Below are 55,906 nucleotides of genomic sequence, written 5' to 3'. Positions count from 1 at the left end.
TCGGCGTCATCCTCTGGGGTGAGGTCGGGTCGGGGGTTCTCGCTCCTCGGGGTGATGCGGCTCCGGTGGGGTCCGGCGAGGCTGGTGCCATGAACGCGACCCTGTCCGCCGGAACCCGCTCCGCTGTGCCGACGTCCGTCGAGCCGCCCGCGGCGGTCCCCGCCGTGGTGCGGGTCACCATCGCGCTGAGCGGGGCGTTCCTGGCGGGCGTCCTGACCTCGTTCGGGCAGGCCGTGCCCGCACTCGCCTCCGTGTCGAACTCGGCCGGGCCGTGGTTCCTCGTCGCCGCGCTGCTGTGCCTGGTCGCCGGAGCACGAGGGGGCCGGGTCGCCCTGCCGCTGGCGATGGTGCTCGGCGTCGTGCTCCTCGAGCTCATGCACGTCGGGTACTGGGCCACGACGGTCCTGCGCGGGTTCCCCGACGTGCTGTCGATCACGAACCCCTGGGTGCTGCTCGGGGTGCCGGCCGGGCTGCTGGCCGGAGCGGCCGCCGTGGCGGTGCGGTCCCACGAGGCCCGGTGGCGCGCGGGGGCGCTCGGTGTGACGGCCGCGGTGCTCGTCGGCGAGGGGATCCGCGGGCTGCTGCAGGTCGCCGCGACGACGGGGCACGTCACCTGGGCCGTCGAGATCGTCGTCGGGGTGGTGCTCCTCGGCACCGGGGTCCTCGGCACCCGCTCACCCGTCGGGCGCGTGGTGGCGCTCGGCACCGGGGTGGTCGGGACGGTGGCGGTGCTCGGGGCGTACCTGGTGCTCGGCGGGTTCTGATCCTGCAGTCCTGATCCGACGGCGGGTTCTGGCTGCCAGCCGAACGTTCGTCGGTCGGTCCTGCGAGGATCGATGACGTGCACCTCCTCTCGGTCTTCAGCCTGCGCAACCGGGCCCTCATCGCGCTCGTCACGATCGTGGTCGCGGTCTTCGGCGGCATCGCGCTCTCGAGCCTCAAGCAGGAGCTGATCCCCAGCGTCGAGTTCCCGCAGGTCGCGATCGTCAGCGCCTACCCCGGAGCCACGCCAGAGGTGGTGTCGAACGACGTCTCGACCAAGATCGAACAGGCGATCCAGGTCGTCCCGGACCTCGAGTCGACCAGTGCGACCTCGTCGACCGGGCAGAGCGTGGTGTCGGCGTCGTTCCAGTACGGATCGAACCTGGCCAGCGCCGAGGACAAGATCCAGACCGCGGTGAACGCGCTGTCGCTGCCCGACTCGGTGCAGACGCAGATCGTCACCGGGTCCTTCGATGACCTGCCGGTGCTGCAGGTCGCCGTCTCGGCGTCCGGCAACCAGGAACAGCTCGTCGACCGGCTGCAGGCCTCGGCGATCCCCGACCTCGAGAAGCTCGACGGCGTGCGGCAGGCGGACGTCTTCGGCAACCCGGGTCGTCGCGTCGTCATCACGCCGGACCAGGACGAGCTCGCCGCCCGCGGCCTCAGCCAGACGGCGATCTCGGACGCGCTCGACGACAACGGCACCCTGATCCCCGGCGGCACCATCACCGAGGACGGCTCGACCCTGTCGGTGCAGACAGGCGAGCGGATCGCGTCACTCAAGGACATCCGCGCCCTGCCACTGACGAGCTCGTCGGGGTCGTCGGGTTCGGACGGTTCCGGGGCGGGCGCCGCCGGTGCCGACGGGACGGCCTCGTCCGGTGACGGCACGGCTGCGGGTGCGACCGGCACGGGGGCGACCGGCGCCGGTGCGACCGGGACCGGCACGGCCGCGACCGGTGCCGCGCCCACGGGTGACGCCGCGACGGGCGGGTCGACGCCCGCGGCCACGCCGACGGACACCACCCTGGGCGACGTCGCGAAGGTCGCCATCACCGAGTCGCCGCGCACCTCCATCAGCCGCGTGGACGGGCAGCAGGCGCTGACGATCTCGATCACGAAGACGCAGGAAGCCAACACCGTCGACGTCTCGAACACCGTCCGCGACGCCCTGCCCGGCATCGAGGACAAGATCGAGGGCGACCCCCGCTTCACCGTCGTCTTCGACCAGGCGCCCTACATCCAGCAGTCCATCGACTCCTTGGCCGAAGAGGGCCTGCTCGGGCTCGCCTTCGCGGTGCTCGTCATCCTGGTGTTCCTGCTGTCGTGGCGCTCCACGCTCGTCACCGCGATCTCGATCCCGACGTCGGTGCTCCTCGCGGCGATCGGCATGCGCGCCGCCGGGTACACGCTCAACATCATCACGCTGGCGGCCCTCACGATCGCGATCGGCCGCGTGGTCGACGACTCCATCGTCGTCATCGAGAACGTCAAGCGGCACATGCTCCCCGGCGTCGACCGCGGCCAGGCCGTGCGGGACGCCGTTCGCGAGGTCGCCGGAGCGGTCACCGCCTCGACCCTGACGACCGTCGCGGTGTTCCTGCCGGTCGCCTTCGTCGCAGAACTCGTGGGGGAGCTGTTCCGACCGTTCGCCGTGACGGTCACCCTGGCGCTCGTCGCGTCGCTGTTCGTCTCGCTCACCATCGTGCCGGTGCTGGCGTACTGGTGGCTGCGCCCGCCGAAGGCGAAGCCGGGCGACGCGACGGCGGCAGCGGAAGCGCCCACGGACGCGGAAGCGGCACCGTCGGCGATCGATGCCGAGCGCGGGCACGAAGGCGACCGCTCGGAGGGTGCGCTCGCCTCCGCCGCGGACCTGCACGACGCCGGCCGGGTCGACCGCCTGCGACGCGTCTACCTGCCGGTGCTCCGGTGGGTCGTCCGCAAGCCGGTCGTCGTCATCCTGCTCGCCGTGATCGTGCTCGGCGGAACGGTCGCCACGCTGCCGTTCGTCACCACGAACTACCTCGGCGACTCGGGGCAGAACACGTTCACGGTCACGCAGGACCTGAAGGCCGGTTCGAGCCTCGCCGTCCAGTCCGAGTCCGCACGCAAGGTCGAGCGAGCGCTGCAGGACGTCGACGGCGTCGAGACCGTGCAGACCACCATCGGCACGAGCGGCCAGTCGATCCAGGCGGCGTTCGGCGGGGGCGGCAGCGCCTCGGTGCAGTACGCCGTCACGACCGACGCCGAGGCCGACCAGCCCACGATCCAGGCCGACGCCCGGAAGTCGATCGGCGCGATCAAGGACGTCGGCGAGGTCACCATCGCGTCCTCCGGCGGCGGGTTCGGTGGCAGCAGCGACATCGAGGTCGACGTGACCGCGCCGACCCAGTCGCAGCTCGAGACGGCGTCGCGCCAGGTGCTGCAGACCATGCAGTCGGTCCCGGACACCACGGGCGCCACGAGCAACCTGTCCGCGGCAGAACCGTTCCTCGCCGTCCGGGTCGACCGCCAGAAGGCCGCGTCACTCGGCCTCACCGAGACCCAGGTGGGTGGCCTCGTCGCCGCCGCGGTCTCGCCGCGGGACACCGGCAGCATCGAGATCGACGACGCGACGCTCGACGTCTACATCGCCGACCCGGAGCCGCCGACCACCATCGCCGCGCTCCGTGCCCTCGACGTGCCGACGAGCACCGGAACGGTCCCGCTGTCCGACGTCGCCACGGTCGAGGAGTCCGAGGGCCCCACCACCGTCACCACGACGAACGCGGCCCGCACCGCCACGATCACCGTGACGCCGGACGCCACGAACCTCGGTGCGGCCGTGCAGTCCGTCACGACCGCCGTCGACGAGCTCGACCTGCCGAAGGGTGCGACCGCCTCGATCGGTGGCGTCGCCGCCAGCCAGTCGTCGGCGTTCTCGCAGCTCGGGCTCGCGGTGCTGGTCGCCGTGCTGATCGTCTACGTGATCATGGTCGCGACGTTCCGGAGCCTGCTCCAGCCGCTGCTGCTGCTCGTGTCGGTGCCGTTCGCGGCGACGGGCGCGATCCTGCTGCAGATCGCGTCGGGCGTCCCGATCGGTGTCGCGTCGCTGATCGGTCTGCTCATGCTCGTCGGCATCGTCGTGACGAACGCGATCGTGCTCATCGACCTCGTCAACCAGTACCGACGGCGCGGGTTGCGGGTGCGCGAGGCGTTGATCGAGGGCGCCACACGACGCCTCCGTCCGATCCTGATGACGGCGATGGCGACGATCTTCGCGCTGCTGCCGATGGCGATCGGGCTGACCGGCAAGTCCGGCTTCATCTCGCAGCCGCTGGCGCTGGTCGTGATCGGCGGCCTGGTGTCCTCGACGCTGCTGACGCTCGTGGTGCTGCCGGCGCTGTACTTCGTCGTCGAGCGGGCTCGCGAGCGCAACGACGACCGGATCGCCGCGGGCAAGACCCGGAAGCAGGCGCGCGCCGAGCGACGCCAGGAACGCGTGGAACTCCGGCAGGAACGACAGCGGCGACGAGCGGCGCGTTCCGGCAGCGCTGCCTAGCGGCGGTACTCGGCGTCGATCGCCGCGAGGGGCGACACGACGACGCGCTCGGTCCGCTCCTCGCGCTCGACGGCCCGGAACCAGGACACCAGCACGAGGGTCAGCGTCACGAGGAACACCACGGCGGCGACCTGCGACACGACGGCCAGCTGTCCGGTGACCGAGGCGTACCCGCCGAACGACACCGCGGCGACGAACGACAGCCCGAGCAGCAGCTCCCCGAACGTCTGCAGCGCAGGGCGGTCCCAGCGGGTCGCAGCGGCGCGGGCAGGGCGGGTCGAGGTGTCGGTCACCCCCGAAGTCTGCGGCCAGGGGGTCGGCAGCGGCAGTCCCGACTCCGGGTGGCACCCACCCGGGGCACGCGGTCGGACGCCCTGCGCGGTCGGCCGGTCGGCCGCCGCGGTCAGCCCAACTGCGTCCGCAGGAACGTGACCACGCGGCGGCTCATCGCCTCGTCGAGCTGGGCGATCGAGTGGGCCGTGCCCTCGACCGCCACGAACGTCACCGGGACGTCGTGGGACCGGAGCGTCGCGGCGAACTCCTGCGACTCCCACATCGGGATGAACTCGTCGGTGGAGTGCCCGATGAAGAACGGCGCGGTGTCCGAAGTGACGTGGAACTCGGGCGACGCCCGCGTGGCCGCCGGACACCTGGCGTACGACCGGCACCCGAGGTAGAGCAGCTGCTTGCGCTGGAAGGCCGCGGACACCCCGTCGGGCTCGGTGGACCGGGTGGTCAGGTTCGTCGGCCCGCTCAGGTCCACCACGGCACGGATCCGGTCACCGTCGGCGTACGCGGCGGAGTCGTGGTCGGTGACGGCGAGCATCGCGGCGAGGTTGCCGCCCGCGCTCCCGCCGAACACGCCCACACGCTGGGAGTCGACGTCGTAGGTCTCGAGCGTCGCGGGACGGAACACGTAGTCGAGCGCACGGCGGACGTCGTCGAGCCCGGCCGGAAACGGATCCGTCGGGGCCAGGCGGTAGTCGACGTTGAACGTCACGAAGCCCTCGGACGCCAGGTACTTGCACACGGACCGGTACGCGGCCGTCGCCTTGTCGCCGTGCGACCAGCTGCCGCCGTGGATCATCAGGACCGCCGGGCGTCCGGTGGTGGCCTCGACCGCTTCGGCATCAGGGTCGGCGGTGGCCGAGGCGGACGGCGTCGCGGTGGGCGTCGCCGTCGTCGCGGGGTCGCTGTCGGCGGGCAGGCACACGTCGAGGCGCTGCAGCGGGTCGGTGCCGTAGGGCACGTCGGCCACCACGTCGATGCCGTGGTAGCGCAGCGACAGCGGGTAGATGACGCTGTCCGCGGTCACGGTGGCGTTCTCGTCGCCGACCGGGTCCGTGCTGCAGGACGCCATCGCGCCGAGCGCCACGACCGCGGCGACGAGCGCGAGCACTGAGCGGCGGCCGGACTTCATCACGTCCACGCTAGCCGCCCCGGCGACCGCCCACGTCACCCGAGCGGAGGACGGCAGTGCGAGGATGAGCACGGCAGCCGCCGACCGGAGCACCGCAGGAGGACCCGTGAGCAATCGCAAGGCCTGGAACGCCGATCCCGAACCACTGCTCCGCGTCGAACCCGGGTTCCGCCTCGACCAGGTGGACCCGGACGGCACCCCGGGCTTCCCCGGCCGAAAGATCGACGGCCTCGAGGCCCTCGCCGCCGGCGCCTCCCGTCTCGCCGCCCTGCAGGAGCGCCTGTACGCGGCATCGACGGCCGGCGACGAGCGCCGGGTGCTGCTCGTGCTGCAGGCGATGGACACCGCGGGCAAGGGCGGCATCGTCTCGCACGTCGTCGGTGCGGTCGACCCGAACGGCGTGCACTACGCCGGCTTCAAGGCCCCGACGGCCGAGGAGCGCGAGCACGACTTCCTCTGGCGCATCGAGAAGCAGCTGCCGGCAGCCGGGCAGCTCGGCGTGTTCGACCGCTCGCACTACGAGGACGTGCTCGCTCAGCGCGTCCGCGGGCTCGCCGCGCCGGACGAGATCGAACGCCGCTACGGCGCGATCACCGCGTTCGAGGACGGCCTCGCCGCCTCCGGCACGACCATCGTCAAGGTGATGCTGCACATCTCGAAGGACGAGCAGCGCGAGCGTCTCGGCGACCGGCTCGACCGCCCCGACAAGCACTGGAAGTTCAACCCGAGCGACATCGACGACCGCCTGCTCTGGGACCGTTACCAGCAGGCGTACCAGATCGCCCTCGACCGCACGTCGACCCCGCAGGCGCCCTGGTACGTCGTCCCTGCGAACCGCAAGTGGTACGCCCGCCTCGCCGTGCAGCAGCTCCTGCTCCGGGCGCTGGAGGACATGCACCTGTCCTGGCCCAAGGCGGACTTCGACGTCGCCGAGCAGCGTCGGCGGCTCGCGGAGTCCTGAGCCACCGGCTCAGGGATTGTGGGTGAGGAACAGCACCCACACCGCCGCGGGCTGCGCGAGCACGCAGCCACCGAGCACGACCCCCCGTCGCAGCGCGGTGCGGTGCAGGATCGGCGCACCGAGCAACGGGGCCGCCGGCAGCAGCAGCCGCGGCAGGCTCTGTTGGGGCAGGAACGTCGCGAAGAGGTAGAGCAGGTACGACGTCGAGCCGAGCAGCGGCACCGAGCCGATCCGGCGGGTCGAGCGTGACGACAGCCACCACCCGGTGGCGCCGACCGCGACGAGCACAGCGACCACGCCGAGCGCGCCCGCGACCCGGTCGGCCTGCAGGAACCACGGTGTCAGCGGCACGAAGTGCTGCACGTCGAGGTGGAGCCGCCACCACGCGAGTTCGGTCTGCAAGTAGGCGTCGGGAACCCCGGTGACGAGCGCCGCGACGACCGGCCACGCCAGGCCGGCCGCTGCCGTGACGACGCCGGTGACGACGATCGCGACACGCTCCCGCACGGGCACCGGGTCGTGCTGCACGAGCCGGAGCACGGCGTGCAGCGCGAGCGCCAACGGGATCGCGAGCGCCCCGGGCCGGGTGAACGCGAGAACCGTGACGATCGGCAGGACCGTCCAGTAGCGCCGCCGCTGCATCGCGATGAGTGCGGCGAACGCGAGCAGCAGGCCGAGCGACTCGGCGTAGGCGAGCTGCAGGACGAACGACATCGGCCCGAAGGCGAAGAACACGCCCGACCACAGCGCGGTGGTCCGTCCGACATGTGGACGGACCAGGACCATGAGTGCGACGGACGCCGCGCCGCCGAACGCCGTCGCGAGCAGCACCGCGACCACCGCGGGGTCGGCGCCGGTCATGCTGGCCGCCCGCACGACCGCCGGGAACACGGGCAAGAACGCCCAGGCGTTCTGCTGGACGGCGCCGGTGTCGTCGACGGGCAGCGCGCTCGGGTAGCCCTGCCGCGCGATCTCGAGGAAGTACTGGCCGTCCCAGGCGGTCGAGCGTTCGAAGAACCCCTTCCAGCCGAGCGGGTTGCCGAACCCGACCGGGTCGCTGAACGCGAACCCCACCGTGAGCGTGACGGTCGTCACGACCCGCGCGAGGGCGTAGAGCGCGAGGGTGATGAGGCAATCGGGCAGTGTGCGGGTCGCCGTGCTGTCTCGCATGCTGGCCTCCGTGGTGTCGTTGCGTATATGTTGTTCTGATATCCAATTCGAACCACACGGCAACGGGGTAATCCTCGAAACTTCGCAGTGGCGGTGGAGGGGTGCTCGTCGTCATCCCCACGTACGACGAGCGCGAGAACATCGAGTCGGTCGTCGCCCGCGTCCTCGCGGCACGCCCCGAGGTCACCGTCCTGGTCGTCGACGACGGCAGCCCGGACGGCACCGGCGCGATCGCGGACGACCTCGCCCGGGACGACGAGCGTCTGCACGTCCTGCACCGCACCGAGAAGGCCGGTCTCGGTGCCGCCTACCTGGCGGGGTTCGCCTGGGGGCTCGAGCGCCACCACGACGTCCTGGTCGAGATGGACGCCGACGGTTCGCACCGGCCCGAAGAACTCGGCAGGTTGCTCGAGCGCTCGGCGGCGGGTGCCGACCTGGTCATCGGCTCGCGCTGGGTGCGCGGTGGCTCGGTCGTGAACTGGCCGTGGCACCGGATCGCCCTGTCGCGCGGCGGCTCGCTCTACAGCCGGCTCGTGCTCGGTGTCCGGGTCCGCGACCTCACCGGGGGTTATCGCGCGATCCGCGCGGACCTCCTCCGTTCGCTCGTCGCCGAGGGCATCGCCTCGGCCGGCTACTGCTTCCAGGTCGACCTCGCCCGACGCGCGCTCCGGGCGGGTGCCGTCGTCGCCGAGGTCCCCATCACCTTCGTGGAGCGCGAGCGGGGCGAGTCGAAGATGAGCGGGGGGATCGTGGTCGAAGCACTCGTGCGCGTCACCGGGTGGGGGCTGCAGCGGCTGTTCCGGCTGGGCTCGCCGTGACGCGTCGCGTCCGGTGCGGCCAGGAGGCGCGGATCACCCCGATCGACCGGCCTGCGTTCGCCTCGGGGCTGGCGTCACGGCACCGGCTCGCGTAGACTCGCTCGGTCGGCCTTCGACGTCGTGACATTGTGATCACGGAAATTCTGCTGGGTGTGTGTTGCTCGAGGGCTGGAATCACGTCGACTCGCGACGGGATGAACCCCCTCTCCGCAAGCAGCCCCCGCCGATGTCGCTGTCGGGCGCTGCGGTACGTTGCGCACCCGAGAAAGCAGCCATGGCCCCGTACAACAAGGGCGGCGCGGACAACCGCGCCTCCGACCGCGTCCGCCACCCGAACGGCACCCCCGCCGCCCGCAGCAGCAAGCACCGCGGGTTCCGCGCCGCCGACTCGTCGCAGCCGCGCCAGAAGCAGCGCTGGGACGCCGAGGAGCGTCGCGGTCGCGCGTCGCAGGGCGAGCGTCCGGCCCGTCCGAACTGGGAGCCGCGTGACAGTGGCGGCCAGCGTCGCCCCGACCACGACGACCGTGGTGGTCGCGGCTTCAACCGTGACGACCGCGCCCCGCGTCGCTTCGATCGTGACGACCGTGCGCCCCGTCGTGACAACGACGACCGTCCGCGTCGTTCGTTCGACCGCGATGACCGCGCTCCGCGTTCGTTCAACCGTGACGACCGTGCGCCGCGCAGCTTCAACCGCGATGACCGTGCGCCCCGTCGTCACAATGACGACCGTCCGCGTCGCTTCGACCGTGACGACCGCGCCCCGCGCAGCTTCGACCGTGACGACCGTGCCCCGCGTCGTGACAACGACGACCGTCCGCGTCGTTCGTTCGACCGTGACGACCGTGCGCCCCGTCGGGACAACGATGACCGACCGCGTCGTTCGTTCGACCGTGACGACCGCGCGCCGCGCAGCTTCAACCGCGATGACCGTGCGCCCCGTCGTGACAACGACGATCGTCCCCGTCGCAGCTTCGACCGTGATGACCGCGCTCCGCGCAAGTTCGACCGCGACGACCGCGCTCCTCGTTCGTTCAACCGCGACGACCGCGCGCCCCGCCGTGACAACGACGACCGCCCGCGTCGCTCGTTCGACCGCGACGACCGCGCTCCGCGCAAGTTCGACCGTGACGACCGCAGCGACCGCACCCCGCGCCGCTCGTTCGACGAGCCCGAGCGCGGCAAGTTCGTGCCCGCAGACGACGTCAAGCTCGAGAAGCTCCAGGCCGAGGCCACCATCGCGGCCGACGTCGAGGGCGTGACCTTCGGCGACCTGGGCATCGGCGGCAACATCTCCCGCGCCCTGCAGGAGCTCGGCGCCTCGAGCCCGTTCCCGATCCAGGCGGCGACGATCCCCGACGTGCTCGCCGGCAAGGACGTCCTCGGCCGTGGCCGCACCGGCTCCGGCAAGACCATCGCCTTCGGTGCGCCGCTGGTCGAGAAGCTCATGGAGCACGGCGGCGGCACCAAGCGCAAGATGGGCCGCGCCCCGCGTGCGCTCATCCTCGCGCCGACCCGTGAGCTCGCCCTGCAGATCGACCGCACGGTGCAGCCCATCGCCCGCTCGGTCGGCCTGTTCACGACGCAGATCTACGGCGGCGTCCCCTACGGCCGCCAGGAGGGCGCACTCGAGCGCGGCGTCGACATCATCGTCGGCACCCCCGGCCGTGTGCAGGACCTCATGAACAAGGGGAAGCTCGACCTCAGCGAGGTCATCATCTCCGTGCTCGACGAGGCCGACCACATGTGCGACCTCGGGTTCCTCGAGCCGGTGCAGGAGATCCTCTCCGCCACGGCCGAGGTCACCCCGCAGGGCAACCGCGCGCAGAAGCTGCTGTTCAGTGCGACGCTCGACACCCAGGTCGCGGCGCTCGTCGAGCAGTTCCTGCACGAGCCGAGCGTGCACGAGGTCGCGGGTGAGGACCAGGCGTCCTCGACCATCGACCACCGTGTCCTCGTGGTCGAGCAGCGCGAGAAGGACCGTCTCCTCGAGGAGCTGGTCGCCGGCGACGGCAAGACCATCGTCTTCGCCCGGACCCGCGCCTACGCCGAGCGTCTGGCCGACCAGTTCGAGGACGCAGGCATCCGCGCGACCTCGCTCCACGGCGACCTGAACCAGTCGCGCCGCACGCGTAACCTGCAGCTGCTCACGAGCGGCCGCGTGAACGTGCTCGTCGCCACCGACGTCGCCGCACGCGGTATCCACGTCGACGACGTCTCGCTCGTCGTGCAGGCGGACGCCCCGGACGACTACAAGGCGTACATGCACCGCTCCGGCCGCACGGGTCGTGCCGGCAAGGAGGGCACGGTCGTGACGATCGTCCCGCGTGGCCGCATCCGCAAGATCGAGGGCATCCTCGAGCGCGCCGAGATCGAGGCGGACCTGGTGCAGGCCGCACCCGGTGACGGCATCGTGTCGGAGCTCGCCGCGCGCTAAACGCGACCAGACGACGGACGGGAGGGACGGTACCAGCTGGTACCGGGCCTCCCGTCCGTCACATGGTGAGCACCAAGGGTCGGGTCGCGACGTCGGACCCGACCATTCCTGCTCACGAAGCGACCGCGCGACCGCGCGACCGCGCGGCCGCGCGCGCTCAGCGGTTGAAGAACAGCAGCCCGCGCACGAAGCCGGCCTGTCCTGCGTGCTGCGTGCAGTCGTCCAGGATGCTCACGAGCCGCGCGCCGGCCGTGACGGGCGGGTCCCACGCGTCGTCGACGACGGGGTCGAGGTCGTCCGGGCCGAGCGTGCCGAGGTACGCGACGGTGCGCTCGTGCACCGCACGCAGGTACCCGGTGAGCAGCTCGGCAGAGGCCCGAACCCGCCCGACGTCGTCGCGGGACATGCCGTAGCCGAGCGCCTCGGCCGGGAACGGCAGCCCGAACCGGTCGTACCAGCCGTCCGCCGTCCAGACCTGCTCGGAGCCGGCGAGGTCGGCGATCTGCACGTCCTGGCCGCGGGCGATGTGCCACGCGAGCCACGCGAGGGTGTTCGCCCCGGCGGCCGGTCGTGCCGCGAGCTGGTCTTCGGAGAGCCCGTCGACGGCCCGCTCGACCGTCTCGGGGACGCGGGAGAACGCTTCGGTGAGGAGTTCAGAGGGGGTCATGGCGCTCACGCTACGCGCGGGCCGTGACACCGGCTGTCACACGGCGGCGCTGCGGTGGTGGCGCTCCAGGGCGGCGCCGAGGCCCTCGAACGCGGCGGCGACCACGGCGCGGTCGGACGGTGCGACGACCTGCCGGAACGCGTCGGAGTACACGGCGCCGACCTCGCGGGCGACTGCCGTGCCCGACGGCGTGAGGTGCAGCAGCACGCTCCGGCGGTCCTCGGGGTTCGGGCGACGCTCCAGGTGTCCGTGCTTCTCGAGCCGGTCGATCAGCGACGTCATCGCGCCGGTCGTGAGTTCGAGGTACTCGCCGGCCTGCTTCGGGGTGACGCCGTGGCCGTCGGCGGCGCTGAGGAAGAACACGAACCGGGTGTCCGTGGCGTTCAGTGCGCGGACCGTGCTCTCGTGGTGCAGGACGCGCGCGTGCTGCATCTGGAGCACGCGGAAGGCGGTGAGCAGTCGCGGCAGGTCGGCGTCGGGGTCCGTGTCGGCGGTGACGGGGTCGAGCGCAGTGACGTCGGGCGACATCGGTGCCGGCGGTGTGGTGGGGGCGACGCGTGCCGCGGGGACGGCGGGAGCGTGCGGGGGGAGGACGACCGGGTCGGTGTCCGTCATGGGAGCTCTTCTCGGGTACAGGGTGGGAACTTCAGTCAACAAGTAACTCACTCGTCAAGATACCCCCATCAGTGGGGACATCTCAGGTCTTGTGAGCTGCTCGAGGGCCAAGTAGCTTGATCGTCGTACCACCTCGGCACGTAGCGCGACCAACCACCGCGGGCCCGTCCGAACCACCGATCAGATCTCTTCCTCACGGAGTCCAACCATGTCTCGTGTCACGCCTCGTGCTGCCCGCCTCGCCGCCTGGATCGCCATCCCCGCCGCCCTCGTCGCCTCGGGGGTCGTCGTCTCGACGGCCTCGTACGCGGCCTTCTCCTCGACCACCGTCAACCCGACGAACAACTGGACGGCCGGCAGTGTCGCCCTGTCCGACGACGACAACAACACCGCGCTGTTCACGGCGAACAACCTGAAGCCCGGCTCGACCGGTGCGAACTGCATCGCGGTGACCTCGACCGGTTCGCTGCCCTCGGCCGTGAAGCTCTACGGCACGAACGTCTCGACCACGAAGGACCTTGCGGCGAACGTCAACCTGACCATCGAGCAGGGCACCGGCGGCGGCTTCGGCTCCTGCTCCGGCTTCACCCCGGCCGCCACCGGCGGCTCGCTCTACAGCGGCACCGTCGCGGGCTTCGGCGCCGCCTCGACCAACTACGCGACCGGCGTCGGCACCTGGGCCCCGACCGGCACCGCGTCCGAGACGCGCGTCTACCGCGTCACCTACACGGTCTCGAGCACCGCCCCGAACACCGTGCAGGGCGGCACCGCAGCCCTCGGCTTCACCTGGGAGGCCCAGAACAGCTGAGCCGGGGCCGGGGCCGAACCAGCCCCGTCCGTTCCCTCCCCGCAACGCGCCCCCGGTCGAAGGCAGTCATGAGCAGCATCGCAGTGCACGGTGGTCCCGCACCGCACGCAGCGGTCCGTGACGCCGTCGACTGGGGGCGCGTCGTCGTCGCCACCCTCGCCCGCGGCGTGGTCGCGACGCTGCTCGGACTCGCGCTCTGGGCGGCCGCGCCGGCGCTCATCGGGTGGCAGCCGACCACCGTGATGACCGGTTCGATGGAGCCGCGGATCGTCCCCGGTGACGTGGTCGTCTCGCGTCCGGTCGGCTCGGGCGAGATCGCGACGGGCAAGGTCCTGCTGGCCGACGACCCGGACCAGGCGGACCACCTGCGCATGCACCGCTACGTCGAGGACGGCCCCGGCGGCACCATGGTCACGAAGGGCGACGCCAACCCGCAGCAGGACTCCACGCCGATCGAGCGCTCCGCCGTGCACGGCATCGCCTTCCTGCGCATCCCGTTCATCGGGACACCGATCCGCTGGATCAGCGCGGGGGAGTGGGGCCTGGTCGCGATGCTCGCGCTCGGCCTGACCGCGGTGCTCGCGCTCTGCACGATCGACGGGTCGCTCCGGCGACTCGTCGAGGACGACGACGAGACCGACGGCGCAGCCGGTGGTCCGGACGACGTGGCCGGCCCGGACGACGCCACCGGTCCGGTGGACGGTGCCGACGACGGCCTGGAGGCACGGGACGGCGCCGCCACGGGCCTCCCGACCGCCGCGCCCACCGTCCTCACCCGTCGCGCGCTGCGTCGACGAGTCCGTCGCAGGCGGCGCCTGCGCCGCGTCGGCGGGGGCGCCGCGGTGCTCGCGCTCGCGGCGGCCGCCGGCGTCCTGCTGCCCGGAGCGGCGGACGCGGCCCCGTGGTCGCGGACCACCGTCGCACCGACCGCGGCCTTCACGGCGGGCACGGCGACCGGTGTCCCCACCCTGACCTGCGCCCCCGCCGGGTCGAACACGGTGACGATCGCCTGGACCTACGACAACGGCGCGACCGTGCCGGTGTCGTTCGACCTGATGAACGGGACGACGCAGGTGGCCAGCACGACGACCGTCGGTGCCCGCTCGATGGTCTACGGGGGCGCCGGACTCCTGAACCTCGGCACCACCTACACGCTGCACCTCCGCACGAACCTCGGCAACAACTGGACGGCGACGAGCACACCGACCGTCAAGGTCCGGGTCGTCTCGGTGCTGGGCCTGGCGTCCGCCAGCTGCGTGACCGCCTGAGTCCTCCACAGGGCACCGCGAGGTGTCCGGAGATGTCCCCGGCCGGCGTTACCGTGGCCGCATGCGCATCCTGCACACCGGCGACTGGCACCTCGGCCGCACACTGCTGGGTGCCGACCTGCTCGAGCACCAGGCCGCGTTCACCGACTGGCTCGTCGACCTCGCCCGGGAGCGCGCGGTCGACCTCGTCGTCATCGCCGGCGACGTCTACGACCGTGCGATCCCGCCGGTGGACGCCGTCCGCATGCTCTCCCGCGTGCTGGAACGACTCGCCGAGACCACGACGGTGGTCCTCACGCCGGGCAACCACGACTCCGCCGCGCGGCTCGGCTTCGGTGCCGGCGTGATGGGGCAGCGCGTGCGCATCCTCGCCGAGCCCGCCCACGTGGCCGATCCGGTGCTCGTGCCCGACGACGACGGCCCGGTGGCCGTGTACGGCATCCCGTACCTGCACCCCGACCTCACGCGGTACGCCCTGGCCGCGGTCCCCGACGAACCCCTCGCCCGCTCGCACCACGCCGTCGTGCACGCTGCCACCGAACGGATCCGCGCCGACCTGGCGACGCGGGCCGACACCCGGAGCGTCGTCGTCGCGCACGCCTTCGTCGGGGGCGCCGACCCGAGCGACAGCGAGCAGGACATCCGCGTCGGCGGGGTCGACCGCGTGGCCGAGTCGGTGTTCGACGGGTTCGACTACGTCGCCCTCGGGCACCTGCACGGCCCGCAGCGCGTCGGCGACGACGGCCGGATCCGGTACGCCGGGTCGCCGCTGGCGTTCTCGTTCGGCGAGCGGCACCAGCGGAAGTCCGTGACGATCGCCGACCTCGACGCGGCGGGTGCCGTCACCGTCGAGCTCGTACCGACCCCGGTGCCGCGGCGGCTCGTCGACGTGCGGGGCAGCATCGACGCCATCGAGTCCGGGGAGTTCCGGGCCGATGCCGACGCCTGGGTCCGCGTCGCGGTGACCGACACCGTGCACCCGGAACGCATGTACGCCCGCGTGAAGGACCACTTCCCGCACGCCCTGGCGATCACGCACGAACCGGCGGACCGGCCGGCCGCCACCGCCGCGCGGGCCGTCACCGCGACGTCCGACCCGGTCGAGGTCGCCGGCGACTTCGTGGCCTTCGCCACCGGCGGGCTGCCCGACGACGACGAACGCGCGGTGCTGACCGAGGCGTACGAGGCCGCGGTGCTCGCCCTGCAGCGTGAGGGGGACCGCTGATGTACCTGCACCGACTCGAACTGCGCGCCATCGGGCCCTACCCCGACCTCGTGACGATCGACTTCGCGGTGCTGGCCGCCTCCGGGGTCTTCCTGCTCGAAGGGCCGACCGGTTCCGGCAAGTCGACGATCATCGACGCCGTCGTGTTCGCCCTGTACGGCGGACTCGCCGGATCCGACGCCAGCTCCGACCGGCTGCACAGCCAGCACGCCGACCCCGCGGTCGAACCGTTCGTCGAGCTCGTGTTCGAGACCGGTGCGGGTACGTACCGGGTCCGGCGCACCCCGCAGTACGACCGCCCGAAGCAGCGGGGGACCGGCACGGTGAAGCAGCAGGCGTCCGTGCAGCTGTTCCGGCTCGCCGCGCCGTCCGACGTCGCCGGCGAGCCCATGTCGTCCCGCATCCCCGAGGTCGGGGTCGAGATCGCCCGGATCGTCGGGCTCGACCGCGCGCAGTTCCTGCAGACCGTGGTGCTGCCGCAGGGCGAGTTCGCACGGTTCCTCCGCTCCCCGGGGGAAGACCGCCGGAAGCTCTTGCAGTCGCTGTTCGGCACCCAGGTCTACGACCGCACCGCCGACGAGCTCGCCGCTCGCCGCCGGGCCGTGCAGGCCGAGGTCGAGGGGGCCGACGACCGCGTCCGCGAGGCCCTGGCCCGGTTCGCGCAGGCGGCCGACCTCGCTGACGCCGACGAGTCCGTCGTCCCCGGCACGGTGGCGTCCCTCCGCGCGACGGCCGACGCCGCCGGGGCGGCCCGGACGGCTGCGGCTGCCGCTGCGACGGCGGCGACCGAGCACGAGCGATCGGTGACGGCCCGTGCGGCCGCCCTCGAGCGACGAGCGGGGCTGCTGCGGCGGCAGGCGGTCCTCGAGGACGACGCCCCGGCGATCGAGCAGGCACGGGACGCGGTCGCGACGGCCGAGCGCGCCGCCCGGGTCGCCGCGGTGGCCGACGGCCTCGACGCCGCGACCGTCCGGGCGGACGACACCGCCGCGGCAGCCGCCCGGTTGCGCGAGCAGCACGCACTCGGCGCCGTCGACGCACAGCAGGTCGCCCGGCGCCGCGACTCGCTGACCGACGCCCTGTCCGACGTCCGGCACCTCCTCGAGGTCGAGGCCGATGCAGACGCCAGGCGCACCGCCATCGCCGAGGCCACTGCGACCGCATCGCGCCTCACCGACGACCTCGCCGCCCTCGACACCGCGCTCGAGGCCCGGCCGACGGAACGAGCCCGGATCGTCGAGGCCGCCCGCACCGCCTCGACGACCGCTGCCGACGCCGACGCCGCCGCGCACGAGGTCGCCCGGGTGCGGTCGCTCCGCGCCGACCTGGCCGCCCGCGACCGCGCCGAGCAGCGCGTCGCTGGTGCCGAACGCATCGTGGCCGATGCCCGCCGTCGGGCCACCGAGGCGCTCGATGCCGAACGCTCCCTGCGCGAGCGCCGTATCGCCGGGCTCGCTGGAGAGCTCGGTGCCGCGCTGACCCCCGGCGACCCCTGCCCGGTCTGCGGATCGACGGCGCACCCGTCGGTGGCCGCGCCGCAGGACGACCACCCGACGATCCAGGCGGTGGAGTCAGCGGGCGACGCCACGCGTCTGGCCGACCAGCAGCTCGCCGACGCCGCGGCCGACCTGGCCGTCGAGCGCGCCGAGCACCTCCGACTGACCGACGTCGTCGGCGCCGTCGACACGGTCGCCCTCGACGCCATGGCGGTGGCCGCCGACGAGCGGGTCCGAGCGGCGCACGACGCCGCGGCGCTGGTGCTGGAGCACGAGCGCGAGCGGACGGCGCACGACACCGCGACGCGGGCGCTCGAGCGCGAGCGGAACGACCTCGACGCCCGGCGCACGGTGCTCGCGTCGACCGCGGCCTCCGACGCCGAGCGGCTCGAGGCCGACCTGCGATCCGTGCACGAGGCGATCGACCGGCTCGCAGCACTGCTCGACAGCGACAACGGCAGCTCGCCTGCGTCGCTCCGGGCCGTGGTCGACGAACTCGACGGACGGCTGACGGTGCTCCGCGCCGTCGCCGAGGCCGACGACCGCGCGGCTGCCGCTGCCCGCGCCCGCGACGAGCGCAGCGCCGAGGTCGCCCGGGTCCTCGACGAGCAGGGGTTCCGCGACGTCGACGCCGCACGAGCCGGCCTGCTCGAGCCCGACACCGTCGCACGCTTCCGCAGCAGCATCAGCGCAGCCGAGGCCGAACGCGCCGTCGTGCGGGCAGGGCTCGACGACCCCGCGGTGGTGCAGGCCGCCGACGACGATCCGGAGCAGCTCGACGTACCGGCGGCCCAGGCCGAACGGGTCCGCGCAGCGGCCGAACTCGACGAGGCCACCCGGCTCGCGGTCACCGCTGCCCACCGTGCCGAAGCCGTCGAGCAGTGTGCGACCGAGGTCGACCGCACCGTCCGTGCGCGACAGGAGACCTCGGCCCGCAGCCGTGCGGTCGTCCGGCTCGCCGACGTCGCGAACGGGGTGGCATCGGTCAACCCGACCGGCATCACGCTCGGCACCTACGTGCTCATGCGGCGCTTCGAGGACGTCGTGGCGGCGGCGAACGACCGGTTGCGCGGCATGCTCGCCGGGCGCTTCACCCTCGAGACCTCCGACGAACGGGAATCCGGGTCACGGGCGCGACGGACGGGGCTCGCCCTCGCCGTGCACGACCACACGACCGACACCGTCCGCGATCCCCGCAGCCTGTCCGGCGGCGAGACGTTCACCGTGTCGCTGTGCCTGGCGCTCGGGTTGGCCGACGTCGTGCAGGCCGAGGCTGGCGGGGTCTCGCTCGGCACCCTGTTCGTCGACGAGGGATTCGGCACGCTCGACCCCGAGACCCTCGACGACGTCATCGGGCAGCTGTCGCGACTGACCGCGGGCGGGCGACAGGTCGGGATCGTCAGCCACGTCGAGGAACTCAAGCAGCGGATCCCGGAGCGGATCGCGGTGCGACGCACCCCGGCCGGCGGGTCGCAGGTGACGACCACGGTCTGACCCGACCCGACCAGACCCGACCAGACGCTACGGGGTCGGCGTCGACTCCACCGTGCCGTCCGGCGGCGGCAGGATGTCCGCCGCGATCCACGGGAACACCCACTGGAACAGCACGAACACGATGGCGACGAGGAGCACGAGCAGCTCGAGCACCTTCAGGGCGGTGGGGCCGGGCAGCAGCCGCCAGACCAGGGGGAAGATCACTTGACGGTCTCCGAGAGTTCCTTCGGGGTGCCCTCGGACGCGGGCATCCAGTAGTCGAGCTTCGCGTGCGTCACGAACCGCTCCGCCGCGGACCACATCGGGTGGCAGGCGGTCAGCGTGAGCCAGCGGTCCTGGGGGGTCGGTTCCACACCGGGCTTGTTCGGCACCGGCGCGATCGTCTCGATCTTGTCGGGCGTGACGATCTGGCTGTCGGTGACCTTGTAGACGTACCAGACGTCGAACTTCGTCTTCGCGTCGGTGACCCGGACCACGACCGAGTCGCCCTTCTTGAGCTCCGCGATCTGGTTGAGGGGCTTGCCGTAGGTGACCCGGTGTCCGGCGACGGCGAAGTTGCCGGGTGCGCCGGGCATCGCGGTGTCCTGGTAGTGGCCGAGCCCGATGGTGTTGAGGACCTTCTCACGATCCGTGCCCTCGCCGATCGGCCGGTTGTAGTCCTTGCCGAACCGGGGGATCTGCATCGTGCCGAAGACGTCCGACAACCCCGGCGGTTCGTCCAGCACGGGTGCGGTGCCGCGGTGCTCGGTGCCCTCGACCTTCGGGGTCTTGACCTGGTCGAGGCCCTGCACGAGCTTCGTCTGCTCGTTCACGGCGACCACGTCGGTCCACCACGCCGTCCACACGACGTACAGGCCGGTGCCGGCGCCCGCGATGATGAGCAACTCGGCGATGAGCGACACGATCGCGCCGCCGACCGTCTGCCGTCTGCGCGGGGAACGCCGGGACCGCGAACCGGCTTCGTCGTCCCGCGCGCTGCGGCGCGACGGGAGGGTGTCGTGTGCGGTCACGGGGCTCCTGATCGGCTGGGTGGTCGGACAGGTCTATCAGATCACGGCGACAGGCCGGTGACGACGTTCTCCCCGCCCCCGTTAACGTGGGGGCATGGAGTACCGGATCCGCCCCTTCCGCACCGAGGACACCGACGCGGTCGTCGCCCTGTGGGAAACGTGCGGCCTCGTCCGACCCTGGAACGACCCCCGACGCGACATCGCCCGCAAGCTGACCGTCCAGCCCGAGCTCTTCCTGGTCGCCGATCCCCAGGCCGACGACACCGGTACCGACGACACCGACACCGACGCCGGCGTGGTCGCCGCGGGCATGGCCGGCTTCGACGGGCACCGCGGCTGGGTGAACTACCTCGCCGTGCGCCCGGACCTGCAGGGCTCCGGCCTCGGTCGCACCCTGATGGCCGAGTTCGAGCGGCTCCTGACCGACCTCGGCTGCCCGAAGCTCAACCTGCAGGTGCGTGCGGGCAACGAGCAGGTGCTCGGGTTCTACGCGTCCCTCGGCTACACGGACGACCGGACGGTCTCGCTCGGCAAGCGGCTCATCCCCGACGCCTGACCGCGCCCGCCCGTCGCACCGTGCGGGTTCGCTCATCCGGTGCGGCGTTGGCGGCTCGGTGCGGTGCTGCAAGTCCGCACCGGGCGGTCAACCTCGCACGGTTCGAACGACTCGGCACCGTGCCCGGCCCCGCCCGACCCCGCCCGACCCCGCCCGACCCCGCCGCGACCCGCGCGCTACGCCAACGCCAGCGCCACCGACGCGACGAACGCCAGCACGATGCCGATCCACTGCTGCGCGGTCAACCGTTCCCGCAGCACGACCCCGGCCAGCACCACCGTGCCGATCGGGTAGAGCGCGTTGAGCACACTCACGACGGGCAGGGTCGCCGGGTCGTCGCTGCTGTGCAGCCCCGCCTGGATGAACACGTTCGCCATCGCGTCGAAGACGCCGCACACGGCGACGGTGACCAGCAGCCGCGGACCCCATGCGCGACCCGACCGAGGCTCGCGGACGGCGGCAGCCCCGTCGGGGCGGGCCGACGTCGGGGCGGACACCGGGCCTCCCGTCCGGAGCACGACGACGAGCGCCGCCGCACCCAGCAGCACCGCCTGCAGCACCCGCGCGACCACGAGGGGTGCGATGCCCGAGTCGGACGGCGTCATGTCGTAGGCCAGCACGATCCCGCCGAAGCCGCACCCGGCGACGGCGGCGGCGACCACGCCCCGGGCGGTGAGCCGCGCGCCCGAGGCGTCCCGGACCACCGCGACCAGGACCACCGCGACGACCGCGACCACGAGCGCGACGGTCGCCACGGGTGACAGCACCGTGCCGCGGAACACCGCGACGAGCACCGGCACGACGGCCGCGAAGACGGCGGTGACGGGGGAGAGCACGCTCATCGGTCCGATCGCGAGTGCGGCGTAGAGCAGCAGCACCCCGACACCGCCGGAGAGCCCGGCCACTGCACCCCAGACCGCGGCCGGCCACGAGAACACGCCACCCAGGACCACCAGTCCGACGAGCAGCGGCAGGATCCCGATCGCGGCGGCCACCGCCGTGACGACGACCGGGCGGACCCGGCGCGAGGCGAGTCCGCCCAGGAAGTCGGCGAACCCGTAGACGATCGCGCCGGACAGGCCGAACAGGACGGTGAGCACGGCTCCCATCCTGCCCGGCCCGGTACCCTGCGGTGCGTGAGTGTTCCCTACCAGCGCCTGCCCCGGATCGACGGACGGTGGAGGTGGTGGCGGCCGCTCGTCGCCCTCGCGTTCCTGGCGGGGTGGTACCTCGTGTCGCAGATCGTCATCGCGGTCGCGTACTTCGTGCCGATCGGCGCAACGCAGGGGCCGCAAGCCCTGATCGACCTGCAGAACGACCTGGCCGGTGGCGCGCTCGACCCCACCGACCCGCTGATCCTGTCGCTGTCGCTGGTGTCGCTCGTGGTCCTGCTGCCGGGCATCCTGCTCGCTGTCAAGATCGCGCGGATCGGACCGGCCGGCATCCTGTCGTCGACGCGGTTCCGGGTCCGGTGGGCCTGGACGGCGTGGTGCCTGCTGCCGACGCTCGTCATCGCCGCGGTCATGTTCGTCTGGCAGACCGGCCTGTTCAGTGGCGGCGGGATGATCACGACGGACGGCGGCTTCGCCTGGAACCACGACGCGATCGGCCAGTCGACGGTCTCCCTCGGCACCCTCACCCTGACGATCGTCCTCGTCGTCCTGCTCGTCCCGTTCCAGGGCGCTGCCGAGGAGTACATCTTCCGCGGCTTCCTGATGCAGACCGTCGCGTCGTGGATCCCGCGTCGCGTCGGCACGATCATCGCCGTGGCGGTCTCGACGGTCGTCTTCGCGGTGCTGCACATCCCGAACGGCTACAACGTCTGGGGCATCCTCGACGTCGGCTCGTTCGGTCTGATCGCGGCGATCATCGTCCTCCGGACCGGCGGGCTCGAGGCCACGGTCCTGCAGCACGCCTTCAACAACATCATGATCTTCGTGCTGCAGGCGCCCGGCTGGTCCGGGATCGACCTGACCTCGTCGGACGCGAACGGCACCTGGCAGGGGACGCTCGTCACCCTCGTCACGTCGCTCGCGTTCTGGGGCATGGTCGAGTTCCTGGCGTGGTGGCGGGGGCTGGACCGCCGGTTCGCCGGGCACGAGGCACCCCGGTTCCGCGGTGTGACCCCGGCCTGGGCGGGCGGCGTCCGCTGGACCCGGCCTGGAGGCACGGGCTGGGCGACCACGCCGGCCCGCGCCGACGACGTGGCCGGGTCCGACCACCGTGCCGGCTCCGACACGGACGGTGCTGTGGACAGTGCGGTGGGTGTCGCCGGTCGCCCGTAGGCTCGTGGCATGAGCACCACGCCCGCGTCCGCTGCCGTGCCTGCTCCCGCCGCCGTGTCCGCACCCCGTGCCGCTGCGCTCGACGTGCTGCACCGCGTGTGGGGCTACGACGACTTCCGCGGCGAGCAGGCGGCCATCATCGACCAGGTGGTGGCCGGTGGCGACGCCCTGGTGCTCATGCCGACCGGTGGCGGCAAGTCCCTCTGCTACCAGGTGCCATCGCTCGTCCGCGACGGCGTCGGGGTCGTGGTGTCGCCGCTCATCGCCCTCATGCAGGACCAGGTCGACGCCCTGGCGGCGAACGGCGTGCGGGCCGCATTCCTCAACTCGACGCAGGGCCCCGACGAACGGTCCCGGGTCGAGCGTGCCGTGGTGCAGGGCGAGGTCGACATGCTCTACCTCGCTCCCGAGCGGCTCCGGCTCGAGTCCACCCGTGCGCTCCTCGACCGGGCGCGCGTCTCGCTGTTCGCCATCGACGAGGCGCACTGCGTCGCCCAGTGGGGCCACGACTTCCGCCCGGACTACCTCGAGCTGAGCGTCCTGCACGAGCGGTGGCCGACGGTGCCGCGCATCGCCCTGACCGCCACCGCGACGCCGCAGACCCACCGCGAGATCTCCGCACGGCTCGGCCTCGACGACGCCGCGCACTTCGTCGCCGACTTCGACCGGCCGAACATCCAGTACCGCATCGAACCGAAGACCGGTGCGCTGCAGCAGCTGCTCACCTTCATCCGCACGGAGCACAGCGGCGACGCCGGCATCGTGTACTGCCTGTCCCGCAACTCCGTCGAGCGCACCGCGTCCGCCCTGGCCGAGCAGGGGATCAACGCCCTGCCGTACCACGCGGGCCTCGACGCCCGGGTGCGTGCCCGCAACCAGTCGACGTTCCTGCGCGAGGACGGCGTCGTCATGGTGGCGACGATCGCGTTCGGCATGGGCATCGACAAGCCCGACGTCCGGTTCGTGGCGCACCTCGACCTGCCGAAGTCGGTCGAGGGCTACTACCAGGAGACCGGCCGTGCAGGTCGTGACGGGCTGCCCGCCACCGCGTGGCTCGCGTACGGCCTGAACGACGTCGTGCAGCAGCGGCGGATGATCGACCAGTCCGAGGGCGACGCCGCACACCGTCGGCAGCTCAGCGCCCACCTCGACGCCATGCTCAGCCTGTGCGAGACGATCGAGTGCCGCCGGGTGCGGCTGCTCGCGTACTTCGGGCAGGAGAGCACGGCGTGCGGCAACTGCGACACGTGCATCGCGCCGCCGGAGTCGTGGGACGGTACGGTCCCCGCGCAGAAGCTGCTGTCCACCGTCGTGCGGCTCGAGCGTGAGCGCCGCCAGCGGTACGGTGTCTCGCACCTCGTCGACATCCTGATCGGCAAGCGGTCGCCCCGCGTGCAGGAACTCCAACACGACACCCTGGCCACCTTCGGCATCGGCGCCGACCTGTCCGAGGGCGAGTGGCGCGCGGTCGCACGACAGGTGCTGGCCCAGGGCTACGCGGCGGTGTCGGGCGACGGCTTCGGCACGGTCGTCCTCAGTCCCACGAGCGCCGAGGTCCTGACGGGCAAGGTGCAGGTGCGGATGCGTCGCGACCCGGTCAAGACTCCGCGAGCCGGACGCAGCAGCCGACGGACGGTCGTCACCGACATGCCGCAGGAAGCCGTCGGCCTGTTCGAGGCCCTGCGTGCCTGGCGTGCAGCCGAAGCCCGCGAGCAGGGCGTCCCCGCGTACGTGGTGTTCAACGACGCGACGCTCCGGGGCATCTCCGCCGTCCGACCGGCCGACGTCGACCAGCTCGGCGAGATCTCCGGCGTCGGCGCGGCGAAGCTCGAGCGCTACGGGCGCGCGGTCCTCGACGTCGTCGCCGCGGCCGACTGACCGCCGACCAGCACTGCATGCCGTTCCGGGCATGTGCCCTCCGCGCGCCTCATTACACTCGGTAGCTCGTCACCACGAGGAGGTCCGGTGTCCGGTTCGACGAAGTTCGCCACCGTGCTCAGTCGCGCGGTGGTGACCCCGCTCGCCCGGTTGCTGTGGCGCCCGAAGATCATCGGTCGTCGGAACGTCCCGAAGCGTGGTGCGGTGATCCTCGCGAGCAACCACCGCTCGTTCATCGACTCGCCCGCGATCACGCTCATGGCACCGCGCAAGGTGTCGTTCCTGGCGAAGCAGGAGTACTTCACGGGTTCGGGTCTCAAGGGAGCCGTCTCGCGCGCGTTCTTCGGGGGCATCGGCGCCATCGGGGTCGAGCGTGGCGCGGGTGCGGCGGCGCAACAGGCCCTCGACCTCGGGCTGACACGCCTGCAGGAGGGCGAGGCGTTCGCGATCTACCCGGAGGGCACGCGCTCGCTCGACGGCCGGATCTACAAGGGCCGCACGGGTGTGGCGTGGCTGGCGCTGACGAGTGGCGCCCCCGTGGTGCCCGTCGCGCTCACCGGCACCGAGGACGTCCAGCCGGTCGGGTCCCGGCTGCCGAAGCTCGCCCGCGTGACGATCGAGTTCGGGCAGCCGATCGACCTGTCGTCCTTCGGTGAGGCGTCGTCCGGTCGTGCTCGGCGCCACGCGACCGATGCCGTGATGGCGGCGATCCAGGAGCTCAGCGGCCAGGAGCCGGCGAACACCTACAACAACCCGCCCGCGACGATCGTGGAGCGGGTCCGTCGTGCGCTGCAGCCGGACGACCCGACCGCTGCCGCCGTCGACCCCGACTGATCACCGCGACTGTCCGGTCACTATTGCACATCTGAAATATCGATGGTTGAATGGCGGACGTGCCGCTCGGCACGCCGCCATCGCCGGTCGCCCGAGAACGACCAGCCACGACATCCAGATCGGACCGTCCGCAGCATGTCCTCCACCCCGCTCTTCGACTCCATCGCCCAGCGTCGCGATCAGGCCGACGCTCCGCACTCCACCGTGCGCTCCACCCCGTCGCCGGCGATCGCCGTCGTGACCCCGGTACCGACCTCGCCGATGTCCGCGCCCGTCCGCCCGGGTGACTCCACGCTGGTGCCGGCCGCCCTCGTCGCCGCGATCGACGAGATCCCGGTGCGGGTGGCATCGGCCCTGGTGACCGAGGTCACGATCCGCCCCGAGCACCTCGTCCTGGTCGAGACCGTCGCCGACGCGATCACCCGCGCGGTCGTCGACGCCGTCGTGTGCGAGCTGGACCGGATCGCCCGTGACGGCGTCGTCCGCGTCTGACCGGGCCGGGCGCCGCACGATGACGACCCCCGACGACGGCCTGCCCCGGCGCCCACGCGGTGCCGAGCGTCGCGCCGCCGCCCGACCGACCGCGCCCCGGCCGCGCCGTGCACGGCACGCTGCACAGCCGGGGCCGCTCCGAGCCGCCGGGGTGGCGGGAGGGGGCACCGCCACCCCGGCTTCCACCCAGCCCGCACGACGCATCCGGCCTCCACAGCCCAGCCGGCCCACGCGGTCGGTCGCTCCCACACAGCCGGCTGCCTCCACGCAGCCGGCCGCTCCCACGCTTCGTCGCCCCGCGTCCTTCCGGATCCCAGCACGGCGGACCCTTCCCGCCGCGGCGGTCACCGCCGTCACGTGCCTGTTCGTCGCGGTCGGCTCCCCGCAGACCGCCGTCGCCGCTCCGGCCGCTTCAGAATCCCGGTCGGCATCGGCCGGCATGCAGCACTTCGTCGCCGACAGTTCGACCGGGCCGACGGCCGGCCGCGACGACTTCTCGGTCGGCCGTGCTGCCGCGGCGCTCCGGGTCCCCGGTGGTTCGGGCCCGACCGGTGGCGCCGCCCGTCCCACGGCCGGTGCGATCCCGGACGCCGGTGGCTTCGGCTCCCGCTGGGTCGTCGGCTGTGCGGCGTGCTCGTCGAACCACCAGGGGGTCGACTTCGCCGCGGCCATCGGGACCCCGGTCGTCGCCGCGCTGCCCGGCCGGGTCGTCTCGGCGGGTGTCCTCGGTGGCTACGGCAACCAGGTTCTCCTGCAGCACGCCGACGGCACCGCGACGCGGTACGGGCACCTGTCGGTGATCGACGTCCGCCCCGGCCAGGTCCTCGGCGCGGGGGAGCGGCTCGGGGCCGTCGGCAACACGGGTGTCTCGACCGGCGCACACCTGCACTTCGAGGTCATCGTGGCCGGCACCCCGATCGACCCGGCCGCCTGGCTCAGGGCTCGCGGGCTCCTCTGACGGCGTCGGGCGTAGCGTTGGAGCGGTCGCGGCACGCTGTCGCGCCAGGACGGAGACGCACGTGCGAGTGACGGTGTTGGGGACGGGTGCGATGGGTGCCGGTGTGGCGGGATCACTGCTCCGCGACGGCCACGAGGTGACGGTCTGGAACCGCAGTGCCGACAAGGCCTCGCCCCTGGGCGACCGCGGCGCGACGGTGGCGAGCGACCCTGGCACTGCCGTCGAGCACGCCGAGGTCGTCCTGCTCACCCTGTTCGACACCGATGCGGTCGTCGACGTCCTCGAGCAGGCCGCCGGCGACGCCCCGACCGACGCCGTGTGGGTGCAGGCCTCGACGATCGGGGTCGACGGCACCGCGACGATCGTGCAGCTGGCCGAGAAGTACGGCATCACCCTCGTCGAGGCGATGATGCTCGGCACGAAGGCCCCCGCAGAACAGGGCAAGCTCACGATGCTCGCGGCCGGCCCGGCGGACCTGCTCGACCGTGTCGGCACCGTGCTCGACGCGATCGGCGCGAAGACCGTCCGCGCCGGCGACCACGTCGGCGACGGCACCGCACTCAAGCTCGCCGCGAACGCCTGGATCGCCTCGATCACCGCGGCGACCGGGCAGTCCCTGGCCCTCGCGGCGGCGCTCGGGCTCGACCCCGCGCTGTTCCTGCAGGCCATCGAGGGCAGCGCGAGCGACTCCGCCTACGCCCACACCAAGGGCGCCGCGATGATCGCCCGCGAGTTCCCCGCCCAGTTCGCGCTCGACGGGCTGCGGAAGGACATCGGACTCATCACCGATGCCGCCCGGACTGCGGGGGTGTCCACCACGCTGCTCGAGCCACTCGGGCGCGTCTACGCCGATGCCAGCGCAGCCGGCCACGGGGGCGACGACATCGCCGCGGTCGGCACCGCGTTCTGACGCACGGGCAGACGCACGCGCACAGACACCCGCACCCGCACGCGCACGGGTCCGCCGACCGATCAGCCCCGGCGGAACAGCTGCCGCAGGCGCTTCGTGAGCCGCCCCACGGCCTCGTCGTTCATGGTGTTGGCGAGGTCGAACGCCTCACGAGCCGGATCGGACCCGGCCTGGATGCGTCGGAGTGCGGCGTCGGCACGGGCCCGCGAGTCGAGTTCGGCGAACGGCATGTCGTCCTCGGGGTGGTGCTCGCCGCGAGGGTCCATGCGGTCCAGGCTACGCGCGACGGAGGTGGTCCGACCCGGCGTCGAGCTCGTCCACGACGCGGACCATCTCGTCCAGGAAGTCCACGACGACGGCCATCTCGTTGCTCGGCAGATGCTCGGTGACCTCGAGCGCGCGGGCGTCGAGTTCCTCGATGACCCGGAGCGCGTGGCGCATCGAGGTGCCGGTGGCGGTGAGGATCACGCCACGGCGGTCGTTCGGGTCGGCGTGCCGTTCGACGTGGCCGCTGCGGACGAGCCGGTCGACGAGCGCCGACGTCGACGCCGCGGTGATCTCGAGCCGCTCGGCGAGGTCCTTCGCGTTGACGGTGCGGCCGTCGTGCTCGGCGTCGATCAGGAACCGGAGCGCCAGCAGGGCGTTCTCGCCGATCCCCAGTGCCTCGCGCGCTCGGCGCTGCGCAGCACTCTCGGCCGTCCGGTACCGCCGCAGGGCGTTGAGGACGTCCACGGCGGAGACCGCGGAGTCCTCGTACCAGTACCCCGCGGTGCTGGTCATCACCTCGGACGTCATGCCCCAATGCTAGACGCTCTAGTTAGATTGTCTAGCGAGCGCGGAGACGGGACACCTGCAACACCCGTGACGCGGTTCTGTAACACCCCGGCAACGCCGGCTCGTTAGGTTCTGGACATGCAGGAGCAGCCGTGCTGAGCCGCCTCGCGGGGAACGTCTTCCACGTGGGGAGCGCGGTGGAGCGCACCGACGTCGTCGCACGCTTGCTCGACGTCTACGTCGCCCGCCGAGAACCAGGCACCCTCGACGACGACCGGCTCGTGTCCACCGAGCTCCGCAGCGTCATCGGGACCACCGGCCCCGCGAACGACCCGGACCGCGCCGCCACCGTCGACGCCCTCGCGCTCGACCGGCACGAACCCGCGTCCATCGCCGCCGCGGTCGCCGTCGCCCGTGACCACGCACGCCGCGCCCGCGAGGTCGTCTCGAGCGAGCTCTGGGACTGCCTCGACGTCACGCGGTCGCGGATGCCCCGGAAGATCGCCCCCGACCGGGCGCACGAGTTCCTCGGCTGGGTGCGGGAGCGCAGTGCCCTCGCCATCGGGGTGGTCGAGGGGGATGCCAGCCGCGACGAGGTGTGGGAGTTCTTCACCCTCGGACGCTCGCTCACCCGCTGCGCCTCCACCGCACGGCTGCTGGCGTCGCGGTTGCTCGAGCCGGACGCGGTCACCTCGTGGACGGCGGCGCTCCGGGCGTGCGGCGCGGGCGAGGCCTTCCTGCGCGGCCGTGACCACGCCCCGGTGCCGTCCGACGCCGCCGCCTTCCTGCTCCTCGACGCGCACAGCCCGCGGTCGTTGCGGTTCACCGTGCACCGCGCGGCCGAGTGCCTGGCCGACGTCGCCCCGTCCTGCGTCGCGGACGAGGTCGCCGGGTTCGACGAGGTCCGCGCCCTGCTCGACGGCATCCCCGAGGAGTCGGCGCTCGCGGTGGCGGGTGACGTCGGGCAACGGCTGGCGGTGGCTGCCGACCGCGTCGCTGCGGCCCTCGACGAGCGCGTCTTCGCGTCGTCCGCACCCGTGCTCTGAGCCCGCCCGGCGCGCGCGTCCGGAGCCGCGTCGGCGCGTGTGTGGCGGGACCGGGCCGGTCTGCGCGTCGTGACCGTGGCCGTGTGCCCGGGTGGTGCCGGACGGGAGGCCCGTGGCGGCGCCGGTGCGGGCCTCCCGTCCGACGGTCGGTGCGTCACGGGCCGTCGGCCGACGGGCAGGGTGACCCGCCGGTCCGTCAGACGGCGCTGGAGCGGTCGGCGAGCGTCTCGTCGCGTTCCAGCTCGCGGCGGAGCGCCGCGCGCGAGCCGACCACCGGCACGGCGTGCGTGATCGCCAGGTGCAGCCGTGAGTCGGCGTCGTAGCGCAGCCGGACCCGCTGGTACCGGACGAGCCAGACGAGCGCGATCCCGAGGGCGACGAAGCCCGAGGCCGCGCCGACGACGATCGCCCAGCGTGGGCCGAAGGCGTCGGCGACGGCACCGACGAGCGGAGCGCCGATGGGGGTGCCGCCCGCGAAGATCGCCATGTAGAGCGCCATCACGCGGCCGCGCATCGCGGGCTTCGTCGTGGTCTGCACCAGGGCGTTCGCGGTCGTCATGAAGGTCAGGGATGCGAGTCCGACGAACACCAGCACGATTGCGAAGGTCCAGTACGTCGGGGCGAGGGCAGCGGCGGTGCACGCGAGCCCGAACCCGCCGGCGGCGAGCACGAGGGTGCGCATCCGCGGCTTGTCCCGCCGGGCGGACAGCAGTGCACCGAGCACCGAGCCGATCGCCATCACCGAGTTGAGCAGCCCGAACTCGCCGGCGCCCTGGTGGAACTCGACCCGCGCCATCGTCGAGGTGAAGATCGGGAAGTTCACGCCGAACGTCCCGACGACGAAGATCATGCAGAGCACGACGACGATGTCCGGCCGGGTGCGGACGTACCGGAAGCCGGCGACGATCTGCCCCTTGCCGCGGCCCGCCCGGACCCGTTCGGCGAGCTGGGCGGGGTCGACGAACCGGAGTGCGAGCAGGACGGCCAGGAACGACCCGGCGTTGATGACGAACACCCATCCGGAGCCGATCGCCGCGATGAGCACACCGGCGACCGCGGGGCCGATCAGGCGTGCGGCGTTGAACGACGCGGAGTTCAGGGCGACGGCGTTCGACACGTCCTCGCCCTGCACGACGTCGGAGACGAAGGCCTGCCGGATCGGGGCGTCGAACGCGGCGACGATGCCGAGTGCCAGGGCGAAGCCGTAGAGCGCGAGCAGGGTGGCCGTGTGGGTGAGGACCATGACGCCGAGTCCCAGTCCGAGCAGCCCCATCAGGCCCTGGGTGAGCATGAGCATCTTCCGGCGGTCGAACCGGTCGGCGGCGAGCCCGGTGAGCGGCAGGAGCAGCAGCTGGGGGCCGAACTGCAGGGCCATCGTGATGCCCACCGCGACGGCGTTGTTGTCGGAGAGCTGGGTCAGCACCATCCAGTCCTGGGCGGTGCGCTGCATCCAGGTGCCGACGTTCGACACCAGGGCTCCGGCGAACCAGATGCGGTAGTTGCGTCCGGCGAGGGAGCGGAACATGGCGGTCACTGCTGGGCCAGCCTCCTCATGATCTCGGTGGCGTCGGCGAGGGTGCTCCGCTCGTCGGCGGTGAGTGCTGCGAGTCGCGGGGAGAGCCAGCCGTCGCGGCGGCGTCGGGTCTCCTCGACGAAGGCGGCTCCGGCTGGCGTCGCACCGAGCAGCACCTTGCGGCGGTCGTCGCCGTGCCCGCACTTCGACACCAGGCCCCGCTCGACCAGCACCGCGACGGTCTTCGTCATCGAGGGCGGGGTGACGCCGTCCTGTCGGCTCAGGTCGGCCAGGGTCATGGCGCCGTCGCGGTGCAGGCGGGCGAGGGCGGAGAACTGCGCGTCCGTCACGCTCGAGTCGGCCTTCTGGGCACGGAGTGTGCGGGACAGCCGGTTCACCGCGATGCGGAGGTCGGTGGCGTCGGTCATCGGTCGTTAGCCTATCTCATTAGTTCAGCGAACGAACTGCATTTCGGGTGTACCGTGGTTGTAGACAACACGTGTTGCCGAGAGAGAAGGAGAACATGTCCGAGTTCGAGGGCAAGGTCGCCGTCGTCACCGGTGGTGGCAGCGGCATCGGTGAGTCGGTCGCGAAGGAGCTCGCCGCGGCGGGCGCCACGGTGGTCGTCGCCGACATCAACCTGGCGGGCGCCGAGCGCGTCGCCGCGTCGATCGTGGAGGTCGGTGGCACCGCCCGCGCGTTCGAGGCCAACTCCGCGGTCGCCGCGGACAACGAGCGCATGGTGCGGTTCGCGGTCGACACGTTCGGCGCGCTGCACCTGGCCGTGAACAACGCCGGCATCGGCGCAGCACCGCAGCCGATCGGCGAGTACGACATCGCCGCCTGGGACCGCGTCCGTGCGGTCGACCTGGACGGCGTCTTCTACGGGCTGCGCTACGAGATCCCCGCGATGGTCGCCGCCGGCGGTGGCGCGATCGTGAACATGGCGTCGGTGCTCGGTACGGTCGGCATGGCGCAGAACGCGGCCTACGTCGCCTCGAAGCACGCGCTCGCCGGGCTGACCAAGGTCGCCGCGCTCGAGTACTCGTCGCAGGGCGTCCGCACGAACGCCGTGGGCCCCGGGTTCATCGACACCCCGCTGCTCCGGAAGTCGCTCTCGCCCGAGGCCATCGCGGCGCTCGAGGACGAGCACGCCTCGAAGCGGCTCGGCACCGACGCCGAGGTCGCCGCGCTCGTGCTGTTCCTGCTGAGCGACAAGGCCTCGTTCATCACGGGCAGCTACCACCTGGTGGACGGCGGCTACTCCGCGCACTGACGGGTCCGGTGCACCTGGTCGTTCCGGGCGTACCTGGTCGAAACGGGCGTACCTGGTCGGTTCTTTCGACCAGGTACGCCCGTTTCCGCTTTCCAGCGCGGATGCGATGGGAAGGAACGTCGGACGGGAGGCCCGCCCAGCGTGCGCCGGTCGGCTCGCGCTGGGTGGGCCTCCCGGCCTTCAGAGCCGCGCGTCCGTCAGGATCGCGTCGTGCGGGAGCAGGGCGTGCACGCCCCACGTGCGGTTCGCGACCTGCGTGATGCGCATGCTCACCGCCACGCTCGCCATCGCGAGTGCCTCGGCGCGGCCGATGCCGTGCATCCCGGCGATCCAGTCGACCATCCGGTCGAGCGCCGTGGCCGTCGCGACGTTGAGGTCGGCGTCGAAGCCGAAGGTGATGCGGCCGGCCGGGGTGTCCGCGTGCACGCCCTCGACCGGCGCCGCATCGAGGAGCGTCAGGGTCATCGTCGTGGTCATGCCGCACTCGACCGCCGTGCCGGAGACCTCGCCGTCGCCCTGGGCCGCGTGCCCGTCGCCGACGTGGAGCAGGTCGTCCGGCACCGTCACGGGCAGGTACAGGGTCGAGCCGGCGATCAGCTCGCGGCAGTCGACGTTGCCGCCGCCGACCGTGCGGGGCGGGATCGTGGAGTGCTCCCCGGTGGGCTCGGGTGGGACGCCGACGACGCCGAGGAACGGTGCGGTCCGTACCCCGAGGCCGAGCTGGTTCACGGCGACTCCGGCGGACACGTCGATGTCCCAGAGCAGCGGGCCGCGCGACGCCGGGTCGGTCAGGCCGAGTGCGCGGTTCACGGGGGAGTCGACTCCGCCCGAGGCCGTGTAACCCCAGTCGTCGGGCACGAGGTCGTCGAAGTGCACCGCCAGGACCATCCCCGGACGTGCTCCCGCGACGGCGATCGGCCCGACCAGACAGTGGCCCCGGCGCGGGTCGATCAGGGTCGGAGCGTCGAGGCCCGGGCCCGGCTGGCGTTCCGTGTAGCCCGCGGCGCTCAGGGTGCGGACGGTCACCGTGTCGCCCGGTTCGACGGTCAGGACCGGCTGGCGTTCGGCGGTGAAGACGTCGACGGCGGAGTCGACCGTGGCGTCGAGGTGGTGGTGGGTGGTCACCGTTCGATCATCCCAGGCGGGGCAGGTGCGGGGCGGTTCCGGCGTACCTGGCGGAATCGGGCGTACCTGGTCGGAAGTTCTGACCAGGTACGCCCGATTCCACCAGCCATCGCGGGTGTTCTGGGAAGGAACGTCCTCAGTGGAACTGGGGGATCGTCAACCAGATGCCGGCCAGCACGGCGATGGTGCACAGCGCGAAGCACAGCACGGCTCCCGCCAGTGCCGCCGGCGGGGTGTGCCCGGAGCGCGGGGTCTCGTCGGAGTACTGCGTGCGCTCGCCGCCCGCGTCGTCCGGCTGCCCCGTGCCGAGCAGCCGCAGGCCGAGCGTGTACACGAGCACCAGGCCCACGGCGGCCACGAAGCCGACGCCGGCGACCGTGCCGATCGCGGTGAAGTCGATGTCCATCGTCGTTCCCCTCAGTTCGTCGCGCCGGTCGGCTGCGGCTCGGCCTGCTCGGCCGGCCCGGACTCGGTGGTGATGTCCTCGTGCGAGATCGGCTTGCGCTTGGCGAGGACGTAGAACGTGAGCCCGCCGGCCAGGGCGAGGACCGCGACGAGCACCAGTCCGAAGGCCGAGGTCGACGCGAGCCAGGTCGCGAGCGCCCCGACCACCGCAGCGGCCGGCAACGTGATGACCCACGCGATGACGATGCGGCCGACGACCGACCAGTGCACGTCGGCGAGCTTCTTGCCGAGGCCCGAGCCGACGACCGCGCCGCTCGTCACGTGGGTCGTCGAGAGCGCGAAGCCCAGGTGCGACGAGATGAGGATCGTCGCGGCGGAGCTCGTCTCGGCGGCGAAGCCCTGCGGCGACTGCACGTCGGAGATCTTCTTGCCGACCGTCTGCATGATCCGCCAGCCGCCCATGTACGTGCCGAGGCCGATCGCGAGCCCGCAGGCGAGGATCACCCAGAGCGCCGGACCGGTGCCGGCGGCCTGGTAGTTCGCGGCGATGAGGGTCAGCGTGATGACGCCCATCGTCTTCTGCGCGTCGTTCGTGCCGTGCGCGAGCGACACCAGCGACGCCGAGATCGTCTGCCCGTGCCGGAACCCGGTCGCGGCACCGTGGGTCGTCGCGTTCTTCGTGAGCACGTACGCCAGGTACGTCGCGACCAGGGCGATCACCCCGGCGATGACCGGGGAGAGCAGCGCCGGCAGCACGACCTTCGACACCACCGTCGCCCAGCTGATCGAGTTCAGCCCCGCCCCGATGATCGAGGCCCCGATGAGCCCGCCGAACAGCGCATGGGTGGACGAGGACGGCAGCCCGAGGTACCAGGTCGCCAGGTTCCAGAGCACCGCGCCGACGAGCCCCGCGAAGATCATCGTGGGGGAGATGTGGATGCCGTCCTGCCCCTCGCGGATGATGCCCTGCGAGACGGTCTTGGCGACCTCAGTGGACAGGAACGCGCCGACGACGTTGAGCACGGCGGAGATGAGCACGGCGGTCCGGGGCTTGAGCGCTCCCGTGGCGACCGACGTGGCCATGGCGTTCGCGGTGTCGTGGAAGCCGTTCGTGAAGTCGAACACGAGGGCCACGACGATCACCAGCGTGACGATGACGATGACGTCCATGCGCAGGACGCTAGGCCCGCCTGGAACCCCCTGCGTGAACGCCGGGTGAACAGGTCCGTGATGGAGCGCGTCTGCGAGGATGGCAGTGTCTGGAAGGATGCGGGTGTGCCGACTTTCTCCGCCGCTCGCGGCGACGCCTCGTTCACCGACGCCCACGGCGTCGAGATCGTCTACTCGACCTGGCGTGCGGCGCGGCCGAAGGGTGTCGTGCAGATCGCGCACGGGGTCGGGGAGCACGGGCTCCGGTACGAACCGCTCGCGCAGGACCTGGTGCGCGCCGGCTACACCGTGCACGCCAACGACCACCGCGGGCACGGTCGCACCGGCCTGACCCAGTGGGACGGCGACCACGCCAAGCTCGGCCGGCTCGGCCCCGGCGGCCTGCGCGCGGCGATCGCCGCGGTGGAACAGATGAGCGCGGTCGCGCGGGCCGACGAACCGGGGCTGCCGCTCGTGCTGCTCGGGCACTCGTGGGGGTCGCTCATGGCGCAGCGGATCGTGAACACCTCGTCGGACCGCTACGACGGCGTCGTCCTGTCCGCGAGTGCCTACCGGCTGCCCGGCTGGATGAACAGCGGCGACCTCAACGCCCGGCACGCGGGGTCCGGGCCCACCAAGTACGAGTGGCTCACCCGCGACCGGAAGATCATCGACGCGATGGCGCTCGACCCCCTGGCGGTCGAGGCCGACGTCATCGGGCTCTTCGGGCTCGCCGACACCCTCCGGCTGCTCGGTGTGCCGCGGCGGGGGATCCCGCACGACCTGCCGATGCTGCTGCAGGTCGGCTCCGACGACAGCCTCGGGGGTCCGCGCTCGATCGAGCGTCTGGCGCAGGCGTACCGCCGACGCGGACGACTGTCCGACGTGACCGTGCAGGTGTACGAGGGCGCGCGGCACGAGGTCTACAACGAGACGAACCGCGCCGAGGTCATCGGCGACCTGGTCAAGTGGCTCGACCGGGTGACGGCGCGCTGACGGCGCTCGCCGCGTCCTGCGACGCGACCGGCGGCGGACTGGAGGCCCGTGGCGGCGCCGCCACGCGCCTCCAGGCCGTCACCAGGCAGGCCCACGGCCGGGCCGTCGGCCGTCCGGAATAGGGTTGCGGCATGCACGGTGAGTACAAGGTCCCCGGAGGCAAGCTGGTCGTCGTCGACCTCGAGGTCGTCGACGGCACGATCCAGCAGTTCCGCCTGGCGGGTGACTTCTTCCTGGAACCCGACGACGCGCTGCCGCTCATCGACGCGGCCGTGAACGGGCTCCCCGCCACCACCGACGCTGCTGGCATCGCCGCAGCCGTGCGGGCGGCCCTGCCGACCGATGCGGTGCTGCTCGGCTTCACGCCCGAGTCCGTCGGCGTCGCGGTGCGCCGCGCGCTGTCGCGGGCCTCGACCTGGCGCGACCACGACTGGCAGATCGTGCACGAGGGGCCGATCAGCCCGAACGAGCACCTCGCGCTCGACCAGGTGCTGACCGAAGAGGTCGGTGCCGGCCGTCGCGGTCCCACGCTGCGCATCTGGGAGTGGGACCAGCCGGCCGTCGTGATCGGCTCGTTCCAGTCGCTCAAGAACGAGGTCGACCCCGCCGGCGCCGAGAAGTACGGCGTGCAGGTGGTCCGACGCATCTCCGGCGGTGGCGCGATGTTCATGGACGCCGGCGCCGTGATCTCCTACTCGCTCTACGTGCCGTCCGACCTGGTGCAGGGCATGACGTTCGCCGACTCGTACGCGTTCCTCGACGAGTGGGTGATCGAGGCGCTCAAGTCGCTCGGCATCGAGGCCTACTACCAGCCGCTCAACGACATCACCTCGACCAAGGGCAAGATCGGCGGGGCCGCACAGAAGCGCCTCGGCACCGGGTCGCTGCTGCACCACGCCACCATGAGCTACGACATGGACGGCGAGAAGATGGTGCAGGTGCTGCGCATCGGGCGCGAGAAGATGAGCGACAAGGGCACCACCAGTGCTGCGAAGCGCGTCGACCCGCTCCGCTCGCAGACCGGGCTGTCCCGCGCCGAGATCATCGAGCGGCTGATCGGCACCTTCACCCGGCTGTACGGGGCGACCGAGGGGCACGTGACCGAGGCCGAGCGGGAGCGCGCGCAGGAGCTGGTGCGGACGAAGTTCGCGACGAAGGAGTGGCTCGAGCGGGTGCCGTGAGCCCCGTTCCGATCGACGGTGGACGCGACGGCCGGAGCTGAGGGGGGACGTCCCGGCCGCCGCTGCCTCGAGTGTGCGCCTCGACCTCATGAACCAGACGTGTGGATGATGAGAATCCCCCGCGCGGCTGATCCGCTCGCCGCGCAGCCCACGTAGCGTCGCTGCCGTGAACTGGTTGATCTTCCTGGGGGCGGTGGCCGCCGTGGCCGTCGTGGTGTGGATCGCCGATCGCATGGGGTGGATCGACCTGTCGAACAAGTCCCAGCGCAGCGGCGGATCCGGAGGCATGGGCGGGATGCTGGACGAGGTGTTCGCACCGACCCGGCACGAGACGCAAGCCGAGTACGAACGGCAGGCGCGCCTGCCGAAACAGGCCCCGTCACCGGCGGACCACGACCACGACCTGCTCAGCGGCAGCGTGCTCATCCGGGTGCCGACGGTGCGGAGCGCCGGGCGGCACGAGGCCCGCGCGGGGACGCACGACCGCTCGTACTGAGCGGACGGGCGCCGCGCTCGTCTGGGGGTCGCCCGCGTCAGCGCGTCGTGAGCTCCTGGTAGTCCGGGTGCCGCTCGATCCACGCGTGCACGTAGCTGCACTGCGCGACGACCCGGCGTGACGAACTCGCACGCACGTCGTCGAGGGCGTGCTGCACCAGGATCGACGCGTGCCCACCACCGCGGTGCTCGGGATCGACCTCGGTGTGCACGAAGCGGATCTCGTCGCCGTCGATCTCGTACGCCGCGAGGCCGATGACCTCGCCGTCCTCGATCAGGGAGTACTGCTGCTTGTCGGTGTCGTTGCGGACCTCGGGTGCTGCTGCCATGCACTCGACCGTACGCCGGGGCCTGAGCGTGCGGTGCATGCTCGCTGGCTCCGTGCACTGCGCGGTGCGGTGCGCGTCGAGCGTGCCTGCTCGGTGCGCGACAATGGGTCCGTGCGCAGGGGAGACGACCGAGGCCCGGACCGCGTCGTCCTCGGCGACGCCCTCGACGTGGTCCCCGCGTACCCGGACGGCTCCTTCACCCTGGTGTACCTGGACCCGCCGTTCAACACCGGCCGGTACCAGCGTCGGCACGCGACGTCCGCCGTGCCGAAGGCCGACGGCCCGGTGATGGGGTTCCACGGCCGGACCTACGAGCGGGTGCGCGGCGACCTGATGCGCTTCGACGACCGGTTCGAGGACTACTGGTCGTTCCTCGAACCCCGACTCATCGAGGCCTGGCGGCTGCTCGCCACTGACGGCACGCTGTACCTGCACCTCGACTACCGCGAGTCGCACTACGCCAAGGTGCTGCTCGACGCGCTGTTCGGCCGCGAGTCGTTCCTGAACGAGATCGTCTGGGCCTACGACTTCGGTGCCAAGTCCAAGACGCGCTGGCCCACGAAGCACGACACGATCCTGGTCTACGTGAAGGACCCGTCGCGGTACTGGTTCGACTCCGAGGCCGTCGACCGCGAGCCGTACATGGCGCCGGGGCTCGTCACACCCGAGAAGCGCGAGCGCGGCAAGCTGCCCACCGACGTCTGGTGGCACACGATCGTGTCGCCGACCGGCCGCGAGAAGACCGGCTACCCCACGCAGAAGCCCGAGGGGGTGCTGCGGCGGATCGTGCAGGCGTCCTCACGCGAGGGGGACTGGGTGCTCGACTTCTTCGCGGGCAGCGGGACCACGGGCGCGGTGGCGCATGCACTGGGGCGGCGGTACGTGCTGGTGGACGACAACCCGGCGGCGATCGACGTGATGCGGAGGCGGTTGCCGGGTGCGTCGTTCGAGGTTGCTGAGGCCGGGGCGGGGTCGGCAGCGGGGGACGCGGCGCCGGCGGTCTGAGGCTGGCGGGGTCTGCGACCGGTGCGCATGGTGCATACGGGTGCACCGAGCGACAATCCACGAGTCGTTCGACGCGCGTTCTGTCGGAAGATGCACACGTACACGATGCGGGTGCATGCTGCGACGATCCACGAGTCGTTCGACGCGTGGATCGTCGGAACATGCACACACATCGAGCCAGCGCCCGCGCCGACTACTCGGCCGAGTGCCGCCCGTGCGCGTGCGCGTCGCCAGCGTCGTCAGCGTCCGTCCCGGAGGCCCGGCTCGCCTCCGCCGCGTCGGCTCCGGCCCCGGGAGCGTCCGGCTCCACGACCGCAGCCGCGTGGGCAGCCCGGGTCCGGATGGCACCGGTCGTCGTCGGTGGCTCGTCGACCGGCGCAGCCGCCGAGTGTGCACCGTGCGTCGTGGCGTTCGGCAGCGGCGCGCGGGTGTCGTCGACCCCGTGCGGTAGCACCGAGACGTCCGACGCTCCCGCGGCCCGGGCGGACCGCGGCTGCACGTCCGGCGACGTCGGAACGTCGGGCGAGGTCGGGACTTCGGCGGACGCCGCCCCCGACGGCACCGGACCGGCCCCGGGTGCCGCGGCGGCAGCGGCTGCGACGGCACTCCCGTCCGAGCCCGCCCCGGCAGCCGTGCGTGCGGCATCCGCCTGCTCCTGCAGCGCCGAGGTCTTGCGGAGCGGCGGCACCCGGAAGAACCACGTCAGCACGAACGCGATCAGGATCACCGCGAGGCCGACGTAGTAGACGCGGACGGCCGAGTCGCTGAACCCGACCAGGAACGGACGGCTGAGCCGGGGGTCCGCGCCGTTCAGGAACGACGTGTCGCTCGTCGCCGAATCGGTGGACGAGCTCGCGGCCGAGTCGCCGCTCTTCAGCTGCTTGATGAGCGTCGGGGCGACCTGGTCGACGACGTTCTCCCGCTGCCCCTTGTCCGAGTAGTCGATCTGCAGCGTGCCGTCGACGACCGAGGCGTTCGCCTTCGTGGCTGCCGTCTCGAGCGCCTGCTGCTCGGCTGCTGGCTTCGCGTCGTCGACCTGCTGGGCGATGATCGTGTCCGCTGCGGCGGCGGGGACCGTGCCCGCGGCGACCTGCCGCTGCACGGCGGCCGTCACCTGCTTGGTCACGGCGGCGTCGGCGGCCTGCTTCGCCTGCGCGGTGCCCTGGTCGAGACCGTCCTGCACGTTCTTCTGCACCGGGTCGACGATCTTCGTCCAGATCTCGTCCATCACGCCCTGGTTCTTCGAGGCGTTCGCGACGGAGGGCGTCATCGCGGCGTTGAGCGCGCTCTTCAGGTCGGACTCGTTCTGCATCGCGGCGCTGATGTTCGTCGGCATCAGGGTGAACAGCACGGAGAGCAGGACGGCGGTGCCCATGGTGCCGCCGATCTGGCGGAAGAACGTCGCCGCGCTCGTCGCGACACCGATATCCCGCGGCGAGACCGAGTTCTGCGCGGCCAGGGTCAGCGTCTGCATGAGCTGCCCGAGTCCGAGCCCGATGCCGAACATGCCGAGCATCAGGAACCACAGGGGTCGGTCGGCGGTCAGGAACGTCAGGACCGTGAAGCCGATCGCCGTGAACGCCGTTCCGGTGATCGGGAAGACCTGGTAGTTGCCGGTCTTCGAGATGATCTGGCCGGAGGCGATCGACGAGATCATCAGGCCGAGCACCATCGGCAGCATGGCGAACCCGGACTCGGTCGGGGTCACGCCCTTGACGATCTGCAGGTACAGCGGGATCGTCAGCATCGCGCCGAACATGCCGAAGCCGACGAGCACGGACAGGATCGCGGACATCGAGAACACCCGTGACCCGAACAGCTTCATCGGCAGGATCGCGTCGTCGCCCATGGCCCGCTCGACGATGATGAACGCGATCAGGCCGAGGGCACCGATGGCGTAGCAGGCGAAGGCGGCGGGGGAGTCCCAGCCCCACTCGCGGCCCTGCTCGGCGATGAGCAGCAGCGGCACGAGCGTGACGATGACGAGCGTCGCGCCCCACCAGTCGATGCGGGGCTTGCCGCGGTCGCCGAACTTCGGCAGGTGCAGGAACGTCAGCACCATGAACAGGGCGATGATGCCGATCGGCACGTTGATCAGGAACACCCAGCGCCAGCCGGCGATGAACAGCAGCTGGTCCGCGCCGGCGAAGACGCCACCGACGAGCGGCCCGATGACGGACGAGATCCCGAAGACCGCCAGGAAGTAGCCCTGGTACTTCGCCCGCTCGCGTGGGGCGAGCATGTCGCCCATGATCGCCAGCGGCAGGGACATCAGACCACCGGCGCCCAGGCCCTGCAGCGCACGGAACCCGGCGAGCATGAGCATCGAGTCGGAGAACGACGCCGCGAACGAACCGACGATGAAGATGCCGATCGCGGTGATGAAGAGCGGCCGGCGACCGAAGATGTCGGAGAGCTTGCCGTAGATCGGGGTCGTCACCGTCGACGCGATCAGGTACCCGGTGGTGACCCAGGCCTGCTGGTCGAGTCCGTGCAGGTCGTCACCGATGGTGCGGATCGCGGTGCCGACGATCGTCTGGTCGAGGGCACCGAGGAACATGCCGGCCATCAGGCCGTAGATCACCAACAGGATCTGTCGGTGGTTCATCACGACGTTGGACGCCGTGGTGGGGGCCGCGGGTGCGGTCGCCGTCTGGGTCATGAGCAGGGTCTCCCGGGGTACCGATGCGCTGGCAGAACGATTTTTGCGCTGCCTGCAAAGTTACAACTGCCGCAAGTGCTCGGTCGCACCGGGACGGCTTCCTGAGTGGATCGGCAGTCACGGTACGCCCAGTGGGCCCCGGTGGCACACGGCCTGGAGGCCCGGCTCGGTTCCGGCGGACGGGCTGCGGTGTCCGAGACCCGCAGCCCGTCCGACGAGGGCGCTACGCGCCCAGTGCTGCGTCGACGATCTCCTTGGCCTCGCGCTGCACCTGCTCGAGGTGCTCCTGCCCGACGAAGCTCTCGGCGTAGATCTTGTAGACGTCCTCGGTGCCCGACGGCCGCGCGGCGAACCACGCCTTGTCGGTGACGACCTTCACGCCGCCGACGGCTGCGTCGTTGCCCGGGGCCTTCGACAGCTTCGCGGTGATCGGGTCGCCGGCCAGGGTGTCCGCGGTGATGGCGTCGCCGTCGAGCTTGCCGAGGCGCGCCTTCTGCTCCTTCGAGGCCGCGGCGTCGACGCGCTGGTAGACCGGCGCGCCGAAGCGCTCGGTCAGCTCGGCGTAGAGCTGCGAGGGGGTCTTGCCGGTGACGGCGACGATCTCGGACGCCAGGAGCGCCAGGATGATGCCGTCCTTGTCGGTGGTCCACGCGGTGCCGTCGGTGCGCAGGAACGACGCACCCGCGGACTCTTCGCCGCCGAAGGCCACGGAACCGTCGATCAGACCGGGGACGAACCACTTGAAGCCGACCGGGACCTCCCACAGGCGACGCCCCAGGGACTCGGCGACGCGGTCGATGATGCTCGACGACACCAGGGTCTTGCCGATCGCGGCGTCGTCGCGCCACTCGGGCCGGTGCGCGTAGAGGTACTCGATCGCGACCGCGAGGTAGTGGTTCGGGTTCATCAGCCCGCCGTCGGGCGTGACGATGCCGTGCCGGTCGGAGTCGGCGTCGTTGCCGGTGAGCACGTCGAAGTCGTCCTTCCGGGCGAGCACCGAGGCCATCGCCGAGGGGCTCGACGGGTCCATCCGGATCTTGCCGTCCCAGTCGAGCGTCATGAACGCCCACGTGGGGTCGACCTCGGGGTTCACGACGGTCAGGTCGAGGCCGTAGTGGTCGCGGATGGCGTTCCAGTACGGCAGCGAGGCACCACCGAGCGGGTCGGCACCGATCTTCACGCCGGCACGCTTGATCGCGGCGATGTCGATGATGTTCTCGAGGTCGGCGACGTACGTGTTCAGGAAGTCGTAGCGCTCGGGCTCGGCGTCCTCGGTGCGCTGCACCTCGGCGTTGCCACCCTCGATGATCGCGTTCGCCCGGTTCGCGATCCAGCTCGTGGCGTCGCTGTCGGCGGGACCACCGTGCGGCGGGTTGTACTTGAAGCCGCCGTCGCGGGGCGGGTTGTGGCTCGGCGTGATGACGATGCCGTCGGCCGTGTCCGGGTTGCCGGCGCGGTTGTAACGGATGATCGCGTGGCTCAGCGCGGGCGTCGGCACGAAGCCGTCCTCGCTGTCGGCGAGCACGCGGACGCCGTTGGCGGCGAGGACCTGCAGCGCGGTCTGCTCGGCGGGGGCCGAGAGGGCGTGGGTGTCGCGGCCGATGAAGAGCGGCCCGTCGGTGCCCTGGTCGCGGCGGTACTCCACGATCGCCTGCGTGATGGCGGCGATGTGGGTGTCGTTGAAGGCGGTGTCGAGCGACGACCCGCGGTGTCCGGACGTGCCGAACACGACCTTCTGCTCGGGGACCGAGACGTCGGGCACTCGGTCGTGGTAGGCGGCGAGGAGCTCGTCGAGGTCGACGAGGTCGTCTGCGGTCGCTGGGGTGCCGGCGCGGTCGTTCATGCGTCCATCCTGGCATCGGCCGCCCTGGCGCGTTCGGGGGAAGTGCACCAGAGGCCGGGAACGCGAGCGAGCGGCCGCCCCACCCGGGTTGAGGGGGGACCCCCGGGGTGGACGACCGCTCGCGGTCTGTGGAGGCAGGTGCCTCAGGCGGTGCGGAACGAACCCGTCGCCGTGCGGAACGAACCGGTCACGGTGCGCGTCGAGGACGTCGCGGTGCCGGGACGGCGGAACTGCGTGTCGACGAAGCGGCCGAGTGCACGGCCGATGCCGGCGCCGGTGTAGCTGCCGATCGGGCTGCGGGTCGCGTCGCCGGTGAAGGCGCCGAGCTCGGCGCGGGTCTCGAGGCCGGTCACGTAGGCGCCGCCCAGGGGGTTCTGACGGTTCTGCATGGGTGCTCCTCGTCGTCGTGCCGAGGTCCGCAGGTCACCGAGCCGGCGACCGCGACGCCGTCGGCTGGATGACCACCACTCTACGCGCTTGTCTTGCATGGTGCAAAACAAGGATGCGTTCTGCGGTCAGATCCACCCTCGGTCCCAGGCCACGGCGGCGGCTGCGACGCGGTTGTCGACGTGCAGCTTCGCGATCGCCGACGACAGGTGGTTCCGGACCGTGCCGTGCGCGAGCGAGAGCTCCCGGGCGATCTGCTTCGTCGCGAGCCCGTCACGGGTGCAGCGCAGGACGTCGGCCTCGCGCGGGGTGAGCGGGCTCTCGTCCTCGGTGAGCGCGGCCGCCGCGAGACCGGCGTCGATGTACCGCTCGCCCGCCGCCACGTCACGGATGATCTCGGCCAGCCGGGCGGCCGGCGTGGACTTCGGGACGAAGCCGCGGACCCCGGCGGACAGGGCACGCCGGAGGGTCCCCGGCCGCGCATGGCGGGTGACGATCACGGTGGGCATCGCGTCCGACAGTGCACGGGCGGCCTCGATGCCGTCGAGGACGGGCATCTCGAGGTCGAGCAGGACGACGTCCGGCCGGTGCGTCCGGGCCCCGGTGACCGCTGCTGCACCGTCGGCGACGTCGGCGACGACCTCGAGGTCGGGTTCCAGGCCGAGCAGGGCGACGAGCGCGCCACGGATGAGTTCCTCGTCGTCGGCGATGACGATCCTGATCACGGGCGCACCGCCGCTCGTGCAGGTACCGGGATGCGCACGAGGAGGGCGAACCGGTCCTCGCTCCGGTCGACGTCGACCGTCCCGCCGTGCGTCGCGACCCGCTGTCGGAGCCCGTCGATGCCGGTGCCGGTACCGTGTCGTTCGGACGAACGCGGTGCGTCGTTCGCCACCGTGAGGTTCCAGGCGCCGCCGTCGCGCAGCAGCTCGATCGACGCGGTGCTGGCATGGCTGTGCCGGATGGTGTTCGTCGCGGCCTCGCGGATCGCGACGGCGAACAGGGCGCCGACCGCGTCGGGCATGCCGGCGGTCTCGAGCCGCACGCGGCAGTCGACCCCCGCCGACCGCAGGACGGCTGCGGCGTTCCGGGCCTCGACCGCCACCGTCACGGTGCGGTAGCCGCCGACGAGCGCCCGGGTGTCCTCGAGCGCTTCCCGCGCCACGGTCCGGATGTCGGACACCTCACCCCGGGCACGCTCGGGGTCGGCGTCGAGCAGCCGTTCGGCGAGCTCGCTCTTCAGGGCGATGACCTGCAGGTGGTGGCCCTGGATGTCGTGCAGGTCGGTCGCGAAGCGGAGTCGTTCCTCGGCGACTGCGAGGTCGGACGCGGTGCGACGAGCGGCTTCGAGCCGGAGCACGACGCGGTGGATCCACACGACGCTCAGCGGCATCAGGGCGAAGAGCGCGAGGGTCCCGACCAGGACCAGTTCGGCTGGCTCGGCACGGGCGTCGGCCGCCCCGACGAGCAGGACGACGGTGCCGGCGAGCACGGTGACCCGAGCCCACCCGCGCAGCATGCAGCCGACCGTGCCGCCCGCGATCGCCAGGGTGAACGACCACGCGGAGCCGGTCGCCGACGGAACCAGCGCGACCACCCACGTGGCGACCGCGAGCACCAGCAGGGCGAGCACGGCCGGGTGGCGTGCCGACGCCGCACCGGCGGGACGGAGCAGCAGTGGGATCGATGCGAGCGCCGCCACCATCGCGGCGACGGTGAGCACGACGAGCACGGGGGTGCGCGCTGTCGGCGGACCGTCGGTCCCGATCAGGACCTGCGCGCCGCCGCCCACCAGCACCACGAGCCACAGCGACGCGACCGAGGACCAGCGGACCACCCGGACGTCGGCGTCGGCGCGGGGCCGCTCCTGCCCGGGATGCGTCACGCGCCCAGGGTAGCGAGGGTCGCGTTGGTGTCCCTGGCGATCCGTTCCGACAGGGTGTGGTGCAGGTAGTGGTCGCCGACCAGTCCGATCACCTGGCCGTGGTCCACGGTCGCAGCCTGGCGCTCGTGCAGCCGGACCCAGTTCGGCACGTCGTTGTCGTTCGTCCGCACGAACAACAGCACGGGCAGGTCGGCGGGGAACCGCGAGTCCTCGACGGACCGGAAGTTCTCCGGCGCGTGCCGCATCTCGTCGATGATCGTCGGGGCGGCGCCGTTCTTCGCCGAGAGCAGCTGCATCTGGCGCTTCGTCGCGTCGTCGTAGGCATCGCCGTACGTGTCCGAGGACGCTCCGCCGAGCGCGCGCAGCAGACCGAGCCGGTCGAGGGCGACGATCGCGCCGGTCGGGATCGGCTCGTCCCAGCTCGACTGCCGCGGCACACTGCTGTCGATGCCGACGAAAGCGGTCACCTCGTCGCGGTACGCCGTCGTGTAGGGCAGGGCGTAGATGCCCGCGACCGAGTGGCCCATCAGCACGTACCGGTCGACGTGCAGGTGCTGCAGGGCCTCGTGGACCTCGCGGGTGATGTTCGCGGCGGTCCGCGGGACATCGGTCTGGTCGCTCAGCCCGGTGCCGAACGGTTCGACGGCGACGACCCGGTGTGTCCGGGCGAGCTGGTCGATGAGCGGCCCGAAGTCGAGTCCGGGGGCGGCGGTGCCGAGCCCGGGCAGGAGCACGATCGTGCCGGTGTCGGACGTGTTGCCGGTGCCGCGGACGACGACGTTCATCCGCTTGCCGTCCACGGGAACACGCTCGCCGTAGTCGTCGATCTCGGACGCTTCGACGTGGGACGCGACGACGTTGACGACCGTCGTCGTCGCCAGGGCGAGGACCGGGACCGCCACCAGTGCGCCGAGGGTGATCAGGGTGATGCGCAGGGACTTCCGCACGGTGCTCGTCTCGATCGGGCCGCGCAGGGTGCGCGCGGCGGGTCCGATCAGTCAAACGGCGCGGGGCGCCGCGCGGATGTGCCCCGGTGTCACGATCGACCGTGACGGATGTCATGGTCGATCGTGCCGCGGCCAGCTCAGGCGAGCAGCTCGCAGAAGTTCCGGCCCTCGGCCGTCCAGCTCTGCCGCGCGACCAGTCCGGCGTCCGCCGCGTGCCGGTGCAGGGCGTCGAGGCCGACCTCGGCCCAGGGGAACCCGGCGCTCTCGTTGCCGTCGGCGTCGACCACCCGGGCGGTGTACACGCGGTCGGCCGTGACCTCGGGGTTCGTCTCCACGATGACCCGGCCACCCGCTCGTACGATCTCGCGGCAACGGGCGAGCAGGGCCGTGGGGTCGCCGCCGATGCCGATGTTGCCGTCGATCACGAGCGCGGTGTCCCAGTGGCCCTCGTCGGGCACGGCGTCGAACACGGAACCCTGTAGAGCCGTGCCGCCGGAGCGCTGCGCGATGGCGACGGCCTCGGCGGAGACGTCCACGCCGAGCGCCGGGATGCCCCGGGAGCGTGCGGCGACGAGCATCCGGCCCGGGCCGCAGCCGATGTCGATGACGCCGCCGTCGACGTCGTCGAGCAGCGAGCGGTCGACACGGTCGGCGGCGGCGCTCCAGCGGCCGACGTCCATCGTGGTGACGGCGTCGGGACGGTCGGCGTCGGTCAGGCGCAGGTGGCCGTCGGTGCGGAGCGCACGGGCGTACGGCTCGCCGCCGCCGGCACCGAACGAGACGGGTGCGTGCATGGTCATCGGGTGCTCCCCACGGTCTCGGCACGGAGTGCCCGGGTGAAGTCGGAGTCGGGTGCGAGGTCGGCGACCCGCTCGGCGTCCGGCATGGTGTCGACGTCGAGCAGCTCGCCGAGCACGCCCACGTCGAGTCCGGCATCGGTCAGGCGTGCGAGCTGCACGGCTCCGGTGTCGTCGCGGGACATCGGGACGCCGCGCAGCAGGTCGCCGGTGGGCTCTCGCAGGTACAGCGACCAGAAGCCGCCGTCCTCGGCCGGGCCGAACCAGGCATCGCGGGCGGCGCTGTCGAACACCGGGGCGAGGTCCGCGGGGGACACCTGCGGGGTGTCCATGCCGACGAGCAGCAGCGGACCGTCGACGGCGTCGAACAGGAACCCGAGGCGCTCGTCCAGGCCGCCACCGGGCTGGTGCAGCACCTCGAACCCGTCGGCCGCGGCGGGCACGACGTCGCCGTCGAAGAACAGGACCCGGCGTGCCGCGGGCAGTGCGCGGACGGTCGCCAGGGTGTCGCCGAGGCTCGCGGACGCGACGCGCGCGGCGCCCTCGGGGGAGAGCGCCGGCGTCAGCCGGGTCTTCACCTTGCCGGGCAGGCACTCCTTCGCCACGACCGCGACGGTGACGTCGGTGCGCGCAGCGTCGCCGGCGTGGACGTGGGTGGGGTCGGCGGTCACGAGCGGGCCTCCTCGACCACGGGGGTGGACTCGGCCGCCTGGCGGAGCGGTCCCGGTGCCACGACCCGGACACGGGCCTCCCGGCGGTACGCACGGAGCAGACGGGACATGTCCCGCACCGCGTTGATCGTGCCGCGGAGCGTGCCGGTGACCTTGCTGTCGCCGATGCGCTGCGCGTACCCGATGTCGGATTCGTCGACGCGCCAGCCGGCGGCGTGCGCGGCGAGGACCATCTCGAGCGGGTAGCCGCTGCGGCGGTCGCGCAGGTCGAGGGAGACGAGGTCCTCGCGGCGCATCACGCGCATCGGGCCGAGGTCGCGCAGACGGTAGCCGGTCGCGCGGTGCATGAGGACGGCGAGGACGCGGTTCGCGAAGCGTGCGTGCGGAGCCCACGCACCGCGGCCCGTCGGGACGCGGCGGCCGAGAGCCAGGTCGACGCGGCCACTGGCCACGCGGTCGACCAGGGGCGGGAGCTCGGCGGGGTCCATCGAGGCGTCGGCGTCGCAGAACGCGACGAAGTCGGCGGTCGCCGCGGCGACCCCGGCGGCACAGGCCGAACCGAACCCCTTGACGGGCTCCGTCACCACCAGGGCACCGTGGGCGCGGGCGACGTCGGCCGATCCATCGGTCGATCCGTTGTCGACGACGATGGCCCGGTAGCCCGCGGGGAGGCGCGCGATGACCTTCGGCAGGGCGTCCGCCTCGTCGAGGCACGGCAGGATCACGTCGACAGTCATGTCCGTCATTCGGTGCGGTCGGTCGGATCGACGGGTCTGTCCTGGCATGCACTCGACACAACACGACGACGCGCTGCGGGGTACAGGAAACTGCCGGGTCATGGTCGTTCAGCGCGTCCGGTTCGCGGACGGTCCCCAGAACGGGGGACAGGGTGCGCGCGCGTCGCGCGTTCCGGGTGTCGCAAGACGCCGTCGTGTTGCCGAGACGCCGCCGAATGGGGCGGCGTCTCGCGCACCCGGGGGCGTGGTGCCGACACGACGGCGTCTCGGGTGGCCCTGGGGGCGGTGGCTGCGGACGGGAGGCGCGGGGCGGCGCCGTCACGGGCCTCCCGTCCGGTGGCTGGTCGCGCTCTCAGGCGGGGCCAGCGGTGGGCCGCTCGCGCACGCGTTCCGGCTAGCGGACGGCGCTGCGGAGCGGTGCCGTCGCGAAGTCGCGCATGCCGGCCTCGAAGTCGACCTCGGCGTGCCAGCCGAGCTCGGCGGCGATGCGCGCCGAACTCGCGGTGACGTGGCGGACGTCGCCCAGGCGGTACTCGCCCGTGACGACCGGCTGCGGGCCGTCGGGTCCGGCGATCGCGGCGGCCATGTCCCCGATGGTGTGCACGGTGCCGGAGCCGACGTTGTACGCGCGGAACGTGTCCGACGGCAGGTCGGCGGTCGCCGCGATGGAGGCAGCGTTCGCGCCGGCGACGTCGTCGACGTGCACGAAGTCGCGTCGCTGGGCGCCGTCCTCGAAGACGCGGGGTGCCTCGCCGCGGGCCAGTGCCGAGCGGAACAGGGACGCGACACCGGCGTAGGGGGTGTTCGCAGGCATGCCCGGTCCGTAGACGTTGTGGTAGCGGAGCGCGATCGCGCGGCCCCCCGTGGCTCGGGCCCAACTGGAGGCGAGGTGCTCCTGCGCGACCTTCGTCTGCGCGTACACGTTGCGGGGGTCGAGGGCGGCGGACTCGTCGATCAGGCCGGGCAGCAGGGGCTGACCGTCGGGGCCGATCGGGTCGAAGCGGCCGGCATCGAGGTCCTCGCGGCGGCGGGCCGGCGGACGGGTGGGTTCGCCGGAGGCGGTGGTGTACGCGCCCTCGCCGTAGACGACCATCGAGCTGGCGACGACGAGCCGGCCGATGTCGTGCCGGTCCATGCCGGCGAGGACGTGGGCGGTGCCGGCGTCGTTCGACGAGACGTAGTCGGGGGCATCTTGGAAGTCCACGCCGAGGCCGACCTTCGCGGCCTGGTGGCACACGACGTCGATGCCGTCGAGGGCGGCGTCGAGGGTGACCCGGTCGCGGACGTCGCCGTGCACGAACGCGATGCCCTGCTGCTGGTGGGCGCGGACGACCTCGGCGGGGTCGCCGTGCACGTCGTCGCGCAGGGAGTCGAGGACGCGGACCTCGTGGCCGTCGGCCAGGGCGCGGCGGACGATCGCGGAGCCGATGAAGCCGGCGCCGCCGGTGACGAGGAGGCGGCTCATGCGGTGGCGCCCGTGGTGGCGGTGGCGCCCGTCGCGGGCTGGGCCTGCATGATGCTGGCGCTCGCGCTGGTCGGGACGAGTTCGCGCGGGGTGAAGTCGGCGGGGATGGCGGCGACGATCTGGCCGATGGCGCGGACGATGACCTCGTTGGCGCGGGCGAGGCGTTCCATGACGAGGGCGTGGGTGACGACGGCTCCGGCGTCGTCGACGTCGGGGCCGCTGGCTGCGGCTGCTGCGGCGGCTGTGGCCTCGTCCTCGGTCGGGGCCAGGCCGGCGTCGGCGTCGGTCACGAACGACAGGTTCACGGTGGCGATGCCGAGTTCGGCGGCCAGGGGGACCTCGGGCGCCATCGTCATGTTGATGGTGTGGCCGCCGGCCTGGCGGAGCCAGACGGACTCGGCGCGGGTGGAGAACCGGGGACCCTGGATGACGACGCAGGTGCCGGTCGGACGGAACGGCACGTCGAGGCCGGCGACCGCGTCGATCGCCGCGCGGCGGAGCGTCGGGTCGAACGGGTCGGCGAAGGACAGGTGCTGCACGTCGTCCTCGAAGAACGTGTCGGCGCGGCCCCAGGTGCGGTCGATGAGCTGGTCGGTCACGACGAAGGTGCCCGGCGCGTAGTCGGGGTGCAGGCCGCCGACGGCACTCGAGGACACGATCGCGCGGACGCCGAGCGAACGGAGCGCCCAGACGTTCGCACGGTGGTTGATGCGGTGCGGGGCCACGGAGTGCTCACGGCCGTGGCGGGTCAGGAACGCGACCCGTCGTCCGGCCATCGTGCCGATGCTGATCGGGCTCGACGTCGGGCCGAACGGGGTCGGGACGTCGAGCTCGTCGGCGGTGCCCTCCTCGAACAGCTGGTAGAGGCCGGAGCCTCCGATGACACCGATCGTCACGGCTTCGTCGTTCTCCACAGGTCCTCCGGTTGGTCGTCGGCGCGGGCTGCGCGCTGGATACGCTACTGACGGCGCCACCGGGCGAACCGGGAGCGGCGCCACCAACCCCCTGTTCGGAGGCACCTGTGCGAACGATCGGTCAGCACCGCGACGACCTGGCGGCGTTGCTCGCGCCGGTGGTGGCGGGCCTCGGAGCAGAAGAACTGCCGATCGGCGAACTCGCCGGTGCCGGTGCCGGTGCCGGTGCCGGGTTTGCTCACCGCGTGCTCGCGGCGGCCGTCCTGTCGCCCGTTCCGCTGCCGCCGTTCGACAACAGTCAGATGGACGGGTTCGCCGTGCAGGCCGCGGACGCGGGGCAGGCCGTCCGGGTCGTCGATCCGATCCCGGCCGGCGTGGTGCCCGAACCGCTCGAGCCCGGCACGGCCGCGCCGATCATGACCGGTGCACGGATCCCGACCGGCGCCGACGCGGTGTTCCCGGTCGAGGCGACCGAGCCCGGCGCGTTCCCGGCGGCGCTCGAGCTGCTCCGGGTGACGGTGCCCGCTGACCTGACCGCCGGCACCTTCGTGCGGGTGACCGGCAGCGACCTGCCGACCGGCGCCGAGCTCGCTCCGGCCGGTTCCGCGGTCACGCCAGCGCTGCTCGGCGCGCTGGCTGCTGCGGGGGTGACGACCGTGTCGGTGCGCCGACCGCTGCGGGTCCTCGTCGTGTCGACCGGCTCGGAGCTGCAGGGCGCCGACACGGACGCCGCGACCATCGGTGACGCGAACGGCATCGCGCTGCGGGCCGCCCTTGCCCAGGTCGGTGCGGACGCACGGGCCGTCCGGGTGCCCGACGACGTCGCTGCCTTCGACCGGGCGCTCGATGCAGCCGTGGGGGACTGGGCCGACCTCGTGCTGACCACCGGGGGCATCAGCGCCGGGGCGTACGAGGTCGTCCGACAGGCGCTCGAACCCCGGGGGCTTGCGGTGACGCCGGTCGCGATGCAACCGGGTGGGCCGCAGGCGTTCGGCAGCGTCGTGTTCGGTGCCGGTCGCGCCGTGCCGGTCGTGTCCTTCCCCGGCAACCCGGTGTCGGCGCTCGTCTCGTTCGAGGTGTTCCTGCGCCCCCTGCTCGCCGCCGCCGTCGGACTCACGCCGGACCGCCCCACGCAGGTCCTGCCGGCGGCGTCCGCTGCCGGCTCACCCGTCGGCAAGCACCAGGTCCGTCGCGGCCGGGTGCAGGACGGGGCCGTGCACTTCGTCGGTGGGCCGAGTTCACACCTGCTCGTGCACTACGCCGCCGCCACCCACCTGGTGCACGTCCCCGTTGGGGTCGACACCGTCGAGGTCGGCGACCCCCTGACCGTCTGGAGCCTCCGATGACTGACCCGTCCGCCGCTGACCAGGTGCGGTCCGAACCGACGCCGACCGACGAGTTGTCGCACGTCCGCGCCGACGGCAGCGCGCACATGGTCGACGTCTCCGCGAAGGACGTCACCGACCGGTCGGCCACCGCCACCGCCACCGTCGTCACCCGTCCCGACGTCGTCGCACGTATCCTTGACGGCTCGCTGCCCAAGGGCGAGGTCGTCGGTACCGCCCGGATCGCCGCGATCATGGCGGTGAAGAAGACCTCCGAGCTGATCCCGCTGTGCCACCCGCTGCCGATCGCCGGCGTGCAGGTCGACATCACCGGCACCGACGACCGCGTGCTGATCGAGGTGTCGGTCCGCACGACCTCGCGCACCGGCGTCGAGATGGAAGCCCTGACCGGGGCGAGCGTCGCCGCCCTGACGGTGTACGACATGGTGAAGGCCGTCGACCGAGCGGCCGTGATCACGGACGTCCGCGTGCTCGAGAAGCACGGCGGACGCTCCGGGGACTGGAGCAACCGATGACCGCCGAGCCGACCAGGGGCCGGGCCGCCGTCGTCGTGGTGTCCACGCAGGCTGCCGCCGACCCCGCACTCGACCGCACCGGACCCGTCATCGCCGACTGGCTGCGCGACCACGGGTTCACCACGAGCGACCCGATCATCGTCCCCGACGGCGGCGCGATCACCGAGACCGTCACCGCGGAACTCCTGGCCGACGCCCGGGTCGTCCTCACCACCGGCGGCACCGGGGTCACCCCGACCGACCGGACCCCCGAGGCAGTGGCGGGGCTGATCGACCTCGAACTTCCCGGCATCACCGAAGAGATCCGTCGACGCGGACTCGCGGGCGCCGGCCCCACCGCCCTGCTCACCCGCGGCGTCGCCGGGGTCACGAACGCCGGTTGCCTGCTCGTCACCCTGCCCGGGTCGCGCGGTGGGGTGTCCGACGGGCTCGCCGTGCTCGACGGAGTACTCGACCACGTGGTCGCACAGGTGCACGGTGAGGGCCACGCCCCGCGGAGCGCCTCGTGAGCACCACCGAGGCCGCCGCACGGGTCGTGTTGGCCGACGTCGTCGACCGCGACATCAGCGTCGACGAGGTCGCAGCCGTGGTGGCCACCGAACAGGACGGCGCGGTGGTGACCTTCGCCGGCATCGTCCGTGACCACGACGGTGGCAAGGGCGTCACCACGCTCGACTACGAGGGGCATCCGAGTGCCGGCGAGGTCATCACCGAGGTCGCCCGGACCATCGCCGAGGACCACCCCGACGTCCGGATCGCCGTGCTGCACCGGGTCGGGGCGCTCGGCATCGGGGACGTCGCGCTCGCCGCAGCGGTGTCGTCGTCGCACCGGGCGCAGGCGTTCGCCGCGTGCGGTGCCCTGGTCGACCTCGTGAAGGAGCGCGTGCCGATCTGGAAGCACCAGCGGTTCACCGACGGGACGGACGAGTGGGTCGCGGCGCTGTGACCGCCGCCCAGACCGACACCGAGGGGGCGGCGGCGGGGCGACGCTGGGCCGAAGCCGACGAACGTGCGCACCTGCTCCTCGCGCAGACCCGGACACCCGGCACGCCGGTCCTCGGGTTCGTCGTGGCCATCGGGCTGGTGCTGGTGGCGCTGTGCATCGCGGCGATCGCCGTGCCCGCCGGATCGGACGGTCGCTTCGCAGTTGCCGGCGTCGTCACCGCACTGGGCTTCGTCATCGGTCTCGGCGACGCCGTTCGGGTCCTGATCCGCCGGAGACGGAACGGCGCGGAAGCTCGTCGTGCGCCGGTGCTCGCGCCGCTACAGCAACGCGAACAGCGCGCGGTGACGGAGGCGGCGACCGGGCGACGGGCTGCGCCGGAGGACCGTCGGATCGTCGTGCAGGCGAGGGCGGTCGAACTGGGCGACGGCGGCGAACTGGCCAGTCTGGCTGGGTTCGTGATCGTGTGGTCTGCGATCACGTTCGCCGGTGGTACGTTCTGGCCGTTTGCCGTGGCGGGTGGCATCGCCACGGCGGGGCAGTTCGCATGGACCGCACGGTCCGCGGTGCTCGCCCGCCGGTTCCTCGACGCCCACCCTGTGCACCTTCGCAACCGGGACGCTCGTTCGGGGCATGGTGAGACTCCAAGCGGATCCATAGAATCGCGAACATGAGCGTCTTGCTGCCCGGGATCACCGTCATCCTGCTGGTCTTCGCCCTGATCGACATCCTGACGAAGACGGATGACCAGATCCGCGGCCTGCCGAAGATCGCGTGGGTGATCCTCGTGATCCTGGTCCCCGTCGTCGGCAGCATCGTCTGGTTCGCCATCGGCCACGACTGGGCTCCGGGCGAACGGAACCACGGTCGGTACATCGAGCCCACCCGCCACGAGGACCGGTACGCCACCCTCGGCGACGCGCGCAGTGCGCACGGCGCCAAGCGCGTGACCGGTACCGAGCAGGAGCTCGCCGAGCTCGAGCGCGAGATCGAGTACTGGGAGGCGCAGGCCCGGTTGAAGCGCGCGAAGGAAGCCGCGGGCGAGGGCGACGCCGCCCCCGCGAGCTGATCGTGTCCACGCCGGCCCCGCATGAGTTCGCCGGAGCCACGGTCTCCGAGGAGACCTGGCAGCAGGTGGAGGACCGTCTCGCGGGGGCGCCAGTCGGACCGCGTGTCCGCCGTTCGATGGTCAGGCGGGTCATCTGGATCGTGCTGGCCGTCGTCGCCGCGGTTGCAGCCGGGTGGCTGAGCGCCGAACACCTGCCGCGCTTCGAGCTGCCCTCGACCGGAAGTGGCCTGCCGGACTGGGCGTTCTTCGTCATCGTCCCGCTCATGATCCTTGGCCCGGTCTGCTGGGTGATCGCCATCATCCGGGGCGGTGGGCAATTCCAGAGCGCGATCTCTGACCCGACGTTCGGGCTTCCCCGTGCCGACCGCCGACGGATCGAGCGCATGGCTCGTGGGCAGCAGCCCGCCGATCCACAGCACCGGACCGCGCTCGTCGCACTCGCCGGCCGTCGGCTCGGTCAATCGACATCGACGTTCTGGCTCGCCCTCGGATGGACGCCGTTCGCGTTCGCGCAGTTCCTGCTCAACTGGGCGACGTTGTTCGGGCTGCTGTACGCGCTCCTCGCCGTGTTCTTCCTCGCGATGCTGCTCTGGACCGTCAGCAAGCGGAAGCAGTGGCGAGCGTTCCTGCAGGAGACCGAGCCCCGCGCCGGAGCCGAGCCAGCCCCCGCGAGCTGACCCGGGCCTCCAGGCCATCGCACCGTGCGCGGTCCGTCGGCTGGTGCGAGGTTGCGCGTTCCGTGTGCCGCTCCAGGCTCGCAGCGAGCGGGCAACCTCGCACCACTCGAACAAGCGCGCACCGTGCGACGAGCCCGCCACGCCCCACCCAC

At 72.3% G+C, this 55,906-nt stretch carries 57 protein-coding genes; 30 read left to right on the top strand and 27 right to left on the bottom strand.

The annotated features are described in order from the left end of the window. The first annotated feature begins 89 nt into the window (after positions 1-89). Both DEJ06_RS15895 and DEJ06_RS15890 read left to right on the top strand, forming a co-directional pair. A complete protein-coding gene (locus DEJ06_RS15895; RefSeq protein WP_111039951.1) occupies positions 90-764 on the top strand; it encodes a DUF6518 family protein in 675 nt (224 codons plus the stop codon). A 77-nt stretch (positions 765-841) separates the two neighbouring features. Beyond that, positions 842-4,303: an efflux RND transporter permease subunit gene (locus DEJ06_RS15890; RefSeq protein ID WP_111039950.1), complete on the top strand. Its 3,462-nt coding sequence runs from the start codon at positions 842-844 to the stop codon at positions 4,301-4,303. Here DEJ06_RS15890 and DEJ06_RS15885 read toward each other — a convergent pair. After that, positions 4,300-4,596 carry a hypothetical protein gene (locus DEJ06_RS15885; RefSeq protein WP_111024960.1) on the bottom strand — a complete coding sequence of 99 codons (297 nt, stop codon included), beginning with the start codon at positions 4,594-4,596 and terminating at the stop codon, positions 4,300-4,302. The genes DEJ06_RS15890 and DEJ06_RS15885 overlap by 4 nt on opposite strands. A gap of 110 nt (positions 4,597-4,706) precedes the next feature. Continuing rightward, a complete protein-coding gene (locus tag DEJ06_RS15880; protein ID WP_111091869.1) occupies positions 4,707-5,723 on the bottom strand; it encodes an alpha/beta hydrolase in 1,017 nt (338 codons plus the stop codon). A 106-nt stretch (positions 5,724-5,829) separates the two neighbouring features. Here DEJ06_RS15880 and DEJ06_RS15875 point away from each other — a divergent pair, with 106 nt between their 5' ends. Further along, on the top strand, positions 5,830-6,684 hold the full coding sequence (locus DEJ06_RS15875; RefSeq protein WP_181436862.1) for a polyphosphate kinase 2 family protein: 855 nt from the start codon (positions 5,830-5,832) through the stop codon (positions 6,682-6,684). A 9-nt stretch (positions 6,685-6,693) separates the two neighbouring features. On the opposite strand, the gene DEJ06_RS15870 is transcribed toward DEJ06_RS15875, so the two are convergent. Continuing rightward, a complete protein-coding gene (locus tag DEJ06_RS15870; protein ID WP_111039949.1) occupies positions 6,694-7,854 on the bottom strand; it encodes a mannosyltransferase family protein in 1,161 nt (386 codons plus the stop codon). Between the two features lie 101 nt (positions 7,855-7,955). Between DEJ06_RS15870 and DEJ06_RS15865 the strand changes: the two genes are divergently transcribed. Both DEJ06_RS15865 and DEJ06_RS15860 read left to right on the top strand, forming a co-directional pair. Then, on the top strand, positions 7,956-8,672 hold the full coding sequence (locus DEJ06_RS15865) for a polyprenol monophosphomannose synthase (protein WP_111039948.1): 717 nt from the start codon (positions 7,956-7,958) through the stop codon (positions 8,670-8,672). 274 nt (positions 8,673-8,946) lie between these two features. Further along, the gene (locus DEJ06_RS15860) at positions 8,947-11,106 is read left to right on the top strand and encodes a DEAD/DEAH box helicase (protein WP_111039947.1); all 2,160 of its coding nucleotides are present in this window, start codon (positions 8,947-8,949) and stop codon (positions 11,104-11,106) included. A 157-nt stretch (positions 11,107-11,263) separates the two neighbouring features. On the opposite strand, the gene DEJ06_RS15855 is transcribed toward DEJ06_RS15860, so the two are convergent. Together DEJ06_RS15855 and DEJ06_RS15850 are read right to left on the bottom strand one after the other, a co-directional pair. Next, positions 11,264-11,773: a DinB family protein gene (locus DEJ06_RS15855; RefSeq protein ID WP_071406037.1), complete on the bottom strand. Its 510-nt coding sequence runs from the start codon at positions 11,771-11,773 to the stop codon at positions 11,264-11,266. Between the two features lie 36 nt (positions 11,774-11,809). After that, positions 11,810-12,388: a MarR family winged helix-turn-helix transcriptional regulator gene (locus DEJ06_RS15850; protein ID WP_111039946.1), complete on the bottom strand. Its 579-nt coding sequence runs from the start codon at positions 12,386-12,388 to the stop codon at positions 11,810-11,812. Positions 12,389-12,596: 208 nt separating this feature from the next. Here DEJ06_RS15850 and DEJ06_RS15845 point away from each other — a divergent pair, with 208 nt between their 5' ends. The 4 genes from DEJ06_RS15845 (at position 12,597) to DEJ06_RS15830 (ending at position 18,679) form a co-directional block, all read left to right on the top strand. Further along, positions 12,597-13,196: a hypothetical protein gene (locus tag DEJ06_RS15845; protein ID WP_110858866.1), complete on the top strand. Its 600-nt coding sequence runs from the start codon at positions 12,597-12,599 to the stop codon at positions 13,194-13,196. Between the two features lie 68 nt (positions 13,197-13,264). Continuing rightward, the gene (locus DEJ06_RS15840) at positions 13,265-14,464 is read left to right on the top strand and encodes a S24/S26 family peptidase (RefSeq protein ID WP_111039945.1); all 1,200 of its coding nucleotides are present in this window, start codon (positions 13,265-13,267) and stop codon (positions 14,462-14,464) included. A gap of 61 nt (positions 14,465-14,525) precedes the next feature. Next, positions 14,526-15,689 (top strand): exonuclease SbcCD subunit D, encoded by a 1,164-nt coding sequence (locus tag DEJ06_RS15835; RefSeq protein ID WP_111039944.1) that lies wholly within the window; start codon positions 14,526-14,528, stop codon positions 15,687-15,689. Then, complete coding sequence (locus tag DEJ06_RS15830; RefSeq protein WP_111039943.1) at positions 15,689-18,679, top strand: AAA family ATPase; 2,991 nt, start codon at positions 15,689-15,691, stop codon at positions 18,677-18,679. The genes DEJ06_RS15835 and DEJ06_RS15830 overlap by 1 nt, the downstream gene beginning before the upstream one ends. 27 nt (positions 18,680-18,706) lie before the next feature. Here DEJ06_RS15830 and DEJ06_RS18410 read toward each other — a convergent pair whose 3' ends face one another. Further along, on the bottom strand, positions 18,707-18,883 hold the full coding sequence (locus tag DEJ06_RS18410) for a hypothetical protein (RefSeq protein ID WP_156463787.1): 177 nt from the start codon (positions 18,881-18,883) through the stop codon (positions 18,707-18,709). Next, positions 18,880-19,581: a class E sortase gene (locus DEJ06_RS15825; RefSeq protein WP_258372603.1), complete on the bottom strand. Its 702-nt coding sequence runs from the start codon at positions 19,579-19,581 to the stop codon at positions 18,880-18,882. Before DEJ06_RS15825 ends, DEJ06_RS18410 begins: the two co-directional genes overlap by 4 nt. Here DEJ06_RS15825 and DEJ06_RS18405 point away from each other — a divergent pair. Continuing rightward, positions 19,571-19,750 carry a hypothetical protein gene (locus DEJ06_RS18405; RefSeq protein WP_181437348.1) on the top strand — a complete coding sequence of 60 codons (180 nt, stop codon included), beginning with the start codon at positions 19,571-19,573 and terminating at the stop codon, positions 19,748-19,750. The genes DEJ06_RS15825 and DEJ06_RS18405 overlap by 11 nt on opposite strands. A 33-nt stretch (positions 19,751-19,783) precedes the next feature. Continuing rightward, positions 19,784-20,245 (top strand): GNAT family acetyltransferase, encoded by a 462-nt coding sequence (locus DEJ06_RS15820; RefSeq protein ID WP_111039942.1) that lies wholly within the window; start codon positions 19,784-19,786, stop codon positions 20,243-20,245. A gap of 176 nt (positions 20,246-20,421) precedes the next feature. Here DEJ06_RS15820 and DEJ06_RS15815 read toward each other — a convergent pair whose 3' ends face one another. Continuing rightward, positions 20,422-21,345 carry an EamA family transporter gene (locus tag DEJ06_RS15815; RefSeq protein WP_111039941.1) on the bottom strand — a complete coding sequence of 308 codons (924 nt, stop codon included), beginning with the start codon at positions 21,343-21,345 and terminating at the stop codon, positions 20,422-20,424. 36 nt (positions 21,346-21,381) lie between these two features. On the opposite strand from DEJ06_RS15815, the gene DEJ06_RS15810 reads away from it, so the two are divergent. From DEJ06_RS15810 to DEJ06_RS15785, 6 genes are all read left to right on the top strand, one after another. Then, positions 21,382-22,530: a CPBP family intramembrane glutamic endopeptidase gene (locus DEJ06_RS15810; protein ID WP_111039940.1), complete on the top strand. Its 1,149-nt coding sequence runs from the start codon at positions 21,382-21,384 to the stop codon at positions 22,528-22,530. A gap of 9 nt (positions 22,531-22,539) precedes the next feature. Next, positions 22,540-24,408: a DNA helicase RecQ gene (gene recQ, locus DEJ06_RS15805; protein WP_111039939.1), complete on the top strand. Its 1,869-nt coding sequence runs from the start codon at positions 22,540-22,542 to the stop codon at positions 24,406-24,408. An 87-nt stretch (positions 24,409-24,495) separates the two neighbouring features. Further along, a complete protein-coding gene (locus DEJ06_RS15800) occupies positions 24,496-25,242 on the top strand; it encodes a 1-acyl-sn-glycerol-3-phosphate acyltransferase (protein ID WP_110864342.1) in 747 nt (248 codons plus the stop codon). Between the two features lie 135 nt (positions 25,243-25,377). Beyond that, positions 25,378-25,734: a hypothetical protein gene (locus DEJ06_RS15795; protein WP_111039938.1), complete on the top strand. Its 357-nt coding sequence runs from the start codon at positions 25,378-25,380 to the stop codon at positions 25,732-25,734. A 439-nt stretch (positions 25,735-26,173) separates the two neighbouring features. Then, positions 26,174-26,692, top strand: coding sequence for a M23 family metallopeptidase (locus DEJ06_RS18400; protein WP_181436861.1), 519 nt, complete (start codon positions 26,174-26,176; stop codon positions 26,690-26,692). Between the two features lie 61 nt (positions 26,693-26,753). Beyond that, complete coding sequence (locus tag DEJ06_RS15785; RefSeq protein WP_258372508.1) at positions 26,754-27,602, top strand: NAD(P)-dependent oxidoreductase; 849 nt, start codon at positions 26,754-26,756, stop codon at positions 27,600-27,602. Between the two features lie 62 nt (positions 27,603-27,664). Here DEJ06_RS15785 and DEJ06_RS15780 read toward each other — a convergent pair whose 3' ends face one another. Further along, positions 27,665-27,868: a hypothetical protein gene (locus DEJ06_RS15780; RefSeq protein ID WP_017886198.1), complete on the bottom strand. Its 204-nt coding sequence runs from the start codon at positions 27,866-27,868 to the stop codon at positions 27,665-27,667. Positions 27,869-27,878: 10 nt separating this feature from the next. Beyond that, complete coding sequence (locus tag DEJ06_RS15775; RefSeq protein WP_110864346.1) at positions 27,879-28,397, bottom strand: MarR family winged helix-turn-helix transcriptional regulator; 519 nt, start codon at positions 28,395-28,397, stop codon at positions 27,879-27,881. A gap of 131 nt (positions 28,398-28,528) precedes the next feature. On the opposite strand from DEJ06_RS15775, the gene DEJ06_RS15770 reads away from it, so the two are divergent. Continuing rightward, positions 28,529-29,422 carry an alpha-E domain-containing protein gene (locus DEJ06_RS15770; protein WP_071406023.1) on the top strand — a complete coding sequence of 298 codons (894 nt, stop codon included), beginning with the start codon at positions 28,529-28,531 and terminating at the stop codon, positions 29,420-29,422. Between the two features lie 196 nt (positions 29,423-29,618). Here the strand turns inward: DEJ06_RS15770 and DEJ06_RS15765 are convergent, their stop codons facing one another. Both DEJ06_RS15765 and DEJ06_RS15760 read right to left on the bottom strand, forming a co-directional pair. Then, on the bottom strand, positions 29,619-30,947 hold the full coding sequence (locus tag DEJ06_RS15765) for an MFS transporter (protein WP_375537727.1): 1,329 nt from the start codon (positions 30,945-30,947) through the stop codon (positions 29,619-29,621). A gap of 5 nt (positions 30,948-30,952) precedes the next feature. Next, positions 30,953-31,363 carry a MarR family winged helix-turn-helix transcriptional regulator gene (locus DEJ06_RS15760; protein WP_071248270.1) on the bottom strand — a complete coding sequence of 137 codons (411 nt, stop codon included), beginning with the start codon at positions 31,361-31,363 and terminating at the stop codon, positions 30,953-30,955. Positions 31,364-31,458: 95 nt separating this feature from the next. On the opposite strand from DEJ06_RS15760, the gene DEJ06_RS15755 reads away from it, so the two are divergent. Continuing rightward, positions 31,459-32,211, top strand: a complete 753-nt coding sequence (locus DEJ06_RS15755) for an SDR family NAD(P)-dependent oxidoreductase (RefSeq protein ID WP_111039935.1) — start codon at positions 31,459-31,461, stop codon at positions 32,209-32,211. Positions 32,212-32,391: 180 nt separating this feature from the next. Here DEJ06_RS15755 and DEJ06_RS15750 read toward each other — a convergent pair whose 3' ends face one another. From DEJ06_RS15750 to DEJ06_RS15740, 3 genes are all read right to left on the bottom strand, one after another. Beyond that, complete coding sequence (locus tag DEJ06_RS15750) at positions 32,392-33,336, bottom strand: acetamidase/formamidase family protein (protein WP_111039934.1); 945 nt, start codon at positions 33,334-33,336, stop codon at positions 32,392-32,394. 136 nt (positions 33,337-33,472) lie between these two features. After that, positions 33,473-33,742, bottom strand: coding sequence for a hypothetical protein (locus DEJ06_RS15745; RefSeq protein WP_111039933.1), 270 nt, complete (start codon positions 33,740-33,742; stop codon positions 33,473-33,475). An 11-nt stretch (positions 33,743-33,753) separates the two neighbouring features. Continuing rightward, the gene (locus DEJ06_RS15740) at positions 33,754-34,911 is read right to left on the bottom strand and encodes an inorganic phosphate transporter (RefSeq protein WP_071406018.1); all 1,158 of its coding nucleotides are present in this window, start codon (positions 34,909-34,911) and stop codon (positions 33,754-33,756) included. A 105-nt stretch (positions 34,912-35,016) separates the two neighbouring features. On the opposite strand from DEJ06_RS15740, the gene DEJ06_RS15735 reads away from it, so the two are divergent. From DEJ06_RS15735 to DEJ06_RS15725, 3 genes are all read left to right on the top strand, one after another. Next, a complete protein-coding gene (locus DEJ06_RS15735; protein WP_111039932.1) occupies positions 35,017-35,886 on the top strand; it encodes an alpha/beta hydrolase in 870 nt (289 codons plus the stop codon). A 131-nt stretch (positions 35,887-36,017) separates the two neighbouring features. Next, positions 36,018-37,067, top strand: coding sequence for a biotin/lipoate A/B protein ligase family protein (locus DEJ06_RS15730; RefSeq protein WP_027465073.1), 1,050 nt, complete (start codon positions 36,018-36,020; stop codon positions 37,065-37,067). 166 nt (positions 37,068-37,233) lie between these two features. Then, a complete protein-coding gene (locus tag DEJ06_RS15725; protein WP_111024936.1) occupies positions 37,234-37,563 on the top strand; it encodes a hypothetical protein in 330 nt (109 codons plus the stop codon). 37 nt (positions 37,564-37,600) lie between these two features. On the opposite strand, the gene DEJ06_RS15720 is transcribed toward DEJ06_RS15725, so the two are convergent. Further along, positions 37,601-37,891: a GNAT family N-acetyltransferase gene (locus DEJ06_RS15720; protein ID WP_027465074.1), complete on the bottom strand. Its 291-nt coding sequence runs from the start codon at positions 37,889-37,891 to the stop codon at positions 37,601-37,603. Positions 37,892-38,002: 111 nt separating this feature from the next. On the opposite strand from DEJ06_RS15720, the gene DEJ06_RS15715 reads away from it, so the two are divergent. Beyond that, positions 38,003-38,896: a site-specific DNA-methyltransferase gene (locus tag DEJ06_RS15715; RefSeq protein WP_111039952.1), complete on the top strand. Its 894-nt coding sequence runs from the start codon at positions 38,003-38,005 to the stop codon at positions 38,894-38,896. Positions 38,897-39,089: 193 nt separating this feature from the next. On the opposite strand, the gene DEJ06_RS15710 is transcribed toward DEJ06_RS15715, so the two are convergent. The 11 genes from DEJ06_RS15710 to DEJ06_RS15660 all read right to left on the bottom strand — a co-directional run bounded on the left by DEJ06_RS15710 (position 39,090) and on the right by DEJ06_RS15660 (position 51,204). Further along, positions 39,090-41,558, bottom strand: a complete 2,469-nt coding sequence (locus tag DEJ06_RS15710; RefSeq protein WP_111039931.1) for an MDR family MFS transporter — start codon at positions 41,556-41,558, stop codon at positions 39,090-39,092. A gap of 223 nt (positions 41,559-41,781) precedes the next feature. Next, positions 41,782-43,401, bottom strand: a complete 1,620-nt coding sequence (gene pgm / locus DEJ06_RS15705) for a phosphoglucomutase (alpha-D-glucose-1,6-bisphosphate-dependent) (RefSeq protein ID WP_071406014.1) — start codon at positions 43,399-43,401, stop codon at positions 41,782-41,784. 143 nt (positions 43,402-43,544) lie between these two features. Further along, complete coding sequence (locus tag DEJ06_RS15700) at positions 43,545-43,790, bottom strand: hypothetical protein (RefSeq protein WP_111039930.1); 246 nt, start codon at positions 43,788-43,790, stop codon at positions 43,545-43,547. A 126-nt stretch (positions 43,791-43,916) separates the two neighbouring features. After that, complete coding sequence (locus DEJ06_RS15695; protein WP_111039929.1) at positions 43,917-44,513, bottom strand: response regulator transcription factor; 597 nt, start codon at positions 44,511-44,513, stop codon at positions 43,917-43,919. Beyond that, positions 44,510-45,673 carry a sensor histidine kinase gene (locus DEJ06_RS15690; RefSeq protein ID WP_111039928.1) on the bottom strand — a complete coding sequence of 388 codons (1,164 nt, stop codon included), beginning with the start codon at positions 45,671-45,673 and terminating at the stop codon, positions 44,510-44,512. Before DEJ06_RS15690 ends, DEJ06_RS15695 begins: the two co-directional genes overlap by 4 nt. Beyond that, the gene (locus DEJ06_RS15685) at positions 45,670-46,620 is read right to left on the bottom strand and encodes an alpha/beta fold hydrolase (RefSeq protein ID WP_181436860.1); all 951 of its coding nucleotides are present in this window, start codon (positions 46,618-46,620) and stop codon (positions 45,670-45,672) included. Before DEJ06_RS15685 ends, DEJ06_RS15690 begins: the two co-directional genes overlap by 4 nt. Positions 46,621-46,757: 137 nt before the next feature. Next, the gene (locus DEJ06_RS15680; RefSeq protein WP_111039926.1) at positions 46,758-47,420 is read right to left on the bottom strand and encodes a bifunctional 2-polyprenyl-6-hydroxyphenol methylase/3-demethylubiquinol 3-O-methyltransferase UbiG; all 663 of its coding nucleotides are present in this window, start codon (positions 47,418-47,420) and stop codon (positions 46,758-46,760) included. Next, positions 47,417-48,088, bottom strand: a complete 672-nt coding sequence (locus DEJ06_RS15675) for a DUF2064 domain-containing protein (protein ID WP_111039925.1) — start codon at positions 48,086-48,088, stop codon at positions 47,417-47,419. Before DEJ06_RS15675 ends, DEJ06_RS15680 begins: the two co-directional genes overlap by 4 nt. Next, positions 48,085-48,834 carry a glycosyltransferase family 2 protein gene (locus DEJ06_RS15670; RefSeq protein ID WP_111039924.1) on the bottom strand — a complete coding sequence of 250 codons (750 nt, stop codon included), beginning with the start codon at positions 48,832-48,834 and terminating at the stop codon, positions 48,085-48,087. The genes DEJ06_RS15675 and DEJ06_RS15670 overlap by 4 nt, the downstream gene beginning before the upstream one ends. Positions 48,835-49,219: 385 nt before the next feature. Continuing rightward, the gene (locus DEJ06_RS15665) at positions 49,220-50,290 is read right to left on the bottom strand and encodes an NAD(P)-dependent oxidoreductase (protein WP_111039923.1); all 1,071 of its coding nucleotides are present in this window, start codon (positions 50,288-50,290) and stop codon (positions 49,220-49,222) included. Continuing rightward, positions 50,287-51,204 (bottom strand): MTAP family purine nucleoside phosphorylase, encoded by a 918-nt coding sequence (locus DEJ06_RS15660; protein ID WP_111039922.1) that lies wholly within the window; start codon positions 51,202-51,204, stop codon positions 50,287-50,289. Before DEJ06_RS15660 ends, DEJ06_RS15665 begins: the two co-directional genes overlap by 4 nt. 107 nt (positions 51,205-51,311) lie before the next feature. Between DEJ06_RS15660 and glp the strand changes: the two genes are divergently transcribed. From glp to DEJ06_RS15625, 7 genes are read left to right on the top strand one after another with little or no spacing between them, the layout of a single operon-like run. Beyond that, a complete protein-coding gene (gene glp, locus DEJ06_RS15655; protein ID WP_111039921.1) occupies positions 51,312-52,550 on the top strand; it encodes a gephyrin-like molybdotransferase Glp in 1,239 nt (412 codons plus the stop codon). Then, positions 52,547-53,065, top strand: a complete 519-nt coding sequence (moaC, locus tag DEJ06_RS15650; RefSeq protein WP_111039920.1) for a cyclic pyranopterin monophosphate synthase MoaC — start codon at positions 52,547-52,549, stop codon at positions 53,063-53,065. The genes glp and moaC overlap by 4 nt, the downstream gene beginning before the upstream one ends. Continuing rightward, a complete protein-coding gene (locus DEJ06_RS15645; protein WP_111039919.1) occupies positions 53,062-53,574 on the top strand; it encodes a molybdenum cofactor biosynthesis protein B in 513 nt (170 codons plus the stop codon). Before moaC ends, DEJ06_RS15645 begins: the two co-directional genes overlap by 4 nt. Next, entirely contained in the window at positions 53,571-54,011 is a 441-nt protein-coding gene (locus DEJ06_RS15640) for a molybdenum cofactor biosynthesis protein MoaE (protein WP_111039918.1), read from the top strand. The genes DEJ06_RS15645 and DEJ06_RS15640 overlap by 4 nt, the downstream gene beginning before the upstream one ends. After that, on the top strand, positions 54,008-54,682 hold the full coding sequence (locus tag DEJ06_RS15635; RefSeq protein WP_146245886.1) for a hypothetical protein: 675 nt from the start codon (positions 54,008-54,010) through the stop codon (positions 54,680-54,682). Before DEJ06_RS15640 ends, DEJ06_RS15635 begins: the two co-directional genes overlap by 4 nt. Beyond that, positions 54,679-55,077 carry a PLDc N-terminal domain-containing protein gene (locus tag DEJ06_RS15630; RefSeq protein ID WP_051596635.1) on the top strand — a complete coding sequence of 133 codons (399 nt, stop codon included), beginning with the start codon at positions 54,679-54,681 and terminating at the stop codon, positions 55,075-55,077. The genes DEJ06_RS15635 and DEJ06_RS15630 overlap by 4 nt, the downstream gene beginning before the upstream one ends. Positions 55,078-55,079: 2 nt before the next feature. Next, complete coding sequence (locus tag DEJ06_RS15625) at positions 55,080-55,754, top strand: hypothetical protein (protein WP_111039916.1); 675 nt, start codon at positions 55,080-55,082, stop codon at positions 55,752-55,754. Positions 55,755-55,906: the final 152 nt, after the last annotated feature.

The organism is Curtobacterium sp. MCLR17_051 (assembly GCF_003234395.1).
In the GTDB taxonomy this organism is placed as follows: Bacteria; Actinomycetota; Actinomycetes; order Actinomycetales; family Microbacteriaceae; genus Curtobacterium; species Curtobacterium flaccumfaciens.
This window is presented reverse-complemented; position numbering and strand designations above follow the sequence as displayed.

Bases quoted from the DNA above. Each gene is read 5' to 3' on its own strand.
- DEJ06_RS15895 (WP_111039951.1), top strand. From the start codon at position 90: ATGAACGCGACCCTGTCCGCCGGAACCCGCTCCGCTGTGCCGACGTCC.
- DEJ06_RS15880 (WP_111091869.1), bottom strand. From the start codon at position 5,723: ATGAAGTCCGGCCGCCGCTCAGTGCTCGCGCTCGTCGCCGCGGTCGTG.
- DEJ06_RS15870 (WP_111039949.1), bottom strand. From the start codon at position 7,854: ATGCGAGACAGCACGGCGACCCGCACACTGCCCGATTGCCTCATCACC.
- DEJ06_RS15860 (WP_111039947.1), top strand. From the start codon at position 8,947: ATGGCCCCGTACAACAAGGGCGGCGCGGACAACCGCGCCTCCGACCGC.
- DEJ06_RS15855 (WP_071406037.1), bottom strand. From the start codon at position 11,773: ATGACCCCCTCTGAACTCCTCACCGAAGCGTTCTCCCGCGTCCCCGAG.
- DEJ06_RS15850 (WP_111039946.1), bottom strand. From the start codon at position 12,388: ATGACGGACACCGACCCGGTCGTCCTCCCCCCGCACGCTCCCGCCGTC.
- DEJ06_RS15845 (WP_110858866.1), top strand. From the start codon at position 12,597: ATGTCTCGTGTCACGCCTCGTGCTGCCCGCCTCGCCGCCTGGATCGCC.
- DEJ06_RS15840 (WP_111039945.1), top strand. From the start codon at position 13,265: ATGAGCAGCATCGCAGTGCACGGTGGTCCCGCACCGCACGCAGCGGTC.
- DEJ06_RS15835 (WP_111039944.1), top strand. From the start codon at position 14,526: ATGCGCATCCTGCACACCGGCGACTGGCACCTCGGCCGCACACTGCTG.
- DEJ06_RS15830 (WP_111039943.1), top strand. From the start codon at position 15,689: ATGTACCTGCACCGACTCGAACTGCGCGCCATCGGGCCCTACCCCGAC.
- DEJ06_RS18405 (WP_181437348.1), top strand. From the start codon at position 19,571: ATGAGCGACACGATCGCGCCGCCGACCGTCTGCCGTCTGCGCGGGGAA.
- DEJ06_RS15820 (WP_111039942.1), top strand. From the start codon at position 19,784: ATGGAGTACCGGATCCGCCCCTTCCGCACCGAGGACACCGACGCGGTC.
- recQ (WP_111039939.1), top strand. From the start codon at position 22,540: ATGAGCACCACGCCCGCGTCCGCTGCCGTGCCTGCTCCCGCCGCCGTG.
- DEJ06_RS15795 (WP_111039938.1), top strand. From the start codon at position 25,378: ATGTCCTCCACCCCGCTCTTCGACTCCATCGCCCAGCGTCGCGATCAG.
- DEJ06_RS18400 (WP_181436861.1), top strand. From the start codon at position 26,174: ATGCAGCACTTCGTCGCCGACAGTTCGACCGGGCCGACGGCCGGCCGC.
- DEJ06_RS15780 (WP_017886198.1), bottom strand. From the start codon at position 27,868: ATGGACCCTCGCGGCGAGCACCACCCCGAGGACGACATGCCGTTCGCC.
- DEJ06_RS15775 (WP_110864346.1), bottom strand. From the start codon at position 28,397: ATGACGTCCGAGGTGATGACCAGCACCGCGGGGTACTGGTACGAGGAC.
- DEJ06_RS15765 (WP_375537727.1), bottom strand. From the start codon at position 30,947: ATGTTCCGCTCCCTCGCCGGACGCAACTACCGCATCTGGTTCGCCGGA.
- DEJ06_RS15760 (WP_071248270.1), bottom strand. From the start codon at position 31,363: ATGACCGACGCCACCGACCTCCGCATCGCGGTGAACCGGCTGTCCCGC.
- DEJ06_RS15755 (WP_111039935.1), top strand. From the start codon at position 31,459: ATGTCCGAGTTCGAGGGCAAGGTCGCCGTCGTCACCGGTGGTGGCAGC.
- DEJ06_RS15745 (WP_111039933.1), bottom strand. From the start codon at position 33,742: ATGGACATCGACTTCACCGCGATCGGCACGGTCGCCGGCGTCGGCTTC.
- DEJ06_RS15740 (WP_071406018.1), bottom strand. From the start codon at position 34,911: ATGGACGTCATCGTCATCGTCACGCTGGTGATCGTCGTGGCCCTCGTG.
- DEJ06_RS15730 (WP_027465073.1), top strand. From the start codon at position 36,018: ATGCACGGTGAGTACAAGGTCCCCGGAGGCAAGCTGGTCGTCGTCGAC.
- DEJ06_RS15720 (WP_027465074.1), bottom strand. From the start codon at position 37,891: ATGGCAGCAGCACCCGAGGTCCGCAACGACACCGACAAGCAGCAGTAC.
- DEJ06_RS15710 (WP_111039931.1), bottom strand. From the start codon at position 41,558: ATGACCCAGACGGCGACCGCACCCGCGGCCCCCACCACGGCGTCCAAC.
- pgm (WP_071406014.1), bottom strand. From the start codon at position 43,401: ATGAACGACCGCGCCGGCACCCCAGCGACCGCAGACGACCTCGTCGAC.
- DEJ06_RS15700 (WP_111039930.1), bottom strand. From the start codon at position 43,790: ATGCAGAACCGTCAGAACCCCCTGGGCGGCGCCTACGTGACCGGCCTC.
- DEJ06_RS15680 (WP_111039926.1), bottom strand. From the start codon at position 47,420: ATGACCATGCACGCACCCGTCTCGTTCGGTGCCGGCGGCGGCGAGCCG.
- DEJ06_RS15670 (WP_111039924.1), bottom strand. From the start codon at position 48,834: ATGACGGACATGACTGTCGACGTGATCCTGCCGTGCCTCGACGAGGCG.
- DEJ06_RS15665 (WP_111039923.1), bottom strand. From the start codon at position 50,290: ATGAGCCGCCTCCTCGTCACCGGCGGCGCCGGCTTCATCGGCTCCGCG.
- moaC (WP_111039920.1), top strand. From the start codon at position 52,547: ATGACTGACCCGTCCGCCGCTGACCAGGTGCGGTCCGAACCGACGCCG.
- DEJ06_RS15645 (WP_111039919.1), top strand. From the start codon at position 53,062: ATGACCGCCGAGCCGACCAGGGGCCGGGCCGCCGTCGTCGTGGTGTCC.
- DEJ06_RS15630 (WP_051596635.1), top strand. From the start codon at position 54,679: ATGAGCGTCTTGCTGCCCGGGATCACCGTCATCCTGCTGGTCTTCGCC.